53 protein-coding genes, 1 tRNA gene, 1 riboswitch and 1 other annotated feature (2 of these 56 cut by a window edge) are annotated in these 57,671 nt (G+C 28.0%); of the genes, 13 read left to right on the plus strand and 41 right to left on the minus strand.

Annotated elements, in window-relative coordinates; all coding sequences use genetic code 11:
• Positions 1-103, plus strand: the end of a protein-coding gene (argH, locus tag QP548_RS09505) for an argininosuccinate lyase (RefSeq protein ID WP_061426600.1). 1,298 nt of this gene lie to the left of the window's left edge; the window shows 103 of its 1,401 coding nt (coding positions 1,299-1,401); its start codon lies beyond the left edge, outside the window; the stop codon is at positions 101-103.
• A gap of 137 nt (positions 104-240) precedes the next feature.
• Here the strand turns inward: argH and QP548_RS09510 are convergent, their stop codons facing one another.
• Both QP548_RS09510 and QP548_RS09515 read right to left on the minus strand, forming a co-directional pair.
• Positions 241-783 (minus strand): NADH peroxidase, encoded by a 543-nt coding sequence (locus QP548_RS09510; RefSeq protein WP_003453016.1) that lies wholly within the window; start codon positions 781-783, stop codon positions 241-243.
• A 535-nt stretch (positions 784-1,318) separates the two neighbouring features.
• A complete protein-coding gene (locus tag QP548_RS09515) occupies positions 1,319-1,681 on the minus strand; it encodes a YccF domain-containing protein (protein WP_003476972.1) in 363 nt (120 codons plus the stop codon).
• Positions 1,682-2,065: 384 nt separating this feature from the next.
• On the opposite strand from QP548_RS09515, the gene QP548_RS09520 reads away from it, so the two are divergent.
• Positions 2,066-2,154: transfer RNA gene (locus tag QP548_RS09520), tRNA-Leu, on the plus strand.
• Between the two features lie 433 nt (positions 2,155-2,587).
• Here the strand turns inward: QP548_RS09520 and purD are convergent.
• The 14 genes from purD to QP548_RS09590 all read right to left on the minus strand — a co-directional run bounded on the left by purD (position 2,588) and on the right by QP548_RS09590 (position 20,018).
• Entirely contained in the window at positions 2,588-3,838 is a 1,251-nt protein-coding gene (gene purD / locus QP548_RS09525; RefSeq protein ID WP_061426598.1) for a phosphoribosylamine--glycine ligase, read from the minus strand.
• A 116-nt stretch (positions 3,839-3,954) separates the two neighbouring features.
• Positions 3,955-5,460: a bifunctional phosphoribosylaminoimidazolecarboxamide formyltransferase/IMP cyclohydrolase gene (gene purH, locus QP548_RS09530; RefSeq protein WP_061426596.1), complete on the minus strand. Its 1,506-nt coding sequence runs from the start codon at positions 5,458-5,460 to the stop codon at positions 3,955-3,957.
• A gap of 12 nt (positions 5,461-5,472) precedes the next feature.
• Positions 5,473-6,087 carry a phosphoribosylglycinamide formyltransferase gene (gene purN / locus QP548_RS09535; RefSeq protein ID WP_061426594.1) on the minus strand — a complete coding sequence of 205 codons (615 nt, stop codon included), beginning with the start codon at positions 6,085-6,087 and terminating at the stop codon, positions 5,473-5,475.
• Positions 6,075-7,076 carry a phosphoribosylformylglycinamidine cyclo-ligase gene (gene purM, locus QP548_RS09540; RefSeq protein WP_003453132.1) on the minus strand — a complete coding sequence of 334 codons (1,002 nt, stop codon included), beginning with the start codon at positions 7,074-7,076 and terminating at the stop codon, positions 6,075-6,077. The genes purN and purM overlap by 13 nt, the downstream gene beginning before the upstream one ends.
• A complete protein-coding gene (gene purF / locus QP548_RS09545) occupies positions 7,077-8,522 on the minus strand; it encodes an amidophosphoribosyltransferase (RefSeq protein ID WP_284905259.1) in 1,446 nt (481 codons plus the stop codon).
• Between the two features lie 21 nt (positions 8,523-8,543).
• Positions 8,544-9,251 (minus strand): phosphoribosylaminoimidazolesuccinocarboxamide synthase, encoded by a 708-nt coding sequence (gene purC / locus QP548_RS09550; RefSeq protein ID WP_061426589.1) that lies wholly within the window; start codon positions 9,249-9,251, stop codon positions 8,544-8,546.
• Entirely contained in the window at positions 9,251-9,730 is a 480-nt protein-coding gene (gene purE / locus QP548_RS09555; RefSeq protein WP_061426587.1) for a 5-(carboxyamino)imidazole ribonucleotide mutase, read from the minus strand. Before purE ends, purC begins: the two co-directional genes overlap by 1 nt.
• Positions 9,731-10,039: 309 nt before the next feature.
• Entirely contained in the window at positions 10,040-13,840 is a 3,801-nt protein-coding gene (locus tag QP548_RS09560) for a phosphoribosylformylglycinamidine synthase (RefSeq protein WP_061426585.1), read from the minus strand.
• Positions 13,841-14,077: 237 nt separating this feature from the next.
• Entirely contained in the window at positions 14,078-15,388 is a 1,311-nt protein-coding gene (gene thiC / locus QP548_RS09565; RefSeq protein ID WP_061426583.1) for a phosphomethylpyrimidine synthase ThiC, read from the minus strand.
• 149 nt (positions 15,389-15,537) lie between these two features.
• Positions 15,538-15,642, minus strand: a riboswitch (TPP riboswitch).
• Positions 15,643-15,893: 251 nt separating this feature from the next.
• Positions 15,894-16,544, minus strand: coding sequence for a dUTP diphosphatase (locus tag QP548_RS09570; protein WP_061426581.1), 651 nt, complete (start codon positions 16,542-16,544; stop codon positions 15,894-15,896).
• Positions 16,545-16,790: 246 nt separating this feature from the next.
• Positions 16,791-17,096, minus strand: a complete 306-nt coding sequence (locus tag QP548_RS09575; RefSeq protein WP_061426579.1) for a hypothetical protein — start codon at positions 17,094-17,096, stop codon at positions 16,791-16,793.
• Positions 17,097-17,285: 189 nt separating this feature from the next.
• A complete protein-coding gene (locus tag QP548_RS09580; RefSeq protein WP_061426576.1) occupies positions 17,286-18,020 on the minus strand; it encodes a DUF4184 family protein in 735 nt (244 codons plus the stop codon).
• A gap of 425 nt (positions 18,021-18,445) precedes the next feature.
• A complete protein-coding gene (locus QP548_RS09585; RefSeq protein ID WP_061426574.1) occupies positions 18,446-19,432 on the minus strand; it encodes a biotin--[acetyl-CoA-carboxylase] ligase in 987 nt (328 codons plus the stop codon).
• A 223-nt stretch (positions 19,433-19,655) separates the two neighbouring features.
• Positions 19,656-20,018: a hypothetical protein gene (locus QP548_RS09590; RefSeq protein ID WP_061426573.1), complete on the minus strand. Its 363-nt coding sequence runs from the start codon at positions 20,016-20,018 to the stop codon at positions 19,656-19,658.
• A gap of 294 nt (positions 20,019-20,312) precedes the next feature.
• On the opposite strand from QP548_RS09590, the gene QP548_RS09595 reads away from it, so the two are divergent.
• Positions 20,313-20,873, plus strand: coding sequence for an NUDIX hydrolase (locus QP548_RS09595; RefSeq protein WP_061426572.1), 561 nt, complete (start codon positions 20,313-20,315; stop codon positions 20,871-20,873).
• A gap of 203 nt (positions 20,874-21,076) precedes the next feature.
• Here QP548_RS09595 and QP548_RS09600 read toward each other — a convergent pair whose 3' ends face one another.
• Entirely contained in the window at positions 21,077-21,256 is a 180-nt protein-coding gene (locus QP548_RS09600; protein WP_061426571.1) for a hypothetical protein, read from the minus strand.
• 210 nt (positions 21,257-21,466) lie between these two features.
• Complete coding sequence (locus tag QP548_RS09605) at positions 21,467-21,610, minus strand: hypothetical protein (RefSeq protein ID WP_003453032.1); 144 nt, start codon at positions 21,608-21,610, stop codon at positions 21,467-21,469.
• Between the two features lie 143 nt (positions 21,611-21,753).
• Positions 21,754-21,961, plus strand: a binding site (T-box leader).
• An 89-nt stretch (positions 21,962-22,050) separates the two neighbouring features.
• On the opposite strand from QP548_RS09605, the gene leuS reads away from it, so the two are divergent.
• The gene (gene leuS / locus QP548_RS09610) at positions 22,051-24,501 is read left to right on the plus strand and encodes a leucine--tRNA ligase (RefSeq protein WP_061426570.1); all 2,451 of its coding nucleotides are present in this window, start codon (positions 22,051-22,053) and stop codon (positions 24,499-24,501) included.
• A gap of 145 nt (positions 24,502-24,646) precedes the next feature.
• Here the strand turns inward: leuS and QP548_RS09615 are convergent, their stop codons facing one another.
• Entirely contained in the window at positions 24,647-25,654 is a 1,008-nt protein-coding gene (locus QP548_RS09615) for a pectate lyase-like adhesive domain-containing protein (protein ID WP_061426569.1), read from the minus strand.
• A 510-nt stretch (positions 25,655-26,164) separates the two neighbouring features.
• On the minus strand, positions 26,165-26,896 hold the full coding sequence (locus tag QP548_RS09620) for a hypothetical protein (protein WP_061426568.1): 732 nt from the start codon (positions 26,894-26,896) through the stop codon (positions 26,165-26,167).
• A 455-nt stretch (positions 26,897-27,351) separates the two neighbouring features.
• Here QP548_RS09620 and QP548_RS09625 point away from each other — a divergent pair, with 455 nt between their 5' ends.
• The 4 genes from QP548_RS09625 (at position 27,352) to QP548_RS09640 (ending at position 30,849) form a co-directional block, all read left to right on the plus strand.
• On the plus strand, positions 27,352-27,696 hold the full coding sequence (locus QP548_RS09625; protein ID WP_003453095.1) for a HesB-like protein: 345 nt from the start codon (positions 27,352-27,354) through the stop codon (positions 27,694-27,696).
• A 101-nt stretch (positions 27,697-27,797) separates the two neighbouring features.
• Positions 27,798-28,124, plus strand: a complete 327-nt coding sequence (locus tag QP548_RS09630; protein WP_011590297.1) for a HesB-like protein — start codon at positions 27,798-27,800, stop codon at positions 28,122-28,124.
• Between the two features lie 292 nt (positions 28,125-28,416).
• Positions 28,417-29,727: an alpha-L-fucosidase gene (locus QP548_RS09635; protein WP_061426567.1), complete on the plus strand. Its 1,311-nt coding sequence runs from the start codon at positions 28,417-28,419 to the stop codon at positions 29,725-29,727.
• Positions 29,728-30,048: 321 nt separating this feature from the next.
• Positions 30,049-30,849 (plus strand): tetratricopeptide repeat protein, encoded by an 801-nt coding sequence (locus tag QP548_RS09640; protein WP_061426566.1) that lies wholly within the window; start codon positions 30,049-30,051, stop codon positions 30,847-30,849.
• 124 nt (positions 30,850-30,973) lie between these two features.
• On the opposite strand, the gene QP548_RS09645 is transcribed toward QP548_RS09640, so the two are convergent.
• From QP548_RS09645 to ulaG, 7 genes are all read right to left on the minus strand, one after another.
• Positions 30,974-31,822, minus strand: a complete 849-nt coding sequence (locus tag QP548_RS09645) for an L-ribulose-5-phosphate 3-epimerase (RefSeq protein ID WP_003468452.1) — start codon at positions 31,820-31,822, stop codon at positions 30,974-30,976.
• Between the two features lie 18 nt (positions 31,823-31,840).
• Entirely contained in the window at positions 31,841-32,539 is a 699-nt protein-coding gene (araD, locus tag QP548_RS09650) for an L-ribulose-5-phosphate 4-epimerase (protein WP_075808116.1), read from the minus strand.
• A 137-nt stretch (positions 32,540-32,676) separates the two neighbouring features.
• Positions 32,677-33,711 (minus strand): hypothetical protein, encoded by a 1,035-nt coding sequence (locus QP548_RS09655; protein ID WP_061426564.1) that lies wholly within the window; start codon positions 33,709-33,711, stop codon positions 32,677-32,679.
• Between the two features lie 107 nt (positions 33,712-33,818).
• Positions 33,819-34,109, minus strand: a complete 291-nt coding sequence (locus tag QP548_RS09660) for a PTS sugar transporter subunit IIB (protein ID WP_003457096.1) — start codon at positions 34,107-34,109, stop codon at positions 33,819-33,821.
• Between the two features lie 96 nt (positions 34,110-34,205).
• On the minus strand, positions 34,206-35,672 hold the full coding sequence (locus QP548_RS09665) for a PTS ascorbate transporter subunit IIC (RefSeq protein ID WP_003456976.1): 1,467 nt from the start codon (positions 35,670-35,672) through the stop codon (positions 34,206-34,208).
• 183 nt (positions 35,673-35,855) lie between these two features.
• The gene (locus QP548_RS09670; protein ID WP_061426563.1) at positions 35,856-36,290 is read right to left on the minus strand and encodes a PTS sugar transporter subunit IIA; all 435 of its coding nucleotides are present in this window, start codon (positions 36,288-36,290) and stop codon (positions 35,856-35,858) included.
• Between the two features lie 24 nt (positions 36,291-36,314).
• Positions 36,315-37,379: an L-ascorbate 6-phosphate lactonase gene (gene ulaG, locus QP548_RS09675; RefSeq protein ID WP_061426562.1), complete on the minus strand. Its 1,065-nt coding sequence runs from the start codon at positions 37,377-37,379 to the stop codon at positions 36,315-36,317.
• A gap of 447 nt (positions 37,380-37,826) precedes the next feature.
• On the opposite strand from ulaG, the gene QP548_RS09680 reads away from it, so the two are divergent.
• Positions 37,827-38,606, plus strand: coding sequence for a DeoR/GlpR family DNA-binding transcription regulator (locus tag QP548_RS09680; RefSeq protein WP_061426561.1), 780 nt, complete (start codon positions 37,827-37,829; stop codon positions 38,604-38,606).
• 182 nt (positions 38,607-38,788) lie between these two features.
• On the opposite strand, the gene QP548_RS09685 is transcribed toward QP548_RS09680, so the two are convergent.
• Together QP548_RS09685 and QP548_RS09690 are read right to left on the minus strand one after the other, a co-directional pair.
• Positions 38,789-39,610, minus strand: a complete 822-nt coding sequence (locus QP548_RS09685) for a YjjW family glycine radical enzyme activase (protein WP_061426560.1) — start codon at positions 39,608-39,610, stop codon at positions 38,789-38,791.
• A gap of 8 nt (positions 39,611-39,618) precedes the next feature.
• Positions 39,619-41,112, minus strand: a complete 1,494-nt coding sequence (locus QP548_RS09690; protein ID WP_061426559.1) for a YjjI family glycine radical enzyme — start codon at positions 41,110-41,112, stop codon at positions 39,619-39,621.
• 525 nt (positions 41,113-41,637) lie between these two features.
• On the opposite strand from QP548_RS09690, the gene QP548_RS09695 reads away from it, so the two are divergent.
• Positions 41,638-42,051 carry a GNAT family N-acetyltransferase gene (locus QP548_RS09695; protein ID WP_061426558.1) on the plus strand — a complete coding sequence of 138 codons (414 nt, stop codon included), beginning with the start codon at positions 41,638-41,640 and terminating at the stop codon, positions 42,049-42,051.
• A 36-nt stretch (positions 42,052-42,087) separates the two neighbouring features.
• On the opposite strand, the gene QP548_RS09700 is transcribed toward QP548_RS09695, so the two are convergent.
• The 12 genes from QP548_RS09700 to QP548_RS09755 all read right to left on the minus strand — a co-directional run bounded on the left by QP548_RS09700 (position 42,088) and on the right by QP548_RS09755 (position 55,494).
• Complete coding sequence (locus QP548_RS09700; protein WP_175582800.1) at positions 42,088-42,264, minus strand: hypothetical protein; 177 nt, start codon at positions 42,262-42,264, stop codon at positions 42,088-42,090.
• A 275-nt stretch (positions 42,265-42,539) separates the two neighbouring features.
• Entirely contained in the window at positions 42,540-43,931 is a 1,392-nt protein-coding gene (locus QP548_RS09705; RefSeq protein WP_061426557.1) for a polysaccharide deacetylase family protein, read from the minus strand.
• A gap of 160 nt (positions 43,932-44,091) precedes the next feature.
• On the minus strand, positions 44,092-45,429 hold the full coding sequence (locus QP548_RS09710) for a VWA-like domain-containing protein (protein WP_061426556.1): 1,338 nt from the start codon (positions 45,427-45,429) through the stop codon (positions 44,092-44,094).
• A gap of 13 nt (positions 45,430-45,442) precedes the next feature.
• Positions 45,443-46,558 carry an AAA family ATPase gene (locus tag QP548_RS09715; RefSeq protein ID WP_061426555.1) on the minus strand — a complete coding sequence of 372 codons (1,116 nt, stop codon included), beginning with the start codon at positions 46,556-46,558 and terminating at the stop codon, positions 45,443-45,445.
• Positions 46,559-46,675: 117 nt separating this feature from the next.
• Positions 46,676-47,461, minus strand: a complete 786-nt coding sequence (locus QP548_RS09720; protein ID WP_081378494.1) for a hypothetical protein — start codon at positions 47,459-47,461, stop codon at positions 46,676-46,678.
• 309 nt (positions 47,462-47,770) lie between these two features.
• Complete coding sequence (locus QP548_RS09725; RefSeq protein ID WP_003453085.1) at positions 47,771-48,562, minus strand: GTP pyrophosphokinase; 792 nt, start codon at positions 48,560-48,562, stop codon at positions 47,771-47,773.
• A 118-nt stretch (positions 48,563-48,680) separates the two neighbouring features.
• Positions 48,681-49,373 (minus strand): metallophosphoesterase, encoded by a 693-nt coding sequence (locus QP548_RS09730; protein ID WP_061426554.1) that lies wholly within the window; start codon positions 49,371-49,373, stop codon positions 48,681-48,683.
• Between the two features lie 260 nt (positions 49,374-49,633).
• Entirely contained in the window at positions 49,634-50,854 is a 1,221-nt protein-coding gene (tyrS, locus tag QP548_RS09735; protein WP_061426553.1) for a tyrosine--tRNA ligase, read from the minus strand.
• A gap of 296 nt (positions 50,855-51,150) precedes the next feature.
• Positions 51,151-51,564 (minus strand): ATP-binding protein, encoded by a 414-nt coding sequence (locus QP548_RS09740; RefSeq protein WP_061426552.1) that lies wholly within the window; start codon positions 51,562-51,564, stop codon positions 51,151-51,153.
• A 75-nt stretch (positions 51,565-51,639) separates the two neighbouring features.
• The gene (locus QP548_RS09745; RefSeq protein WP_061426551.1) at positions 51,640-52,773 is read right to left on the minus strand and encodes a helix-turn-helix domain-containing protein; all 1,134 of its coding nucleotides are present in this window, start codon (positions 52,771-52,773) and stop codon (positions 51,640-51,642) included.
• Positions 52,774-52,973: 200 nt separating this feature from the next.
• Positions 52,974-54,098 (minus strand): Ger(x)C family spore germination protein, encoded by a 1,125-nt coding sequence (locus tag QP548_RS09750; protein WP_061426550.1) that lies wholly within the window; start codon positions 54,096-54,098, stop codon positions 52,974-52,976.
• Positions 54,073-55,494, minus strand: a complete 1,422-nt coding sequence (locus QP548_RS09755) for a spore germination protein (RefSeq protein WP_003461569.1) — start codon at positions 55,492-55,494, stop codon at positions 54,073-54,075. The genes QP548_RS09750 and QP548_RS09755 overlap by 26 nt, the downstream gene beginning before the upstream one ends.
• Positions 55,495-55,589: 95 nt before the next feature.
• Between QP548_RS09755 and QP548_RS09760 the strand changes: the two genes are divergently transcribed.
• The 3 genes from QP548_RS09760 to QP548_RS09770 form a co-directional block, all read left to right on the plus strand.
• Positions 55,590-56,678 carry a GerAB/ArcD/ProY family transporter gene (locus QP548_RS09760; protein WP_236907329.1) on the plus strand — a complete coding sequence of 363 codons (1,089 nt, stop codon included), beginning with the start codon at positions 55,590-55,592 and terminating at the stop codon, positions 56,676-56,678.
• A 154-nt stretch (positions 56,679-56,832) separates the two neighbouring features.
• On the plus strand, positions 56,833-56,988 hold the full coding sequence (locus tag QP548_RS09765) for a zinc-ribbon domain-containing protein (RefSeq protein WP_003452998.1): 156 nt from the start codon (positions 56,833-56,835) through the stop codon (positions 56,986-56,988).
• Positions 56,989-57,239: 251 nt separating this feature from the next.
• Positions 57,240-57,671, plus strand: the start of a protein-coding gene (locus tag QP548_RS09770; protein ID WP_061426548.1) for a glutamine--tRNA ligase/YqeY domain fusion protein. The gene runs 1,227 nt beyond the window's last position; 432 of the gene's 1,659 nt are visible here — the first part of the coding sequence; it begins with the start codon at positions 57,240-57,242; the stop codon falls past the right edge of the window.

The following is a 57,671-nucleotide window of genomic DNA, read 5'->3' on the forward strand; positions in this document are numbered from 1 at the left end:
AAAAGTAATAGGTGGACCAAGTATTTCATCTATAAATATTCAAATTGAACATTTAAATAATTTTATACAAGAAAGTAATGAAAAACTTAATTTTCTAAAATAGCACTAAAATATAATAATTATTTTTTATAAATTATAAGATAAATTTAATTTAACAAGTAATACTAATCTATATTTTTAAATATAGATTAAAATAAAAAAGATGATTTCTACAAATATAGAAATCATCTTTTATTTTAATTATTCAAAATATCTTTTTAATAATCCTTCGAAAGCTCTTCCATGTCTAGCTTCATCTTTACACATTTCATGAACTGTGTCATGGATTGCATCTAAGTTTAATTGTTTAGCTAAAGTAGCTAAATCTTTCTTACCTTGACAAGCTCCATGTTCAGCATTTACTCTTGCCATTAAGTTAGCTTTAGTATCAGCTTCTACAACTTCTCCTAACATTTCTGCAAATTTAGCAGCATGTTCTGCTTCTTCAAAAGCTATTCTTTTATAAGCTTCTGCAACTTCTGGGAATCCTTCTCTATCAGCTTGTCTTGACATAGCTAAGTACATTCCTACTTCTGTACATTCACCAGTAAAGTTAGCTTGTAATCCTTCGATTATTCTTTCATCTACACCTTTAGCAACTCCGATTCTATGTTCATCAGCGAAAGCTAAATCTCCACTTTGTTCTACGAATTTATCAGCACCTGCTCCACAGATTGGACATTTTTCTGGTGCTTTTTCTCCTTCATAAACATATCCACAAATTGTACAAACAAATTTTTTCATAATAAAATCCTCCTAATATTATGTCTCCATATTTTTCATCCATAGGTTATTAAGAAAATTATCCTACTAAATCTCTTTCTTTATAATCTATAGATTTAATCTGTTAATTTTTTCTTAACCTTTATTAATATTATATAATAATAATTTTCCATTATCAACATATTTTAAATAATTTATACTTTTAATAAAAAATAATCCTTTATCAATTTTTTTATATTAAAATTTAAGTTCAAACTATTATTTATTGTAATAAAACTATTCATATTTTATCATTTCAATTTTTCATACAAAAAAGAAGGGATTTTTATCAAAATATAATAAGAAAACTTACAAACATATTTAGAAAATTAACATCTAATTTCCTCGTAATGTTTGTAAGTTTTATAAAAAGTTATTTTGATATAAGCCCTTCTCTCAATAAAATAATGCTTAGTCTTGAGAATAAATTTTCTAACAAATTAACAACTTAAAAGCCCTTAACTATATTAATAATTTTAACGAAATATTTTATAATATATTTCTTATAAAAGGCATATTATCTTACCACTTTACCAAAAGGCATAAGAGATAATTTAGCCAATTTTAGTGACTGTATTGCAAAAGGTATTCCTATTATTGTAATAGCAAACATAGCTGCACTTATTAAATTTCCTAGAGCTAATGTAAATCCACCAAAAACTATCCATAATATATTAAGAATAAGATTTCCTGCTCCATCGTCAACAGTTACTACTTCTTTACCAAAAGGAGCTAATTGTAACCCTGCTAATTTAAAACATTGTAATCCAACAGGTATTCCTACTATTGTTATGCACCATATACATCCCCAAAATAACCATCCTAAAGCATTAAAAAATCCACCAAATATCATCCAAATAAGATTTCCTAAACAACTCACTATTTTTCCTCCTTGTATAATAAATATTTAATTTTTATAATAATATTTACTTTGATTATATAAAAAAAATGTTCTATTCTTTCTTAATCTTTTTAAATAAACTAATTTTATATAAAATAACAAAATCATCTTAATACAGTAATTATTTAAAATTAACCTACCTCCAAATACCCTTTTGATTTTAAACTCCATTTTATTTAAATTTTATATAATAAAATCAAAAAGTATTTTAAATAAAATATCATTTTTTTCTTTAGAATTCAACTAATTTTTATATATTTTTTAATTATTTATAATCTTTTTAAATTTATATACTAAATTTTTTAATTTTTTTGTTGACATTTTTCTTTTATGTATATATAATAAGTATTGTCAACAGGACATGCCGAAGTGGCGGAACTGGCAGACGCACAGGACTTAAAATCCTGCGGTGCTAACACACCGTACCGGTTCGATTCCGGTCTTCGGCACCAAAACTCTTAAACTTAGTTTAAGAGTTTTTTTATTTTTGACAAAACTAAAAAAGTCCAAACACAAAAGCTCTATTAGAGTATTTTTATTAGATATAGATAAAACAAACTAATTTCACTGCTGTTAGATTGTTTACCTATATCTAATATTTTTTTCTAATAAAGCCTTTTAGTTTCTATCAAATAATTTTTCTTATTAAGGAAATATTAAACCTTCTAAACACATTTTAAAGTAACTCTGTCTAAAGCTCCTTTATACTTATTAAAAAAATATTGAACCATCTAAACTTTAGATAGTTTATATTTAAATACTTAATTTTTATTGTAATTATAGTTATAAATTAAAACTGTATTGTTTAAATTCTATATAAAAATATTAAATACTAAATATATAACTTATGATTATAATATATTAAAATTTTCTAATTTCTAAGAGCTATTTAGCAGTACCTATGTCTTTTCTAAAATACATTCCCTCAAAATTAACTTTTTCTATATTTTTATATGCATTTTCTTTAGCTTCTTCTAAAGTTTTTCCTTTACCTACTACAGAAAGTACTCTTCCTCCACTAGTTACTAAGGTATCCCCTTCTTTTTTTGCTCCAGCTATAAAGTATTCTCCCTTAAGACTTTCATCTATACTTATTTCATAACCTTTTTCATAAGCCTCTGGGTATCCCTTTGATGATAAAACAACATTAACGCAATATCCTTCATTCCATTTAATAGTTGTTTCATTTAATTTTTCATCTAGTGCATTTAGTATTATGTCTACTAAATCACTTTCCATTAAAGATAAAACACTTTGTGTTTCTGGATCTCCCATCCTAACATTATATTCTAAAAGTTTAGCCCCTTCTTCTGTTATCATTATTCCAAAGAAAATAACTCCTTTAAAGTCAAAACCTTCTTCTCTTATACCTATTAAAGTTTTATCTAATATATTTTCATAAAAATCAGCTAAAACCTCTTCAGTAACATATTTATTAGGAGAAACAACTCCCATTCCCCCTGTATTTTTACCTTTATTTCCATCAAATATTTGTTTGTGATCCTTAGCAGATAAAAATGGTAATATTACTTTTCCATCTGTAACTGAAAGTATTGATGCCTCAACCCCTTGCAAAAATTCTTCTACTACTATTTTCTTACCTGCTCCCTTAAATACATCCTCTATCATAAATAAATCTAGTGTTTCTATTGCCTGATTTTTATTTTCACATATTACAACACCTTTACCAGCTGCTAACCCATCAGCCTTTATGACTCTTGGATACTTACAATTTTCTAAATAACTTTTAGCTTCTTCATAATCATAGAAAACTTCGTAATCAGCTGTCTTAACACCATACTTTTTCATAAAATCCTTAGAAAAACTTTTACTACCTTCAAGCATAGCTCCAGCTTTATCAGGTCCAAATATTTTTAATCCTTCCTCCTTAAAAGCATCAACTATACCATTAATAAGCGGCTCTTCTGGTCCTACAACAGTTAAATCAATATTGTTATTTTTAGCAAATTTTAATAAATCACAAATCTTAGTAAGCTCTATATTTTCACATTTATTTTCCTTAGCTGTTCCTCCATTTCCTGGAGCCACATAAATTTTTTCTACTTTAGGACTTTTTCCTAATTTCCATGCTAAAGCATGCTCTCTTCCACCAGATCCGACTAAAAGTATCTTCATATATAAAAGGTCATATAAATTAAGCTTAGTTTAAATAGTTTTTAACTTATATAATTAACTATTTAAAATTCAAATTAACTATATGACCTAATTCACCTCCTAAAATCTATTTATTTCTAATGTTTAAAATGTCTAATTCCTGTAAATACCATGCTTATTCCATGTTCATTACAAGCCTCTATAGACTCCTCATCTCTAATAGATCCACCTGGTTGAATTATTGCTTTTATTCCATTTTTAGCCGCTTCGTCAACACAATCTCTAAATGGGAAGAAAGCATCTGATGCTAATACTGCTCCACCTTTTCCTCTTTCTAAAGCTTCTTTAGTAGCCCAAATTCTATTAACTTGTCCTCCACCAATACCAGTGGCAACTCCATCTTTTACAACTACTATAGCATTAGATTTTACATATTTCACAACCTTCATTCCAAAGATCATATCTCTTAATTCCATTTCTGTTGGCTCTTTTTCAGTTACAACCTTATACTCATTAGCTAGTTTATTATCTTCTCCTTGAACTAATATTCCACCATCTACTGTTACCATGTAATTTTTAGCCTGAGGAGTATTCTTACATTTTATAACTCTTAAATTCTTTTTACTTCTTAATACTTCTAAAGCATCTTCATCAAAATCCGGTGCTGCTACCACCTCTAAGAAAATTTTAACCATTTCCTCTGCTGTAGCCTTATCTATCTTTCTATTTATAGCAACTATTCCACCAAATATTGAAACTGGATCAGCATCATAAGCCTTTAAATAAACCTCTTTTGAACTTTCTCCTACAGCTACCCCACAAGGTGTATTATGTTTTAATGCACAGCAAGCTGTTTCTTCAAATTCACAAGCAACCTTCCATGCTATATCTAAATCCTTTATATTATTGTAAGATAAAGCTTTTCCATTTAAAATTTCAAAGCTATTCATAGCTCCATCAAATTCTGTTGAACTATAATAAGCAGCTCCTTGATGTGGATTTTCTCCATATCTAAGATCTTGAATTTTCTTATATGAAACTGATAGATATTCTGGATATTCCTCTTCTCCCTCTAGTAAGAAGTTAGAAATTGCAGCATCATAAGCACTCATTAAGTTAAATACTTTTCCTGCAAGAGTTTTTCTTAATTTCAATGAAACACAATTATTTTCTTTAATTTCATTCATTACTTTTTCATAATCTTTTTTATCTGAAAGAACTACTACATCTTTAAAATTCTTAGCTGCCGCTCTTAACATTGTTGGTCCACCTATATCAATAAACTCAACCTTTTCTTCAAAGCTTAAATCCTCTCTAACTTTTTCAAAGAAAGGATATAAATTTACAACTACATAATCTATAGTATTTATTTCTCTCTCTTCTAAAGTTTTCATATGCTCTTTATTATCTCTTATTGCTAATATTCCAGCATGAACTAAAGGATGAAGAGTTTTTACTCTTCCATCTAGCATTTCTGGGAAGTCAGTTATTTCACTTATCTCTTTAACCTCTATGTTATTTTCTTTTAAATATTTATAAGTTCCACCACTTGATATTATTTCTACATCTCTATCTCTTAAAAATTTTGCAAGTTCTAAAACTCTATCTTTATCAAAAACACTTATTAAAGCTCTCTTTTTCATTAAAAGACCTCCCTAGTTTAATATTTTCACTTTTCCATTATGAATTTCTATTTTTTCTTCGCATAAGTACTTAACAATTCTAGGTAGCAATATATGCTCCTTCTCTAAAACCTTTTTTTGAAGACTTTCTGGAGTGTCTTCAAAATTAACTTCAACTATTTCTTGTGCAATAATAGCTCCTCCATCAACTTCATCATTAACAAAGTGAACTGTACACCCAGAAAATTTCACTCCCTTTTCTATAGCTGCCTTATGTACATTTATTCCATACATTTTATTTCCACAGAAAGAAGGAATAAGAGATGGATGGATATTAATTATCCTATTTCCATACTCTTCTAAAAGTTTTCCTTTTAATATTGAAAGATAGCCTGCTAGTACAATTAAATCAATATTATTTTCCTTAGCAAGTCTTAAGATTTCATCTGAAGTTTTATCTCCAAACTCTTTTTTAGAAACAACTGCTGTTTTTATACCCTGTTTTTCAGCCCTTTCTAAGGCAAAAATACCCTCCTTACTTCCAATAACCAAAGACATTTCTCCATTTATATTTCCATTATCTATATTATCTAAAATTGATTGAAGGTTAGATCCACTGCCAGAAGCTAATACAGCTATTTTATACAAACTCCTTCACCTCCAGCATTTATATACCCAATCTCAAAAGCTTTTTCTCCTTGCTTTGAAAGTTCTTTTAAAACCTCTTCAACCTCATCTTCCTCAACACATAAAACAAACCCTATACCCATGTTGAAAGTGTTATACATTTCCTCTTCTTGAACTCCAAGTTCCATAAGCTTTTTAAATATTTCTGGAATCTCATAACTATTTTTATTTATTACTATACTAAGTCCTTCTTCGCTTAACATTCTTGGAAGATTTTCATAAAATCCTCCCCCAGTTACATGAGCCATACCCTTAATATTAAATTTTTCTAAAAGACTTAATACAGGTTTAACATAAATCTTTGTAGGAGTTAATAATTCTTCCCAAATAGCTTTTCCATTAAAATCTTCATCTAAGTTTTTAAACACCTTTCTTATAAGAGAATATCCATTTGAATGAACTCCTGAAGAAGCAATTCCTATAAGCTTGTCACCACTCTTTATATCTTTGCCATTTATTATTTTATCCTTGTCTACTATTCCTACTGCGAAACCAGCAATATCATAATCTCCTTCTTTATACATACCTGGCATTTCAGCAGTTTCTCCTCCAATTAAAGAGCACTGAGACTTAATACATCCTTCAGCCACTCCCTTTACCAAATCAGAAGAAACCTCAGCTTCAAGTTTTCCACAAGCTATATAATCTAAGAAGAATAATGGTTTAGCTCCATGACATAAAATATCATTAACACACATTGCAACACAGTCAATTCCAACAGTATCAAACTTTCTTTTCTTACAAGCAATATCAAGCTTTGTTCCCACTCCATCTGTTCCAGAAACTAAAACTGGTTTCTTATATCCCTCTGGAAGTTCAACCATGCCAGCAAAAGATCCTAATCCGTTTAATACATATTCACTCATTGTTTTTTTTGCATATTCTTTTATTAATTTTACTGATCTATATCCTTCTTCAATATTTACTCCTGCTTCTTTGTAAGTTAGCATTTAATTCTCCACCCTTTCAAGATTATCCTCTAAAGCTTCCATAGGCGCTGCAACTGGATAAACCCCACTAAAGCATCCTACACAGAAATTTCTTCTACCTTCAAAACTTTCGTACATTCCTTCTAAACTTAAATACCCTAGAGAATCACAACCTATCATCTCTCTAATTTCTTCTACACTTCTACTTGCTCCAATTAACTGACTTCTGTATGGTGTATCAATGCCAAAATAACATGGATATTTAACCATTGGTGATGCAACTAGAAAATGAACTTCCTTAGCACCAGCTCTTCTTAAAGATTCAATTAAATGTTTAGAAGTTGTTCCTCTAACAATAGAATCATCTATTAAAATAACTCTTTTTCCATTTACATTAACTTTTAAAGGATTAAGCTTTACAGCTACAGCTCTATCCCTAATTTCTTGTGATGGTGATATAAATGTTCTTCCTATATATCTATTTTTCACAAATCCAACCTCATAAGGAATTCCTGAAGCCTTAGCATATCCCATAGCAGCTGGTATTCCTGAATCTGGTACAGCTACCACAATATCAGCATCTATTGGATATTCTTTAAATAATATTTCTCCTTGCTTAACCCTTGTAGTTTGAACATCTAAACCATCAATTACTGAATCTGGTCTTGCAAAGTATATATATTCAAAAGCACAGGTTTGGCAAACAGTATTTTCTGAATATCTATAACTTTTAATCCCATCATTATCTATAACCACTATTTCTCCTGGTTTTATATCTCTCACAAACTCTGCTCCAATTGTGTCTAAAGCACAACTTTCTGAAGTTAATATATATCCTTCTTCAAATTTTCCTAAGCATAAAGGTCTAATTCCATGCGGATCTCTTATACCTATTAGCTTATCCTTAGTCATTATTACCATAGCGAAAGAACCTTTAACCGCTGATATAGCATCAATTACAGCCCTCTCAATCCCTTTTTTAGCGCCTCTAGCAACTAAGCTTGTAATCACCTCAGAATCAACACTAGTATGGAAAACTTGTCCCCCATCCTCTAAAAGACTTCTTATTACATCTGCATTAACTAAATTACCATTATGAGCAGTAGATATAGGACCAAGTTTAGTATTACTAACTAAAGGTTGTGCATTTTCAACAGTTTTAGCTCCTGCTGTAGAATATCTAACATGTCCTATTGATATATAACCATTAAATTCTCTAAGTCTCTTTAAATCTTCAGCTTCAAAGGCTTCTGTTAAAACACCTAACCCCTTATGAACTTTTATATCTTCTCCATTTGCTACTGCAATGCCAGCACTTTCTTGTCCTCTATGTTGAAGAGCATAAAGTCCATAATAATTTATAGAAGCAACATCTATTGGTTTATTTGCGAAAACTCCAAAAACTCCGCATTCATCTTTGAATTTATCATTTTGTGGATCCATAATATCAAAATTTGGCTTCACCATATTTTCTACTCCTCTTACTACCTAATTTCTTAGTCTATTTAAAACCTCTCTATAGCCATTTATTACATTACCCATATCTCTTCTAAATCTGTCTTTATCCATTTTTTCTCCTGTTGTAGCATCCCAAAATCTACAAGTATCTGGTGAAATTTCATCAGCTAATAATATCTCTCCGTTATATCTTCCAAACTCTAATTTAAAATCTATTAAGTTGATATTTTGTTTTTTGAAAGCTTCTTTTAAAATTTCATTTACTTTAGAAGTTATTTCATAAATTTTATTTAATTCTTCAAAAGTTGTAGCTCCAATTCCTACAGCATGATAGTCATTTATAAGTGGATCTCCTAAAGAATCATCCTTGTATGATAATTCAAAAACTGTAGTCTTTAATTCATATCCTTCTTCAAGACCTAGTCTCTTAGCCATACTTCCAGCTGCCACATTTCTAACTATTACTTCTAAAGGAACTATTTCAACTTTCTTACATAATTGGTCTCTATCATTTAACTTCTCTACAAAGTGAGTTTTTATTCCTTCTTTATTTAACATCTCAAAGATAAGACTAGTAATTTCGTTGTTTAATACTCCCTTGCTTTCTATTTGAGCTTTTTTTTCTCCATTGAAAGCTGTAGCATCATCCTTATAATGAACAATTACCATATCAGCTTTATCTGTTGCATATATTTTTTTAGCTTTTCCCTCATATAACATTTCTAGTTGATTTACCATTATAATTCCACTCCTTCTCCATTTTCTGCTATGAATTTATGTTTCATGTCGATTCTAAATTGTATTAATTTTTCTCTTAGTTCTGGATATTTTAATGAAAGCATTTGGACTGCTAACATTCCTGCATTATAACTATTATTTATACCAACAGTGGCTACAGGAATTGATTTTGGCATTTGAACTATTGATAGTAATGCATCCATTCCCCCTACTGCTGCTCTTACTGGAACTCCTATTACAGGAAGTATAGTATGAGAAGCTATAACTCCAGGAAGATGTGCAGCTAATCCTGCTCCAGCTATTATTACTTCACAGCCTTCTTTCTCAATTTTTTCTAAAGTTTCAATAAGTTTTTCTGGAACCCTATGAGCTGATAAAACATAAGCGTTATAAGGAATTCCAAACTCTTTAAGAGCATTTCCTGCTCCCTTCATAACATCTATATCTGATTTACTTCCAAAAAATATTGCTACCTTCATTAAAATTTCCTCCCTATATTTTAAAGTTTTAATAATACTTATTTTCTAGATAACCCTAAAGACCTAACTTAATTTCAAAAAGTTTCTATAATATATTTTTAAATAATATTTAAAGCTTAGAACTTAAGTGAAAATTTAATTTCTTAACTGGTTATACCCATCTTATGAAATATATGCTTTATGAAATTTTTAAGATAGAAATTTATAATCTTCTTAAAAAGTTAGAGATAATATATAATATAAAACCTTAATTTCTTAATTAAGCTAGTCCTCTAGTTCTATCTAAGAAATAATTTAAAACTTATAAACTTATTTTCTAAAATAATCTACACCTGATTTAAATAATTTTTGATCAAATTCTCCTGGTATGTTTTTATAAAGATTGTCTCCAATTCTCTCTGAATGACCCATCTTACCTAGGATTCTTCCATCTCTACTTGTTATTCCTTCTATTGCTAAAGATGAACCATTAGGATTATACGGCATATTCATAGCCATATTTCCTTCTAAGTCTACATACTGAGTAGCTATTTGATCATTTTCTACTAACTCTTTTATTAAAGCTTCTGGCGCAACAAATCTTCCTTCTCCATGTGATATTGGAATACTGTGTACCTCTCCAAGAGAAACCTCATTAAACCAAGGAGATTTCTTAGATGTAATTTTAGTTCTAACTATGGATGACATATGTCTATTTATATTGTTATAAGTTAAGGTTGCCATATCTTCTTCAATATCAATTATTTTTCCGTATGGAAGAAGTCCTAACTTAATTAAGGCTTGGAAGCCATTACAAATTCCAAGTATTAATCCATCTCTCTCATTTAAAAGCTTCATAACTGAATCTTTTATCTTAGGATTTCTAAATATTGTTGCTATAAATTTAGCTGATCCATCTGGCTCATCTCCTGCTGAGAATCCCCCTGGCAACATAATTATTTGAGCCTGATCAATTTCTTTTTTAAGCATATTTATTGAATCAATTAAGGCTTCCTTATTTAAATTTCTGATTATAACTTCATGTACATCAGCACCTTCTTTTTCAAAGGCCCTTCTACAATCATACTCACAGTTAGTTCCTGGGAATACTGGTATAACTACTCTTGGCTTTTCTACCCTTGTTATCTTTGATTTAAGTTTTTCTTCTATATGCATTTGTCCATTATCTAAAATATTAGCCCCATCTTTACCATTACTTATTAAGTCTGAAACGCATTCCTCTTTATCTTCTGTTTTAGATTTAAATACATCCTCAAGCTTTTCTTCATAAGATTTTTCTAATTCCTTTAGAGAAACCTCAAAGTCATATTCTTCACATTTTATAACCGCATCTTTTATTGTGCTTCCTATAACCTTATAATTAGTTCCCTTAAATTCCTCCTCAAGGTTAACCCCTTCTTTAACCTCTAATATTAAACTTCCATAATTAAATCCAAAAAGTTCTTCTTTAGAAATATTATTTAATATTGCCCCGATTCTATTTCCTAGTGACATCTTAGTAATTCCTTCTGATACTCCACCAAACTTAAGAGAGTATGCTGAAACCACCATTTCTTCTCCTATTAACTTATAAAGTTTTTCTAAGTTATTTTTAAATCCATCTATTTCTAAAGTTCCATCTTCTAATTTTTCACCTTTCATAAGAACTAAAGTTGATCCTATATTTTTAAACTCAGGTGAAATAATTCTTGAAGCCTTTTCAAGACCTACTGCAAAGGAAACTAAAGTTGGTGGAACATTTAACTCTCCAAAGCTACCTGACATTGAATCTTTTCCACCTATTGCAGGTAATCCTAAATCCATTTGTGCCTTATAAGCTCCTAGTAATGCTGAAAAAGGCTTGCCCCATTTTTCTTCATCTCTTAATAATTTTTCAAAATATTCTTGGAAAGTTAATCTAACTTTTTTATAATCTCCTCCCATAGCAGCTATTTTAGTTACTGATTCAATAACTGAATAAAATGCCATGTGGAATGGACTCCATACTCCTAAATATGGATTAAATCCATATGTCATTAAAGAAGCATCTTTACTTTCTCCTCCTAGTACAGGAATTTTAGCAGCCATGCCCTCTGCTGGTGTTAATTGATATTTCCCGCCTAAAGGCATAAGAACTGTTCCTCCACCTATAGTTGAATCAAATCTCTCAATTAATCCTTTTTGACTACAAACATTTAAATTTCTTAAAGATTTTAGCCATTCCTCTTTAACGTCACAGTTTTTAATTTCATATGGATAAACACTTGGTGATTTTACTTTTAAAGAAATTTCTTGTTTTGCCCCATTTGTATCTAAGAAACTTCTCTTTATATCAACTATAGTTTTATCCTTCCAATTCATTCTTAACCTATCAGTATCTGTAACTTCAGCCACAATTGTAGCTTCTAAATTCTCTTCTTCTGAAAGTTTTATAAATCTATCTGCATTTTCAGAGGAAATAACAACAGCCATTCTTTCTTGAGATTCTGATATAGCAAGTTCAGTTCCATCTAATCCCTCATATTTTTTAGGAACCTTATTTAAATCTATATCAATTCCTCTGCATAATTCTCCAATTGCTACTGATACTCCACCAGCTCCAAAGTCATTACATCTTTTTATCATTTGAGCTACTTCTTTGTTTCTAAAAAGTCTTTGAATTTTTCTCTCTGTTGGAGCATTTCCTTTTTGAACTTCTGCTCCACATTGATTTATTGATTCTTCTGTGTGTTCCTTTGAAGAACCTGTAGCCCCACCAATACCATCTCTTCCAGTTCTTCCTCCAAGAAGTATTACAATATCTCCCTTTGAAGGTTCCAGTCTTATTACATTTTCCTTTGGCGTGGCAGCTATAACTGCTCCTACTTCCATTCTCTTAGCCGCATAATTTGGATGATAAATTTCTGATACTTGTCCAGTTGCAAGGCCTATTTGATTTCCATATGAGCTATATCCATGAGCAGCTCCTAAAGTTATTTTTCTTTGAGGTAATTTGCCCTTTAAAGTTTCACAAATTTCAACTGTTGGATCTGCTGAACCTGTAACTCTCATAGCTTGGTAAACATAACTTCTTCCTGAAAGGGGATCCCTAATAGCTCCCCCTAAACAAGTGGCTGCCCCTCCAAAAGGCTCTATTTCTGTTGGGTGATTATGTGTCTCATTTTTAAACATTAAAAGATATTCTTCAGTTCCCTTATCTGTTTCTATTTCTATATTTATAGAACAAGCATTTATTTCTTCTGAAACATCTAAATCATCAAGTTTTCCTCTTTTTCTTAGCTCCTTCATGGCTATTGTGGCTAAATCCATTAACTTAACTTCTTTAGTATTTAAGTTCTCCCCATAAACATAGGCTCTTGAATTTTTATAATCTTCATAAGCCTTTTTAATAGGTTCTGAATACTTGCCCTCTTCTATATAAACATCTTTTATTATTGTTTCAAAAGTTGTGTGTCTACAATGATCTGACCAATAAGTATCAATAACCTTAATCTCAGTTATTGTTGGATTTCTATCCTCTGATTTAAAATAATCTCTTATTAGTTTTAAATCTTCTAAACTCATAGCTAAAGATTTTTCTCTATGGAAATTTTTAAGTCCCTCTTCATTTAAATCTAAAAAGCCATCTAAAACCTTAACCTCATTAGGTTCCTCTAAGTTTTCTTCTAAGACTTTTGCAAGTGGACTAACTTCCCTTGAATCAACAGGATTAATGTAATAATATTTTATTTTCTTTATCTCTTCCTCATTTAAATTCCCTTTTAAAATAATTACTTTTGATGATTTAACAGGAATTTTTTCCTCCTCAGTAAGAAGCATTATACACTCTGAAGCTGAATCAGCTCTTTGATCATACTGTCCTGGTAAATATTCAACACCAAAAGCAATTTCATCTTGTCCTATTTCAAAATTTTCCTCATATACTCTATCTACTGGAGCTTCTGACAAAATAGTATTTACAGTTCTTACATACTGTTCTTCTTCCATATCTCCTAATATGTATTTATTTAAAACTCTTACATCCTCCAAAGCTTCAATCCCTAAATTATCTTTAAAATCCTTAAGTAATATCTGACTTTCCACATTAAAACCAGCTTTTTTTTCTACAAATACCATTCTAATACCAGACATTTTAATCCCCCATTCAAAACACGAACATTATTAATGATTAAAAATTAATCATTCGTTAATTAAACATTACCACCTTAAATACGTATTGTCAATATTTAAAATTATTTAAACATTCGTTTTTTAGGCAATTTTAGACGTATTTATATTATTTTTATTAAACAAAGTTCGTATTTAAGAACAAAAATAGAGATATATTAAAAGTCTTGAATAATATTTTTTAATATATCTCCAATATATTTAGTCTTCTCTTAAAAGATTTATATCCTTTCCTTCTAGAATCTTATTCATATTTCTTATAGAGCACATTTTTCCACACATTGTACAACTATCTTTATGTTCAGGAGTAGATTCTTTTCTGTATCTAATAGCTTTTTCACTATCTATTGCTAAAGAAAACATCTCGTCCCAATCTAATCTTTTCCTAGCATCACTCATTTTATTATCTATATCTCTTGCCCCTGAAATTCCTTTTGCTATGTCAGCTGCATGAGCTGCTATCTTTGTGGCAACTATTCCTTCCCTTACATCCTCTAAATTAGGAAGTCTTAAATGTTCTGCTGGTGTTACATAACAAAGAAAATCTGCTCCATAAGAAGCTGCCATAGCCCCTCCTATAGCACTTGTTATATGATCATATCCTGGTGCAATATCAGTTACTATTGGTCCTAAAACATAAAATGGTGCTCCATGGCATAATTTTTTCTCTAATAAAACATTAGCTTCTATTTCATTCATTGCCATATGCCCTGGACCCTCTATTATTACTTGTACATTTCTTTCCCAAGCTCTTTTTGTTAGTTCTCCAAGAGTAATTAATTCTTTGATTTGTACAGCATCAGTTGCATCAGCTATTGAACCTGGTCTACAAGCATCCCCTAAGCTTAAAGTTAAATCATACTTTTCACATATATCTAATAATCTATCAAAATATTCATAGAAAGGATTTTCTCTATTATTTAATTCCATCCATGCAAAAAGAAGAGATCCTCCTCTAGAAACTATATTAGTAAGTCTTTTATTTCTTCTAAAAGTTTCAATTGTTTCTCTATTTAATCCAGCATGTATAGTAACAAAATCAACTCCATCCTTTGCATGTTTTTCTACAACTTCAAAAAATTCATCAACAGTTATATCTTTAAGTTCTTTATCATAGAAACCTACTACATCATACATTGGTACAGTTCCTATCATAGCCGTAGAAACTTCTACAAGTCTTTTTCTAAAATCATAAGTTTTACCATAATTACTTAAATCCATTATAGATTCTGCATTCATATCTATTGCTTTTTTAACTTTTTCTAACTCTAATTCTATATTGGCACAGTCCTTTGAAATTCCTAGGTTAACATTTATTTTAGTTCTTAACCCTTGTCCAACACCTTCTGCACTTATACTTTTATGATTTTTATTAGCTGGTATTACAATTTTTCCTTCAGCCATTAAATTCATTAAAGTTTCAATATTAATTCCTTCTTTTTCTGCAACTACTTGCATTTCCTTTGTTATTATTCCTTTTTTAGCAGCATCCATTTGAGTTGTATAATTCATATTAGTTCTCCTTATTTTAATTTTTTAACTGCGCAGTTAAATTAATATAGGATCCTATTTTTTTATAAAAAATAAAAGCTTGCCATAAGGCAAGCTTAATAAACACTTATATAGATACATTTATACCTTTTTAAAGCATAAATATAAATAAACAACAGTTTATGCTTCCCTACGGTAGTACTAACTACATCAGGTTTTAAGGGTTAGATAGATATTATCCTCTCAGCATATAAAATGCACCCCTAGCACTTACGATTAAATATTCACTTTTTTTAAATTATACTATCAATTTTTTTCAATTTCAAGTAAATTTATAAAAATAAGTAATAATATACTTAATAATTATTTACGTTAAATCTAAAAAAGATATACTAATTAAACCCAAGAAAAATGCAAGTAGAAATTAAAAAAGCTTTAGAATAAGTTCCTATCTCATTCTAAAACTTTCCTAACTATTCCGATTTATATATTATAATTTAAGTTTTCTCTACAAAACAATGGAATTTTAAAAGCCTGTATGACCAAATCCACCACCTCTATTTACACTTTTAAGTTTAGAAACGTCATCTGTTTTTATAAAATTAGCTTTATAATATTTTGCTAAAACCATCTGAGCAATTCTATTTCCTTTTTTTATGTATATAGTTCCATATGGATTTCCGTTCTTATCTAAATAAATATATGTCTTTAATAACTTTTTATAAGCTTTTTTTCCTTCATCCTCATAAGAACTTATATCATGTCCTTTAGATTCTAAGTAATCTTTTAATCTTACTTCAGTATAATTATTTTTTAAATCATCTAATATACTTATATCATTAGCTATTTCATAAGGAAGATTGGCTATATTATAATTATTTTCTAAAATTACTGATATATCACTAACTGAATCAGCATCAATAGTTCCTATTGAGTTTGAAATTTTCAAGTTTGTTCTTAAAGAAAGTCCACTTCTAGCCCTAATTTGAAGCTCCATGTTATCAGGAATTGCAAACTTTAATCCTAGTGGAATTGCAACCTTTTCAAAGGGTCTTATAACCATATCCTCTGCTGCAAAAAGGTCTGCTCCTGCGGCTAAGGGTGTTTCATATTTAGGTGTTTCTCCATTTTTATCGTATTGAATATATACATCTCTCACTCTTTGTTCTCCAGCCATAAAATTCACCTCCATCTTTAGTAAAAATTATATTTTAAAATCCCCCTATTAACAAATGTGTAAATCATCCATATTCTTAACTAAAAGTTGTATTATTAACATTTTGTTAATATATTTTCTTTATTCTTACATTTACAACTTATTACTTTTATTAAGAATTTTTTTATAGAAAAACTTAATTTTCTATAAAAAAATAACAGGTTTAATGGATCTAACCTGTTACTTTTTACTTATTTAAAATAATTTTTAAAAATTATTTCTATTCATGTTATATATACAAATCCCAGCAATAGCACCTGTTATAAATACAGTTAATAAGTTCCATATCTTAAATATATAAACTCCAAAATAATGAACTAACACAATTAAAATTAAAGCTATAAATATGTGGATAATCCATTCCCACTTAGGCTCTATTTTAAAAGCTCCAAACATTTTATCAGTTAACCTTATTTTTTTATCAATTAATCCATATAAAACAGCAAATAGAATTGTTGATATAACAAACACTAATGCTTCCAATATATTTTGTAATAAAAGCATTCTATCCATAGTTTCTTCCCTTTCAATTCATCCTTAATAGCTATATTATACCATTTTAAAGAATAGTAAGTGAACTTTACAATTAAAATTAATATATCATTTAGACTTTAAATCCACCTAATCTATGGAGATAATACTATTCCTTATTTTTAGTCTAAACCTAAAGAATAAACTAATAAAAATATATCTTTTTACAAATTATTTTTTAAAGGAAGCAATTAAAATTCCAATAAAAATTCCATTTATACTTGAAACCACAAGGTTTCCAATTCTGTAAGGAATACTTAAGTATTTAAATATTATGTAACTTAAAACTAAAACTATTATTGCAGTTATTATAACTATTAAATCATATATAAACTTATCCTTAAAACTTTTATGTCCCCACAAAATTCTAGTATTGCTATCCCTAAGTTTATATAAGAAAAATAACACTATAATTATTCCAATAACAGTACTTGTATGTTGAACTAACTTATATATATAAATTTCATCTCCGCCAAATATTATAATTTTTTGTTGAAGCCAAGGAATGTGACGCACAAAAAATCCAGTTTTATGAGTAAATCCATCCCATAAAACATGGGTAATCATTCCTAATAAAGCCGAATATATGAAAACAATTACTTCTTTCCATGAATGCAAGCCAAATTGTTCTGTTCTTAAGTAACCATACCAGTTATCTAAAGGTCTCGGCAAATGACTTATAAGTGGAGATTTTATAAAGTTATGAAAAATATACGCTAATAAAATACATAAAGGCAAATTTAATATAAAAAAGCCTAATATTTGGTGTCCTAAATTTCCATAAGGTCTAAAATTAAGAAAATATATAAAATCTGGAGCCATACTCCCTAAAATTAAAGCTGTAAGATTAAACTTTTTATTCTTTAAAAAAACCACAGCTGCTGGATGCGCTAGGGTAAAAGGCATACTTACTCCCCCTTATTATATTGAATATTATCCAATTATAACATATAAAAGACTAAGTAAAAACGACTAAAATTTTTCTTTTAATCCATTAACATGAAACCTATTTATTTGAATTATTTTTTTGTACTAAATAAATAAGAATATTATTCAAAATAAATATTATAAAAAATATTATTTTATTTATTTGAGACTCTACTGAAGTTATTGCAAGAAACAAAATAACATTAATTATTAATAACCATAACTCATGCTTCTTTAAAAATTCCATTTCAATACAACCCCTTATTAATATTTCATTCATATTGTAGCATATTTTGTAACTTTTTGTTAACAATGTATTTTAAAGCTAAAAACATAAAATTAAAAAGTGTTAGAAACATATTTAGAAATGGTTACTTCTAACACTCTTACTCAATTATTAAAAATTACTTATTTAATGTTTTTACTGATACTTCACCTGAATTTAAGTATTCTATTTCCCCATTTTCATACTTAACAACTAAAGCTCCCTCATCAGTAATATCAATTGCCAATCCTTTATTCAGCTTATTATTCTTTAAAAAACTTACTTCTTTTCCTAATACCAAAGATAAAATTCTATACTCTGTCATTATGCTTTTATCCTCTAAATTTTCACATAATTCAAAAAGTTCATTTAAAATTTCAGCAACTAACTGATTTCTCGTAATAGCTGGCTTTTCTCCTTCAAATATTGATCCTGCAATATTTTTTATATCTTCAGGGAAATCTTTTGAATCAGTTTTAAAATTCACTCCAATTCCAACAACAACATTCTCGACTCTTCCACTCTCAAAGTTTCCTGTTGCCTCTGTTAATATGCCGCAAATTTTTTTATCTTCTAAAAATATATCATTAACCCACTTTATTTTAGGTCTTTTTTTAGTTAATGTTTCTATTGCCCTACAAACAGATATGGCTGCTGAGGTTGTTATATGTATAGCCTTTGAAAGTTCTATGTTAGGTCTTAAAATAACACTCATATATATTCCTTTGTTAGAAGGTGAAAAGAACTTTCTTTGAAATCTCCCCCTACCTGCTGTTTGTTCCTCTGCAATTAATATGGTTCCATGGGGTATATCATTATCCATTAAAAGCTTCTTAGCTTCTTGATTAGTAGAATCTATAGTTTTATACACCCTTATATAGTTTTCACGGTATTTATGATTTAAAAATATTTTTATTCCCTCTGCTGATATTAAGTCATTATCCTTTGTTAATTGATATCCTCTATTGGTAACAGCAGAAATATTGTATCCCTCTCCCCTTAAGGATTTTATAGCCTTCCATATAGCTGCCCTAGAAACTGATAAATGTTTAGCTAATTCTTCTCCTGATATACTTCTCTCCCTATTTTCTTCTAGAATCTTAAGTACTGACTCTTTAACCGACATTGAACTAGCCTCCTAATTTATTCCTATTATTTATATAATTTATTTTTAAAGCTTATTAAAACTAATTTTCTTTAGATATTAATTAATACTCTCCTTGATTATATTTTTTATGCCTATTATTGACAACCTTTTTTAATATTTAAGTCTACAATATAAATCTCAAAATAATTTTTTATACAAAAAAGGCTAGCAACTTTTAATGTTACTAACCTTTCCATAAAAATTATTTAAATTCTATTGCTCTAATTTCTCTTAATGATTTTAAAACATCCTCATTAATATTTACTAGTGCTTCTTCTAAGATAGAATAAATATTTCTAGCCTTTTCTAAGATATTTTTTATATTTTCATTTACTTCGTATTTTTTATAAACTGCAACAAAATCAAAAATTATTGCTAAGGCTCTCTTTAAATTATCTCTTAAATTGTCTTTAAACCCTGGTGTTCCTAAAACATATTCATTTGAAAACACTTTAGGTTCCTCTAAGTATATATTTAATTTTTCTTTTACTAAAGACATAGCATTTAAATAATCATCATTACAAGTTGAAATTAACCCCTCATTAATTTTTATGTCTTTTTCCATTTAAATCATCTCCTTAACTCTTTCATTAGTTCTTTAAAGATAATTAATTATAGTTTTTGTGTGGTTTTTTATTTATATAAAAAATTTTGGATTTTAATTTATAATAAAGCACTAAAAATAATAAAATATTTATTCTCAGTAATATGATTATATCCTACAAAAAGAAAAAAGAAAATAATTTTCCAATTTTCATTTAAAATTTTGTTAATAATCAAAAATTTAACTTTTATTATTTAAGCTTATTTTTTTATTTTCATGTATAATTTAAATAAAACTAACTAGGTGGTGTTTAAGGTGAATTATATTGAAGATATAAAAAATTATATTCCTTTTAATGAACAAGAAGAAAAAGATAAAGAACTATTTTTAAAATGCTTAAATGATTTTGATGATATTTTAACAAGAGATAACACAATTGCTCATTTAACTAGTTCAGCCTTTGCTGTAAATAAAGAAAGAAATAAATTTTTGATGATTCATCATAACATATATAATTCTTGGGCATGGACTGGCGGTCATTCAGATAATGAAGAAGATCAACTGAAAGTTGCAATGAAGGAATTAAAAGAAGAAACTGGAGTTAAAAATCCTACTCCTCTTTTAGATAAAGCTTTCGCATTAGATGTGTTAACAGTAAATGGACACATAAAAAGAGGAAAATATGTTTCATCCCATCTTCATTTAAATCTTACTTATCTAATAGAATGCTCAGAAGATGAAACTCTTATGCTTAAAGAGGATGAAAATAGTGGTGTTATGTGGATTCCTTTTAATGAAATAAGTAACTATTGTAGTGAACCTCATATGATTCCTATTTATGAAAAATTAATAGAAAAACTTAAATCTCTAGATTAATCTTTTTGATTTCTTATTTTAGTAATTTTAAATTTTAAAATAGCTAACAAATTTTATTTTTTACTCTTATATTTTTATTAAGGTATAAATTTAAATCTAAGTTTTATATATTTAACAATAATATTTTTATTTAGTGATAAGATTGAATAGTTATTCAATCTTATCACTAAACTTAGCTTTTCTCTTTTTATTTTTTTAATATGTTAATCTTCTTTTTTCATAATACTACTTATTGCACCTAATAATGCAAAAATTACATAATATGCATCTGTTGATATACTTAATCCTAAAAGTTCATATAAAGTATTGATGAACATACGATCAAAATTAAATATACTTAATATCCAAGCTATTAACAATCCTCCCAATACTCCACCTAACATAAAAACTATTCCCCCTATATAAATTTAAACTTATTTATTTTTATAATTTTTAAAATAATATAATTACTTAAAATTAATTTAATTAAATGTTAAATTCTAATCTCTAATATAATGCTATGTTTTACCCTTGGAATAAAAAACTAACAAAACAAAAAAATATACACTTAGTTTAAAGATTATTCTCTCTAAACTAAGTGTATATACTAATTGTTATTTCATTGGATTTTTAGAAGTTGATGTCCATTGGTTATCTCCTGCAGTTTTAGGCTGTCTGTCTTTTGCAGGAACCATATTAGGATCTACAGTTGTTGATACCCATTGATTATTTGTTGCTGATTTTAGTTTTTTTCCCATGAATAATTACCTCTTTCTATTTTTTATTGAAACTTGTTCAACCTTATTTTTTGTAATTATATTTTTTTCATCCTAGGTATTTATTAGAAACTTTAATTGACTTATTTTAAACTTTTGATATATAATATATAAAAACTGAATCATTAAAAGCTTTGATTAGGAGTAGTAATATTACCTCATAGCCTAAAGAGAGTTGTGGTTTGCTGTGACACAATGGTATGAAAATATGAACTTGCCTATGAGCATATGTGTGAAAAAAAGCACATACGGGAAAAACCCGTTATAAAATCGAGTGAGGAAAAGAAATTTTCCTAATAAGAGTGGTACCGCGAATATCCTTTCGTCTCTTAAATTTTAAGAGATGGAAGGTTTTTTTATTTGTTTTTATTTGATTCTAGCAAATAATAATTAATTATATAGACTTAGAGGAGGATTAGTTAATGGGTAACTATAGTACTGCCATAGATAAGAAATGGCAAGACAAATGGGCTGAATCAGGCCTTTATAAATTTGATCCAAATAAAGAAGGAGAGAAACTTTACGTTTTAGAAATGTTCTCATACCCTTCTGGTAGCCAATTACATGCAGGTCACTGGTTTAACTATGGACCAGTTGATTCATGGGCTAGATTTAAAAGAATGCAAGGATATAATGTATTCCAACCAATGGGATTCGATGCTTTTGGTTTACCAGCTGAAAACTTTGCTATAAAAACAGGAATACATCCTCAAGATTCTACAATAAAAAATATAGCTAAAATGGAAGAACAATTAAAAGCTATGGGAGCTATGTTTAACTGGGAAAACGAAGTTGTAACTTGCTCACCTGAATATTATAAATGGACTCAATGGCTATTCCTAAAATTATACGAAAAAGGATTAGCTTATAGAAAAAAAGCTCCTGTAAACTGGTGTCCATCATGTCAAACAGTTCTTGCTAACGAGCAAGTAGTTGATGGAGCTTGTGAAAGATGTTCAACAGAAGTTACTAAAAAAGATCTTACTCAATGGTTCTTTAAAATAACTGATTATGCTGATGAATTATTAGATAAATTAGATGGTTTAGATTGGCCAGAAAAAACAGTTTCTATGCAAAAACACTGGATAGGAAGATCAACTGGTTCTCAAGTTAACTTTAAAGTTAAAGATAGTGATTTAAACTTTGATGTATTCACAACAAGAGTTGATACTTTATGCGGAGTTAGCTATGTTGTTTTAGCTCCTGAAAATCCATTAGTAGACGAAATAGTTTCAGCTGAACAAAAAGAAGCTGTTGAAAATTATAAAGAAGAAGCTAAAAAACAATCTGATATAGAAAGACAATCTATTTCAAGAGAAAAAACTGGTGTATTCACTGGTGCATATGCTATTCATCCATTAACAGGTAAAGAAGTTCCTATATGGGTTGGAGACTACGTTCTAGCAACTTACGGAACTGGAGCTGTTATGGCTGTTCCTGCTCATGATGAAAGAGATTTTGCTTTTGCTGAAAAATTCAATCTTCCAATAAATAGAGTTATAGAAGCTAAAGATGGTAGTGAAACTAACCTTCCATTCTGCGAGCACGGTATATTAGTTAACTCTGGTGAATTTGATGGATTAACTACAGATGAAGCTAAAGAAAAAATAGTTGAAAAACTAGCTTCAATGGGTCTTGGAGAAAAGAAAGTTAACTTTAGATTAAGAGACTGGTTAGTTTCAAGACAAAGATACTGGGGAGCTCCAATTCCTGTAGTTTACTGTGAAGAATGTGGTATAGTTCCTGTACCTGAAAGTCAATTACCAGTTGAATTACCATATGATGTTGAATTTGCTCCAGATGGAAAATCTCCACTAGCTAAGAGCGAAGCATTTGTTAATACAACTTGCCCTCACTGCGGAAAACCAGCTAAGAGAGAAACTGATACTTTAGATACTTTCGTATGTTCATCATGGTATTACTTAAGATATCCTGATAATAAAAATACTGAGGCTCCATTTAATCCTGAATTAATCAACAAAATGTTACCAGTTGATAAATACGTTGGTGGACCTGAACATGCTTGTATGCATCTTCTTTACGCAAGATTCATAACTAAAGCCCTAAGAGATATGGGATACCTAAACTTTGATGAACCATTTACTTCATTAACTCACCAAGGATTAATCTTAGGACCAGACGGATTAAAAATGAGTAAATCAAAAGGAAATACAATATCTCCTGATGATTATATAAAAGAATATGGTGCAGATGTATTTAGAATGTACCTAATGTTTGGTTTTGCTTACACTGAAGGTGGAGCTTGGAGTGATGATGGAATCAAATCTGTAAATAGATTCGTTGAAAGAATTGAAAGAATTATAGATACTGCTAGAGAAGCAATCTCAAAAGGTGAAAATAATAAAACTACAATGGATAAGGCTGAAAAAGAGCTTAACTATTGGAGACACAATACTATAAAATCTGTTACTGATGATACAGATAAACTTCAATTTAATACAGCAATAGCTAGAATGATGGAATTCATAAATGCTTTATCTAAATATACTCAAGAGAAAGAAATGAATCTTGATTTCTTAAAAGATGTAGTTTCTGATTATTTAAGATTATTAGCACCATTTGCACCTCACTTCAGTGAAGAACAATGGAGCTTACTTGGAAATTCATACTCAATCTTCAATGAAGCATGGCCAAAATTTGACCCTAAAGCTTTAGTTAAAGACGAAGTTGAAATAGCTATCCAAGTTAACGGAAAAATCAAAAACAAAATAATGGTTTCTTCTGATTTAGATGAAGAAGGAATAAAAGCCGCTGCTTTATCTGATGAGAAAATCATAGCTTCAACAGAAGGAAAAACAGTTGTAAAAGTAATAGTTATAAAAGGTAGACTTGTAAATATAGTTGTTAAGTAATATAATATTAACGTTGCAAATTTTTTAATTGATTAAAAGTTAATACTAATCTTAATAATTAACACTTTTAAATAACAAATTATATATTATACTATAAAAGGTATCTAAACGCTGAGATTTGACTCCGTTTAGATACCTTTAAACTTTACATTGTTATATGATAATTATTTTTATCAACCTTTATTTCTTTTTCAAAAACTTTATAATATTCTGATTCATGTCCTCTTAAATCAATATTGTCCATTAATTTTATATTTTTAACTATATTATTATCTATTGCTTCTAAAAACTCATCTTTATTTCTAACTAACTCTGTTTCCTTTGCAACATTATAATAAGTATATCCAAAGACTCTTTTTTCGTGGATTAACTGATTATTATCACAATTTAAAATTCCACCATCTCTAAACTGTCCCCTTATTTCAATTGGAGAATCTATTTTTATATCTCCTTTTAAATAAACCTTTGAATCTTTTCCTAAAATGTCAAGTCCAACTCCAGATTTATTTTGTAAATCAAGATTATTTAAGGTTACTACTCCATTTTCAATCTTTAATCCATTACCCTTTTCTTGATTATTTACTATTTTACAATCATTAATATGAATATTATTTCCATCTAAAATGTTTACTGCTCTATTAAAGTTAGACTCTATGAAAACATTTTCTAAGGTTATGTCATCTCCTGATATAGTAATAAGGTTATTATTATTTAAAGCTTCATCATCCTTACATACTATATTTAAATTTTTTAGCACAATTCCATCTCCCTGTAGTGTAAAAAAATCTCTATTAAGATTTTCGGCTAATTTAGGAACATAGATACTATATCCTTGACCATCTATTACAACATTTGAACTCTTAATATCTACTCCACTAGAAATTAAATTGCTAAGGTCAATGTCCCTTGATAATTTTATCTCTTCTAAGTTCCCATCATTTATTATTTTTAAGAATTCTTCTGTATCCCCTACTGTTTTTTCTATTCTAAAAATATTATTATATCTTTTACTCTGACTTATACTTTGATTTATAACTGAATTATCTTTGTTTTTTTCTATTAAATTTACTTCTTTGCCTAAAACTACGCTACTGGAGAGGTTATTTACTACTATAGCAGTTGCTATTATTTTTGCCACCTTTTTATGTGCCATACTAAATTCACCTCTTCTTATTATTTTTCTTATATTTCTATTATGAACTAATTATATCACTTTTTGTATAGGTTTTCAAAAAATAAATTATAGATTTTTTTGACATATCATAGATTTTTTTTAACTCTACTAAAATCTTATAATTTATTAATGTATATTTTATGTTTTTAGAACCATATACCTTCAAGGATGCCTTGCTAAATCATGGAAAACAAAGCAATATTCTTTCCTTAATTAAATAAAATAAATACTATGATCTAAAATTTCTATATTACTCTAAATTATATATTCTATTATAATTGAGAAAGTTAAAATTTAAATACAAAAAGGTTATAACATGTTTCATAAATTAAAATCCTTATTACAATTAATATAAGATAATAATTTCATAATAAATCATATTATAACCTAAGTTCAAAATTATCAATTTAAAATTTCTAACTAATTAGTAAATCAATTAATAAATAAAATAAATTTAAAATATCTATTTTTACGAATTAGTAATAAAGTTTAAAGAACTTTTCCAAATTCTTTAAGTACCTCTAATACCTTATTCTCCTCCATAGGTGAAAAATATTCAATATACTCACTATGATTAAATCTTGTAAATAAGTCCTTTGACATATCCATCCACTCTTCTAATATATAAACCCATATTATTTCACTAGTTGGACAACTTAATATAAATGACTCTACTCCAAAAAAGCTATATTCTACAATATCATGAAGTTTTGTTAATTTAACATAGTCTTCAACAACTTTAGTAGTTAATTTATATTCATATATATCCACATAGAAAAAGTCAAAGTTTTCTCTCTCTGCTTTAAACCCATCTCCTTTTACTATTCTTATCTTAGAATTTTCTCTAAAGTTTTCTAAGTATAAGTCAATTATTTCTTCACTCATTTCATAGACAACTATTTCTGTTACTTGATCGCTTTTTGCTATTTCCTGAACAAAGTATCCTAATCCTAATCCTAGAACCCCTACCTTACCTTTTGCTCTCTTTATACTTTCAAAAGCTCCTTGAATCTCATGTGGTGAAATTCTCATCCAAAGCTTTTCTCCTTCATATAGTTCTATAGGACTTTCTTTTAATATCTGCTTATGCTCATATAAATAACCATCAAATTCTTTTCCTTCACTATACTTAATAGTAAATTCACCCTTTTTGTTCTCTTTTATTTTTTCTTTATATTCTTTTATTTTTTCTTCACAATAATCTATGTTATATGGTATCATACTTTTTCCTTTCTAATCTTCTCAGAAAACAATTTATTTTTATTAGTCTATATTTCTTTTAGATATATTATTAAAAACCATATTAATAAAATTCCTTACTAAATTAAGTTAGATTTAAATATATATCTGAAATCAACCTCCACTTGAAATATAAACTTTTATTGAAATGTTAAACCTTAAGGTTCATAATAATTATATTTTTAGTATATTTTCATATTTTATTTAACTCTTTTATTTTAATTTGATGTAAGGAACTTCTCAATATGTTTTTCATAAAAATTTTCATATTATTACAAAAACATCATAATTATTTTCTATTTTTTATCATTTATATATAAAATAAAATTCTACATTTAAATTCCTACTAAAATAGTCTTGATTTATTTTGTTTAAAATTATATAATTTAATCAATTAATATTAATTATTAATTAATTGAAATTAAGTAGGTGATCAAATGAAAAAGGTAGCAATGAGCGATGATGCTTATATTGAATTTAAAGAGTTCCTAAAATCAAATGATATAGATAGTGATGTTATTAGAATAAACTTTGGTGGGAACGGACCTATGGGCCCTATGTTTTATGTAACTGCAGGAGAAAAAAATGAAGGTGATGAGGTTGAAGTAATAAAAGATTTAACTTTTGTTATTGATTCTTCTTTAATCGATGTATTTTTAGGTTTCTCAATACTTTCTGATGAAGAAAATTTTGGTGAAGGATTAACTCTTGATCCATTAATGAGTGACTATGAAGGTGGCGGTTGTAGTGGAAACTGTGGTAGCTGTGGTAGCTGTCACTAATTATAATATTTCTATTTTAGTGTGATATTATTTTAAAATATATTAATAATAAACTATATAAGGCAATTTTGCTTTAAATTAAAATTTAGGAGGAAATAGATATGTCAGTTGTTAAAATGAGCAATGAAGCTTATACTGAGTTCAAATCTTTTCTACAAGAAAACGGCGTAGAAAAATTTGACATAAGAATAAATCTAGCAGGAGTTGGCTGAGGCGGCCCAGTATTTAATATTGTTCTGGATGAACAATCAGATAATGATGAAGTTGTTAAAATAGAAGATATAACATTCTTCGTTGATAAAGAACTTGTTAAAGATTTTGAAGGATTCACTCTGCTTTCTTCAGATGAAAATGGTGGTAGAGGATTATCATTAAAACCAGTTAAAGAAAGCGAAGGCGGATGCTCTTCTTGCTCAAGCTGTCATTAATTTTTACATATAGAGATGGATTTTATTCCATCTCTATTTTTCTATCTGCTCTTAAATTAACTCTCAACTCTCTAATAAAAAATATAAATTAAAATTATAAATTTTATTTAAGTCTTTTAAAATTAATTTATACTACTTAAAATACTAAGGAAATTTAATTTACTCTTCTTCATTTTATTCTTTAAAAATTTTTAAACTAAATTAAATTTCAATATTTTTACTAATATGGTTGTTTATGTTTAATTTTAGTATTATAATTTAATAAACGCTTTATTTTTAAGGAGGAGAGATAATGAATACAACTCTAGCAAACCTAACTCCAACTAAAGAACAAAGAAAATACCAAGAAGATGAACTAATAGCTTTTTTAGACCTTCAATTGAATACATTTACAGCTAATTCTGAAAATAATGATGAAGCTCCTTCTTTATTAAAACAAGAGACTTCATTTAATACAGATAGATGGGTAGAAAATTTATTTAAATTTGGATTTAAGAAAGTTATTTTAACTGCTAAGCTTAATAATGGTGTTTGTTTATGGCAAAGCAATTGTTCAAAAGTTAATATAAATACTTTTTCTTTAGAGAATAATTATGATGATTTAGTAAAAAAAGTTAGTAAATCTTGTAAAAAGTTTGGACTTAAATTTGCTATTCATCTTACTTTAAAAGATTATCTCACTTTAAACTTAACTCCTGAAGAATATGATAATTACTACGCGTCTCAATTAAAAGAACTTATGACTAATTATTCACAAATAAGTGAAGTTATTATGGATATGACCTCTTTAGATGAATATTATGACTCCCTTGATTTTGAAAGATACTTTAAAGTAATTAAAGAAATAAATCCTAAATGTATAATATCTAGCCCTATTGGACCAGATGTACGTTGGACATATTATTCAGATATAGAGTCATCTAAAAACTATTTCTACTCTTCTGTAAATTTAAATCTTTTAAAAGAAGATTTTAACAATGAAGAGATTAAAAAAGGAAATATTTATGGGGACACTTGGATTGTTGGAGAAAGTATTTACTCCCTATCTGACTGCTTAAACCATAATAAAGATTCATTATCAAATTTAAAACATGTGTATAATAATTCATTAGGAAGAAATACAAACTTGGTATTAGTTTTATCTCCTAATACAGATGGATTATTAAATCATAATGAATTAAGCTTACTTTCTGATTTTTCTAAATATATAAAAGAAACTTTTTCTAATAACCTTATTAAGGGTTCTTCTATATTAGCTACAAATTCATCTTCTAGCGATAGCTATAATTTAATTGATGACTACAAAAAATCTTATTGGATAGCTAATGAAAATGCTGTTAACCCTTATATAGAAATAGATTTTAAAACTATTACTGAATTTAATATTTTAGAAATTAGAGAGTGGATTGCTGAAGGTCAAAATGTAGAAGAATTTAAAGTTTATGCATATAACAATGGTTGGTTTGAACTTTACAATGGTACTTCTATAGGATATAGACATATAGCAAAACTTAATAATATCAAAACTGATAAAATTAAAATTTCATTTACTAAATATAAAAATCCACCTATGATTAATCATATTGGTGCATATTTAGGATAATTTTAATAAATAATGTTTTATAAAATATAAAAATAAATATAGAAAGTGAAAGCTTAAAACTGTCATTAATAGAGTTTTTTACTTTTTAAAGAAAAAAGGTTGTATCAAAACTTATATTTAAAACTTATAAATATATTTTCTTTATATTTTTCATAAGTTTTATTAATTTTTGTTTTGGTACAACCCTCTTTTATTTTACTGTTAAATTAAAATAATTTTTTTGTAAATATAATTAAGTAAAGTTGTATTAAGAATAAAATTCCATTAAAATTATTCTTATAATATAATTGCAATATTTTGTATTTACTGGAGGCGTAAAAAATGAATATAGCTTATGACTTTATAATTGCTTTAATATTAGCATTTGTATTAGTAATGATGAAGCAATATGTTTTTGCATTAATTGTTGTAGTAATCTATGCTTTATACAAATATAATAAGAAAAAGCCTTATATTTTAGCTTACAAAGGTAATGTTTCCTTTAGAAATGGTGAAAGAGAAAAAGCTCTAGAACTTTATAAAAAAGCTTGTACATATAAAAATGTTAGTGATAGCATAAGACTTCAATATGCATATCTTACTCTTTACTTAGGAAATTTAGAAGAAGCTACTAAGCTTCTAAGTGCTATTGATTATGATAAACTACCAGAGAGATTAAGAGCTTCTTATACAATGACAGATTCTCTTATAACTTGGAAAAATGGTGATTTAAAAAAGGCTATTGAAAACTTAAAAAATCTTCATACACAATATGAACATACAACTGTTTATGAGACTTTAGGTTATTTCTTAATATTAGATAAAAGATATGAAGAAGCCTTAGAATATAACCTTTTAGCTTATGAATATGATCAAGATAACAAGGTTATAATGGATAACTTAGCTCAATCTTATTATTTCACTGGAAATATAGAAAAGGCTAAGGAAGTATATACTAAACTATTAGACGAAGATCCTGGAATACCAGAGCCATATTATTATTATGGCTTAATCCTAAGAGATGAAGGAGATACTAAAGGAGCTTTAGAATCTTTCGATAAAGCCTTAACTAAAAGAGAGTCTTATCTTTCAGCCCTTAATAAGGATAAAATTAGAGCTGCTATACAAGAATTAAACATATAGTAAAAGCGGGCTATATAAAAATATAATAATAAAACTTACAAACATATTCTGAGAATTACTAGATTTCCCTTCATACTGTTTGTAAGTTTTATAAAAAGTTATTTTTATAAAAGCCCCTTTAATTTTACTTTTCTAAGGCTTTATTGAATTTTTCCTCTATAAATTTTCTTGAATTCTTTATTTCAACTCTATAGTCACCAGTACCTGTGTACCAAAACTCAGTAACAAATCTTCTTACTCCCATATTATATGATTCTTTTATTATACTTTCAAAATCAACATGTCCAGTTCCAAATGGAATCTCTCTAAACTTACCTGGTTTTGTTTCCTTAAGATGAACAGCCATTATGTGACCTTTACCACTTCTTAAATCTTCAATAACATTTTTATTATATTTAGTAGCGGCATTAGTTATATTTCCACAGTCAGGATAAACCCCTAAGTATGGTGAATCAATCTTTTTAACATAATTCATGGCTTTTTCAACTGTGTTCATAAACTCAGTTTCCATAGTTTCAAAAGCTAAAATTATTCCTGATCTAGCAGCCATTTCAACAGCTTTTTTTAGATTTTCATAAAATAATTTTCTTGTTTCTTCACTACCCTCTTCATAATAAACATCATACCCTGCTAATTGAATTATCCTAATTCCTAAATCATCTGCTAGCTCTATGGCCTTCTCCATTATTCTCATACCACGATTTCTAGTTGTTTCATCTGCACTTCCTATAGGATATTTTCTATGTCCACTAAGACACATGGTTCTTATTGGAAGACCAACTTCATACATAAGGTCTACTAAAACCTGTCTTTCTTCTTTTGTCATATCAAGTCTTTTTAATTTTTCATCAGTTTCATCTATGCTAACCTCTAAAAAATCAAAATTATTCTCTTTTGCACATTGAAGCTTTTCCCTCCAAGTAAGTGTATTAGGCATAGCTTTCTCATATAATCCAATAAAATATTCCTTCATTTTAATCCGCTCCTTTTCTTAAGCTCCTGTTTGTCCATAGTAAGCATTTGGACCATGCTTTCTTGAAAAGTGTTTATTTAATAAGTCATCAGACATACTATCTACATTTTTATTTGCTAATATTTCTGTGTTATATGCCATCATTGCCACTTCTTCTAGAACAACAGCATTATGAACAGCATCTTTAGCATCCTTTCCCCAAGTAAATGGACCATGATTTTTAACAAGTACTGCTGGAATATTCTCTGGATTCATGTCTTTGAATCTTTCAACAATTACAACCCCTGTATTATATTCATAATTTCCTTCAATCTCTTCTCTAGTCATATCTCTTGTACAAGGGATTTCATCTGCAAAATAATCTGCCTGAGTTGTTCCATATGGCTTTATTCCTCTTCCTGCTTGAGCAAATATTGTTGCCCATCTAGAATGTGTATGAACTATTCCTCCTATATTCTTAAACTCCTTGTAAAGTTTTAAATGAGTATCTGTATCTGATGAAGGTTTATATTTTCCTTCAACAATGTTTCCTTCTAAATCAACCACAACCATATCTTCTGGTTTCATTGTGTCATACTCAACTCCTGATGGTTTAATTACAACAAGTCCTTTTTCTCTATCTATGGAAGAAACATTCCCCCATGTAAAAGTTACTAAATTATATTTTGGAAGAAGCATATTAGCTTCGTAAACTTCTTTTTTTAAGTTCTCTAACATATAAAAGATCCTCCTTAGACTCTTAATAACCCTTATAACAAAATTTATTCTTAAGTATTTCGTATTAATTAACTTAATAAACTTAAAATAAAATTCTCTTGTTAATTAATAAAGTAAGACAAACTTATTATCTTCAATTAATCAGTAACAATATATAAGGCAGCTTGTCCTAACTCTCTATTTGCAGATATTATTATATCTCTATCATCTTCATTTAAAACGGCAACATTACTTGGTCCAACCCCAGACTCAATAACTACAGTTTCAAACTCTAATTTTTCTTTATCAGTGCATTGAATATAAAATAAATCTTTATCGCATCTCCTATAACCACCTATTATAGTTGGAACGCCTCTTAGCTTACCACCCCAAACAACATGTCCAAAATCCATTTCTTTTGGATACTCATAAATAATTTTATATTCATCTCCATACTTTTTATTTATTCTAAAATGTTTACCATGGAATTCTTCAATAGTAACTAATTCATCTTCACCATCTTCATCTATATCTACAACAGCTACATCACTTGTAGGTCTATCCATTATTTTTTCAATAGTCCATTCTTCATCATCACTTTGAGGTGGTGTTACTCTAAATACTCCTTCTTGAGATGTTACTAAACCAATCATTTTTCCATTATGATATGCTCTACAATATCCATGATTTTTAGTTAATCCTTCTTTTATAACCTTAAGCTCAATAGGTTTATTTAAATCTTCTGGAATTTCTCCTACATATATCTTACCTGGATCGCTCCAATCATCTTTAAATTGCTTACTATTGCATAAAACTGCCCCCAAGAAATATAGCTTTCCATTAGCTTCTAAAATATCGAAACGATGTAAATATGGTAGCTTAAATAATGTTTTTATTTCCCACTTTCCATTTTCATATCTTCCCCATACTATCTCAGCATCTTCTGATTGAAATGTAGGGAAAAATCTTTGAACTGCTAGAAAATCTCCATTTTTTCCTGGTATAGGAATTATAGACATTGTTCCTCCTGGGCCATCCCAAACAGTTGATTGTTTAAAATCATCTCCCTCATACATAAAGCAAGGACCTTCTCCTTCAGTTGCTATAAGTATTTTTCTATCTCCATCAATAACAGTACTGCTTGTTGCATAACATCTATGTAAGTCAGTTAAAAACTTCTTTTCTATTTTCATCTTATATTCCTCCTAGATTATAAATAATTAAAATAAAGTCTTATTTATAACATAGTACCTATCTCTTAACACTCTAAGAAATAAGTACTATATCATAACTTTTATATTTATTTGTTTACTATATTTTCTACAATCTTTTCTTCAATTTCTTTTTCTGATAAAAGGTTTTTAAGTCCTATAACAATAGTTCCTGAAGCCTTTGCTTTATCAAAATTTCCTTTTAATGCATCTGAACAAAATACTACATCATAACTTGAAGCTTCTGTTTTTGCTGCTCCTATACTTGTATGATGAATTGATACAGGAATATTTAACTTTTTAAATATCTTCTCTATTTTCATTTTTATAATTTGACTTGATCCCATTCCATTTCCACATGCTGCTATTACTTTTAACATAAATATCTCCTCCTAATTAACACCAATTATTTTTATCTATTTTATTTTGATAGTTAGTACTTAACAAAGTGGTACTAACTATCAATTGATTTAAATCTAATTTTGTACTCTTTCCTTTTCTTTGTCTTCTAAATATCCTTCATAATCTTCAACTAACTTGAAGTAACCCTTTTTATTTTTAAAATATTGAATTTGTGGTATTAAAAGCATTCCTACTACTGCTATTCCAACCCCTACATAAGCAAACTTGTCCATAAGAACTCCAACTACTGGCCATAATGTATCCCAGTCAAAGTTTCCATGCCATCCTCCAAATTGAGCTAATCCAAAATAGTAAGCGGCAAATGCTCCACCTAAAACTTGTATAACTCCTGAAACGAATGGAATTATCATGGCAGCCTTCAATCCACCTTTTCTGTTAGCGAACACTGCAAATGTAGCATTATCAAAGAATAATGGTACGAATCCACTTATTATAAGTACTGGACTTTGGAAAACTACAAGTCCTATTATTGCTATAAATTGACCTACTGCTCCAAATAAGAATCCAATAGTAACTGCATTTGGATGTCCAAATCCATAAGTTGCTGCACAGTCTACAGCTGGTACTGATCCTGGAAGTATTTTATTTGAAATACCTTGGAATGATTCAGTAAGTTCTGAAACGAACATTCTAACACCCATTTGTAATATACTTAAATAAACTGCAAAGTTAAGTGATTTTTCTAGTATGTAAAATAAGAAATTTGTATTTTGATCAAACCCCTTATCGATTGTATGCATTAAATCTGGTCCTAGTATTCCCATGATTATTCCGAAGAAAACAGTCATTAATATACCAGTTGCTACAACGTTATCACTAAATATAGATAAGAATCCTGGAAGTTCTAAATCTTCAATACTCTTTTTACTATTTCCTATTTTTCCAGCTATTTTATCAGTTATCCAAACTCCTAACATTTGTTGGTGACCTATTGCAAATCCACCACCTTCAGTAAGGTCTTGGCATGGTTCAACTGTAAGATTAGAAAATACTGCCCAGTATGTTCCAAGAAGTAATCCTAACATTACTACGACTCCCATATTACTTAAGTTTGGGAAACAGAAAAATACTAACCATAAAGCTGTAGCTGATTGTTGTACCATTACATGTCCTGTAATAAATACTGTACGAACCTTTGTAAATTTTCTAAGTAATACAAGCACTAAGTTAAATAAGAATGCTATAAGTAAAACTACCATCATCATGGAAAAAGATTTTCCTATATTTCCTATAGCCTCTTGAGCTGCCGTTTGTCCAAAATAAGGATCTATAACTGCCGCCTGTAAATTAAATCTATCTTTAAGGCCTGCAAGAATTGGACGGAAGTTACTAACAAGTCCACCTGCTGCAACATTTAAAATTAAATAACCGACTGTTGCCTTTATAAATCCTGCCAAAGCATCATAAAAAGGTCTCTTAAGTAACAAGTAACCAATAAGAACTATAAATCCAATGAAAAATGCAGGTTTTGTCAGAATGTTATTTTGGAAAAACTCCCAAATGTAGATTATAAAATCCATAATACTTCTCCTCCCATATCCCTTTTCTTAACTTGTTCCAATATTATTTAAACTGTTTTAATTTATAACTTAACTGAAAACTAAATAAGATTAGTCTTAAATATTTACTATAATTTCTACAGTACTTTAGTTTAAAACCTACCTAAAGCACTGTAGAAACTTTAAAACTTTTTTTAAAATCTCTTATACTAATTTTTTAAGATCCTCAACTGATTTAGCTTCTAAAAGCTTTTCTACAGTTTCTTCATCTGAAATTAACTCAACCATTTTAGTTAAATTCTTTAAATGTACTTCATTATCTACTGAAGCTAAAACAAAAAATAATTGAGCATCATACTCTTCACCCTCACCAAAACTCACAGGAGTATTCGTTTTCATAAAACATATGGCTGTTTCATTAACTCCATGTCCTTCTTGTGCATGTGGTATAGCAATCTTTGGCGCAATTACTATATATGGTCCATGTTTTTTAATACTATTTATTATTAAATCTGCATACTCTTTTTCGATAACTTTTTCTTTTTCTAAGGGAGCACATGCAGCCTTAACTGCATCCTCCCAATTATCAAAGCCATCATGAAAAGAATATCTACCTTTTTCTATTAATTCTTTTAACATGATAATTTCCTCCACTCTTAAATCTTATAGGAATGAGTTATATGGTAAGTTTATATCTACAGAGAAACAATCATCGAATCCTCTTGGATAATGATATTCTCTCTTATCCTTATCTTCTGGGAATGTAAACTTTCCACCTACTTGCCATATAAATGGTATAAATTTATATTGTAATCTATATTTTTTCATGTCGTATAATGCTAAAATTTCATTTGTATCAGCTTGGAAGTTTGACCATATATCATGATGGAATGGTATTACTACTTGAGTGTTTAATGCCTCAGCCATTCTTAAAATATCTACTGATGTCATTTTATCTGTAATACCTCTTGGGTTTTCTCCATATGATCCAAGAGCAACATCTATTTTATAATCATTTCCATGCTTAGCATAATAATTTGAATAATGTGAATCTCCACTATGATAAAGATTTCCTCCTGGAGTTTCTATTAAATAGTTAACAGCCTTATAATCCATATCTACTGGCATTTTTCCTCTTAAATCTCCTTCTGGAGGAGCTGTTATTAAAGCTGTTCTATCGAAAGATTCTAAAGCATGTAATTGAATATCTTTTATTTTTATTACATCTCCTGGTTTAACAACTATACATCTTTCCTTTGGTACTCCCCATCCTATCCATTTATCAACACATGCTTGTGGTCCTATAAATGGAACATCTTCTGAACAATTTTTTAAAACTGCAGCTGCAACATTTATATCTATATGATCGTTATGATCATGTGTTGATATTATTGCATCAACATTCTTTATTGCAAATGGATCTAATACAAAAGGTGCAACTCTTAAATTAGGTTGTAGTTTCTTACCTCCACACATTCTTGCCATTTGATGCTCTGGATTTATGTAAGGATTCTTCTTTGTTCTTTTTCCGCTTCCGCACCAAAAATCTATACATATGTTTGTATTTCCTTGAGTTTTAAGCCATATACCTGTACATCCAAGCCACCACATAGAAAATGTTCCTGGTTTAACAACTTCATTTTCTATCTCTTCATTTAACCAAGTTCCCCATTCTGGAAATGTATTTAAAATCCATGATTCTCTTGTTATTTCATTTACTTTACTCATAATTATACCTCCACCCAATTTGATTGTTTTGAACATTTATCAAGTTCATTCAATCATTTTATGATTAAATTATATACTGTAATTGTTTTCTTTGCAAGTGTTTTTTGATTGTTTTTATTTATTTTTTGTTTTTTTGTGATATTAATCAAATTAAATTTGATTTTTATGTTCATTTTGATTACTTTTCATTCTTTTTACGTTGATTTATACTATTCTTTTATGTACAATTATTATAAATAGTAATATCTAATTTAGTGCTAGCTATAATAAACCTCAGTATTTAATTATTAAAGTTAAATACAACTTCATATTTTTTAAAAATTACTATCTACATGTTTTAGTACTTTTTTAAATTATCTATATATAATTTAATTTTATATTTATAATAGTCGTTGAGATATTTATAGAAAATAATACCAAAGAGATATCAGTTAGGAGGCATTTATAATGAAAAACGCAAAAGGCTTTGTTTTTAAAAGACAACAGGCAATATTGAAATATTTAAAAGAAAATAAATTTGCTAAAACAGAAGAATTAGCTACTTTATTAAAAACATCTAATATAACAATAAGAAGAGATTTTCAAAACCTAGAAAAAGAAGGGGTTATAAGAAGAAAATATGGCGGTGCTGAACTTATTGAAGGAGCTTTAAGTGAAGATCCTTATTTCAATCATAGTAATATTGAAAGAGAAAAAATTAAAGATTCTATAGCTAAAAAAGCTGCTGAATTTATAGAGGATGGAGATAGTATATTTATAAATTCTAGTTCAACTGCAATAAAACTCTTAGAATATATAGAAGATAAAAGAGTTATGGTAATTACAAACAACGGCAAAATTTTAGGTATGAATTTATCACCTAATGTAGAGATAATACTTACAGGCGGTGAAGTATATGGAAGAAAACAATCTATGGTTGGTGATATAGCCACTCAGATAATTTCTAAAATAACTGCAACTAAATGTTTTATAGGAGTTAGTGGTATAAATGCCAATACAGGAATCAGTACATCTGTTCTCCAGGAAACCACAGTAAATATGAAGATGCTTGAAAATTGTAATGGGCCAACTTTTGTCTTAGCAGATAACTCAAAAATAGGAATACATCATAATTTTTCTAGTGGAGATATTTCTAAAGTTAATTATGTAATCACAAATGAAATTGAAGATGATAAGTCTGAACTTGAAAAATTAAAAGAAAAAGGAGTAAAAATAATATTCTCGTAAAATACTATTTCAATATTTTTATTAAAATTTATAAAACTTAACTAAAAAAGATAAAAGCAACTTAATTGCTTTTATCTTTTTACTTATATAGCTATATATTTTTTAAAGCTTTCATATTCTTTTCTATTCTCTAATATTTAAATATTTCTTTGTACTAAATTATCCTCTAATTCTAATACATATTAAGTTATTATTGTGTCAATACATCCATTAGCTATAGATTTTTCTTTTAATTCATTCATATAACTATCTTCTGGACTTATAGTTCCATGAACCTTTATACCCTCTTCTCTAACTCCAAAAGGTCTATATTTTATAAGTTTATATCTACATTTATCACCAATGATTTTAGAAACTTCATCCACCGTTTTTTCGCTATTTAGTCCTGGGGCTATAACAGTTCTAACTTCATACATCTTGTCTAACTCTAATATTCTTTTTAAATTTTCTAAAACCAATTTATTTGATGATTTAGTTAGCCAAATATTTTCTTTTTCATCAATAGACTTAACATCAATCATAAATTTATCTGTAAGATTTATAAGCTCATCGTCTAATTTAGTATTACCATTAGTATCAACAAAGCAAGTCAATCCAAGCTTTTTAACTTCTCTAAAAAGCTTTATTAAAAATTCAGAGTTTAAAGTGCATTCTCCACCACTAACAGTTATTCCTCTTATAAAAAAGCTATCTTTTTCTATCTTTTTTACAAGTTCTTCTACTGAATACTCCTTAGTTTTAGGAGAAGACATATTCTCGCATAGCTTTATGCATTTATCACAAGAAATACATTCTTCCTCATCCCAAATAACTTTTCCATCACTAATTGATAAAGCACCTACTTCACAATTTTCAACGCATTTTCCACAAGAGATGCATTTATTTATAGTTTCAGGATTGTGGCAATATAAACATTGAAAATTACATCCTTGAAAAAATATAACCATCCTATTTCCTGGTCCATCAACACACGAAAATGGAATTATCTTATTTATTAAAGCCATAATATCACTTACTTTCTAATTTTTCTTTCAAAGGCATGACAATTATTCTTTGCTCCCATGGCAAATAGGTCCGTATTATTAAGAACAGCCTCTCCTCTTTCAAGCTTTTCTACCTCTGAACGCTTAGCTAAATATCCAGTCACCCTTACTACATCTGCTCCACTTCCATAAACAGACATATATCTTATTCCTGAATTAAAGGCACCCTTTATAATATCAACTAAGGCTTCTGGATGATTATTATATGTATCTTCAAATACAAATATATCTCCTATTCCATTATAAAAATATTTATGGAATGGTGCTGATTGCATTATATGATTAAATAATTCAGGTTCTTCTCCAACTGGTATTCTACATCCTGGTGATACATTTTGATCTAAATCAATTCCTACTTGTGCATGAAGAACATAGTGTCCTCCAAAGCAATTTACATGTTTAGCTTCATGCTCTGATACTATTTTATTTAATTTCTCTATTATTCTTAATCCAAGTTTATTAGCTTTTTCTGAATACCCAAATCTATCACCTTGTTTCTCTGCTCCTAATAAAGTATTTACAGCCTCTGCTAGACCTACTACTCCAAACATTCCTGTAAATAATTTTTTCTGAATAAATCCTTCTTTTACTAAGAAATTAGAAGTAAAGAATTGAGTTTCCTCAACTAAAAATCTTATTCTTTCATCAATATACTGAATCATTTTAGTGCTTACATAAGGTAAGACATTTTCTAAAAAGTCCTCTATTGAAGTAGCCTTTTTAGCTACCTCATTTAATTTTATTCTTACAAGAGTATATCCACCCCCACCAATATGAAATCCATTATAGCAACTTGCTATAGCATATCTATCTGTTCCAAAGCTTTTCACATCCATTTTATGATTTGCAAAACTAGGTTTAGCTGTACTTAAAGCAACCTTTGCACATAAATTTATAAAACTCTCTGGAGTATTTTCTAAATCATACTTCATACTTAAATTTGGAACTGCACATTGAAGTTCATCCATAGACTCTAGTATTAATCTTCCTGCCACAGTCTCTCTTGGCCCTATATTAGCATGTACAAAAGAATCAGTTAATGTTCTATCTATGTGCTTTAAAAATAATTTAATTGCCCTTTTCGCTTCCCTTTCATCTTCTATAAATGGCTCTAAAAGCTCATCTATATTTCCAAGGTAAACTGGAAATGTAGTTATTGAAGGCACATGCTTATAGAAAATTAATAGATTATTAGTTGCTTCCCATATATCCTCTGGAACTGAAAGATTTAAAAATTCACATCCCTTTTCCATAAGTAAAGAATAATCTGGAATTATGTATCTAGGTCTAAATGGTGCATTCCCTTCAAAAAGAGTACATATACACCCTTCCTCTATTAATTTTTTTGTTTCATCATCAACATTTAACACTTCAATTGTACTTTCTGCATAAGCAGCTAAGTCTTTAATTTGTTGATGATATGTTAATGATTTATCCTTTAGTATCTCTAATACTCTATTCATACTTTTCCTCCCCTTAAAACATACAAGTATATTAATTTAGTATTTTTAAATAAATTGTAAGAAAATCAAACTTATTATAATTTAATAGATTTGAATATACATTAATTATATATCTTTTATGTAACCGTGTACACACAATGTACACTAAAATAAACTCAAAATAACTATTTAGAAATTTTTTAACATACTAAAAACTTCTTAATTTTATTATTCTTACATAATAAAATTCGACTAAAATACTAAGCTAGAATTAAGTTAAAAGTATATAAACGACTTAGATTATTTAAAATCCAAATATATATCTAATATTACTAAGTAATATTAGATATATATTATTTTTATTATAAATAATTAAATATTTTATTATTTTTACAATATATGGTAAAATAATTATGGATAAAAGATAACAAGTTTATTATAATACGAGTTTGTTGTTTATTAAATTACTAGATAAATTAGAGTTTGTTGAATTCGTGTTATTTAGATTAACTACAGATTATATTATATTTTAATTTTGGAGGGGCTATGAATTACAATATTATTGAACTGAATGATATGCAAATAAAGGATATTGAAAATCGTCTATATGAATATGATAAAAAACATATAAAATATGAAATTTCAGGTAGTGTAAGAATTGGTGTTATTGAGGATAACAGACTAATCGCGGGAGCAGATGCATGTATGACTGTATTTAAAATACTATATGTTTCCACTGTATTTGTTGATGAGAAATATAGGAATAAGAAGGTTGGTACACTACTAATGAATGAAATTGAGAAAAGAGCAAGATTATTAGGAGCAAATATGATTAGGTTAGATACCTTCGATTGGCAAGGTAGAGATTTTTATAGATCAATAGGATATGAAGAAGTTGGAACTTATGAAAATGCAGTGGATGGATTTTCAGAATATTTTTTTCTAAAGCGGTTATATTGAACTTTGTAGAATTATGATTTACAAGAAATATCATGGTTATGGAACAAGAGCAATAAAATCAGTATTAAAAGAGATTAGAAATATTGAAGATTGTAAGGAAGTATATTTATCTACTGATTCTGAAAACATTAAACCTAAATCTGTTTGTGCTGGTACTATTCTAATTAACTCATAACATTTTTCCTTAGGACTTTTGTTTTTACTTTCTACCATATATTTAATACATCTCTAAAGTAATCTTCTAACTTATATTTCCCTCATCTTCTAATCTATATTAACTTTATTTAATCTTTAATTACTGTATATTATTTTTATATAACTTTAGATATAAAAATAAGATAAGTTATATCTTATATAACTTATCTTACTCTAATTTCTAATATAATATTAACAATTTAATATTCTTATATTTTAGCCGAATTTATTTAACTCTTAAAAAGTATTTATAACAGACGGTCTTTTAAAAGAATACATAGCCAAAACTTTTACTACGTAATTTGATTGTTTAATTCATTAACAGTTATGGTTTTGCATCCTCTTTCTTTTAAGGCAGATATTATCTTTAATATAGGAGAATTTTCATTAAACTCATATATTTCTTCATTATTTGTGCTATTATTTTTATTCTCTATACTACCTAAAAACATGTATGGATGTATGAAAAATGCCGTTAAAATTTCATTGCTATAATTTCTAATTCTTCTAGCTACAGTCTCTCCATTATCCTTAACATATCCTAAAGGAGCAGGTACATATAATGTGGACTTGTTACTAAAACTTATTAATGGATTTAAGTTCCAATATCCAGCATAGGGTTCAAACATAACTGGGAAATATTGTTCTATTATTTTTTGTTGATTTCTATCTGCTTTATAATGTGGACTTTCAAAGAAACCTATAGGTATATTTAAGGTCTTAGCTGTCTTTAATGATGATTCAACAACCTTTAAAACTTTATTTTTATTGCTATTAACATTCCATTTTAACTCTACTCCAAGTCCACTTATTTGATTATTATGTTGATGAGTGTATCCATGAAGACCAATTACAGCCCCTCTATTTATTAAATGATCTAACATATTTATAAAATGAACATTTTCAAAATTATTATTTTTAAGCAAATCATTATCTATGTTTTTTTCAGGATTTATGTATCTAGGTATCCAAGCTATGTGAAATACTATATTATTGGCTTTAAAATAATCACTTAAATATTTCATTTTTTCCATGTTGTTATCTTCAGAAAAAACTCCCCCAGCACTAACATCCTCTATTCTTATTAAAGCAGCTTTCCCTTCATTAACTTTATAATTGCAGTTTATATTATTAGTTTTACTCTCAAACATATAAATTGAGTTTTTATTTTCGTACCAATCATCACTAGCTTCAATAAGCTCTTTAAAATCATTTATAGAAATATATTTTTTATGATCTAAATCTAAAACTTCTCCTCTTAAACCTAATTTATCCTTTTCTTTTAAAATCTCTTTTTTATATAAATCTATGTAATTTTTATTTATCTTGCTTAAAAGCTTATTTCCTTTAATTGATACTTGTCCATTTTTCTCTAAATCTTCTACAGAAATATAATATCTTAAATTCTTTTCATAAATTTTATCACTTAAATTAACTTTACTATTATTTATAAATAAATTTAACCCTTCAACCTTATTTACTGGTCTATCCTTCTCTCCATCCACTTTTAAATAGTTTATTTCTTCTCTTTTAACATTAGAATTAAAAGTTATTTTATTGCCACAAGCTTTTATATCTGTCACAGTATTTTTTCTAAATTTAATTATTTTAAATGTTATAACAATTAAAGCAACTACAAAAATTATTAATAATACTAAAGCTATATTCTTAATATTTTTCTTCACCAAATTCCCCCTTTATGATTTCTTATTAAAATATACATTATAAATTAAACTAATAATTTACTAATTGATTAAATTATCTTTTTTATAATTAATAAACCATATAAAAACAATATAGCACATATTGATTTTCAATTAAATCAACATGTGCTATCTTTTTACTTTATCTAGCCCAATCATGAAGATTGTCCTTCATATCTTGTAAGCCATCCATAAGGGTATATCCTTCCCCTTTTTCTTTTTCTAAATGTTTAACAGTTCCAAAAGATTTATTTAAACTTAATTGTTCCTTTCCTGTTAAAACCCAAAGAGTTCTATAATTTATAGGCTTAACTTCTAAATCTTTTTCTCCAACTCCATCTGTAAAATATACAAGAATATGATTTCTCATATTATTTTCTTTTATATATCTAAATACTGGAGAAAATCTTGTTGAGCCATTTTTCTTACTTCTTGGCTTTATATCTTTTATTCCTTTTAAATCATACACTCTTCTTATTTCATCATCACATTCAATAACTTTTATTTCAGCATTTTTATTTCTTACTATACCTAAAACTTCTATTATTATATTTTCAAACTCTTTATCAGAAATGGATGCTGAAACATCTATTGCTATTAATATTTTTGGAATAGAATTTGGTAATTTTCCTCTAAGGTCTAATCTTTCTGGAAGACGTCTATCTTTTCTTGTTATAGTTTTTCTATAACTTCCTCTTGTTGTAGGAATTATATCCTTTAAAAATTCACTCCACTTTATCTCTGGTTTTTCTTTCATTAGTAAGATTATTTTTTCTAAATCCTTAGGAGCCTTGCCCTTATACGCATTTATGGCTGTTTTCTTAGTTGTTCCCTCTAAACTATCTAAGCTTATAGAAACCTCTTCCCATACTTCATGGGATTTTTCTTGGCTTACTAAATCACCAGCATTTTTATCATCACCAGTAATACCATATTTTTTTCTTCTTTCAATTGCCTTTTGAATTTCTTCTGCATATTTTTCCATAGGCATATCTGGTTTTAATTCTAGATTATATTCTAAATTTATATAATCTAGCCTTTTACTATATGGAGGTAAATTCTTTATATACTGATTTATAGCTATATCCATGGCTATACTAACAGCAAGTTTTGAATATTTTCTACTTAAAGCCTTTTCTCTAGCATAATGAGACATCATTATATGATATACTTCATGCTTTAAAAGAGCCTGAACCTCTTTTAAATCACATTCCAATATTATTCTTGGATTAAATACCATTGTGAAATATCCCATTTCTGGTTTAGTGGCTATGGGCCATTTAATATCAGTTCTTATTTCTCTCTTTACATGAATTAAAAACTGACCAAAAAATGAATTTTCTTTATCATAAAGGGAGATTATTACCTTCTCTATTAAACTCCAAAATTCTCTCTTAAAATCATCTGTTAAAGGCTTATTCTCCTCTTCAGCTTCCATTGCTATATTAAGAAGTTTCCTCCTAGTTCTTTCAAAATCCATAAGATTTCACCACCTAGCTATATATCTCAAAGAATGCTTCTAAGAACTTATCCTCATTTAATAAATTTCTATATAATTCTTCTGAGTGATCACTTTTTATTTCCTTCATTATTCCTAATCTTAAATCCTTAGGGTAACAAGATAATAAATCTGAGAACACTTCTAATTCTTTATTATAATCCTTTAATCCCTCAAGATAATATAAAGCACTCTTAGCTATTATATACATTCTTGAATGATTTTCGCTCATTATTCTTTCTCTAATGTTAAATCCTAAAACATCACTTTCAAAAATTTCTTCATTAGAAATAATAGGCTTATTAAGATTACTTATATATGCTATAAATTCTTGTGCTATTGTTGAGCCTACATTTCCCTTTAAAGCATTATATAATATTTCCTTAGAAAAGTTCTTCTTATTTGATAAATATACTCTATAAGCCTTAGAAACCCTCTCCCAACTTCTTGGAGTAGCTTTTATTGTTTCTAGTGAATTAGGAGTGTGGAAATATTCAGGGAATGTTGATAAAAACTCTATTATATGTTCATGGATATTTCCATCTCCCATTGCCCAACTCATCCATTCTTTAAGATTTGAACTAATATCTATCCAAACAAATCTATCTTCTTGAGCTGGATCCATTTCAATAACCTGATAATCACTATCTTCATAGTTATCATATTTATTTGATGGATTCATAGCTGCTAATATATATACATCATCATTTAACTTATATCCATTTATCTCTCTATTTAATATAAGATTCATAAGTTCTTGTTGCACTGCATGCTCACATCTATTTAATTCATCAATAAATAAAAGAACTTTTTCTCCATTTTCAATATGATCATCAATTTCCATAAGTTTTACATGTGTAGCATATTTTGTTACACTTCTTTTTACTAAATCTCCTTTAAATAGGATTTCTTTCTTCTCTACCATTGGGAGACCACCTATTTCTCCCTCTTTAAGAAGATTTCCATCTATAGTAACCAAATGATAATTATTTATTCTACTAAGTTCTTTTGCTAAAGAAGTTTTTCCTATACCACTTTCTCCTATTAAAAGAGGTACTTCTCCTGTCATAAGAACTAAATTAACTGTACTTAACGCTTCTTTAAAATCCACTTTAGTGTCCCTTCTTTCTATAAATCTCTCCGTGAAACTTACCTTATAACCTCTCTTTTGAAAAATCTAAAATACTTTCTCAACTAAGCTATATTTTATATTTTTAAATCTCTATTTTTATATTGATAACATACTGTCTACTAATATTATCTTTGCTCTTTTACTTCCATATTCTTTGATAAATTCTACTTTGTTCATCTCTAAGACTTCTAAATCGATAAAATCTAAAAGATAACTTTCATCTACATTCTCTTCTGCAACTTTTTTTGTAAGTATATCAACAACCATATCAACATCTATACTTTCATAAAGATATTTAACAACATTTATATTGTCTCCTATAAAAGTTTCTAAATCTTCATAAGTATAGTTTGGTAAGAAGTTTATTGCCTCAGCATCTTCCTTAACTGAAGTTCTCATTGCTTCTAAAGTAGGATTTTTTATAAATTTAATTGCTGACCAATGATTTTTAACAGCTATAAGCTGAACTTCTGGTGATGGATCTTCTATATACTTTATTGCATCATAATCCTTAGAAACAGCTATTTGTTTTAACTTTTCTGAAGGATTTTTCACAAATTGTATAGCCCACCCCTTAGTTTTAACAGCCTCTTCAACTACCTTTTCTGAAGGTTCCTTAATAAGCTTTAAGGCATTCCATAGAGATTTTACTGCTAATATGCATATTTCCTCTGATGGATTTTCAACATACTCTATAGTAGTTGGATTTCTTCTTACAGCTTCCTCTTTACATTTTTCACATTGATTCTCAACATATTGAATTGTAAATGGATTTTTCTTAATAGCCTCTAGCTGCATCTCCTCTGATGGATTTTCTATTTCTCTTATATATAAAGGATTTTCCTTAATCTTTTTTAATTCTAAATTATCCATAGCATTCATAAATTACACTTCCTCAATTTTATTTTTCTCTCAATAAATGCTCAATCATTTTAAAACTCAAATAATGTGTTGCTCCGTTAAAGTTGAGTAATTCTCTCAACTTTCTAAATTGCATTTATTATTATATAACAATTATTATTAAATATAAAGACATAAAACAAAATTTTAAAATAAACAATAAAAATTCTTTACCAAATTAATTTTCCCCTAAATATTTATATAAAAATCAACTTTCACTTAAAATAAAGTTTAAAAATAAAAATGCCACCTTTAAATAAGGTGGCATTAAAAACTACTTTTATTTAAATATTATACATTATACTTATCTATGTCTCTTTGGACAGCTCTTAATAAATTATTAAGTTCCCAAACTTCTCCCTCTTCAATAAGTTTATTTAAACTTATTTGATATCTAGAAGCCTCAGCCACTTTTCCTATTGAAATAAGATTTAATATACTATTCATTATAGTACTTATAATATCTGATTTAACCTCAAATAAAGTTTGAGCATCCTTTATTTCATCTTTTATTTCAAGCATTTCTTCATCTAAAGTAAATGCTGCATCAGCTGCACGTTTTAATTTAAATTGTATGTCCTTTGGCAGATTCTTTTTATACTTATAATTTAAAGAATGTTCTATTGTAGCCCAGAAATTCATTGCTAAAGTTCTTATTTGGAATTCAGCAAGTATATCTTTTTGTCCATCTGCCATATTTATAGGATATCTTATAACCACATGATAGCTTCTATAGCCACTTGGTTTTACATTGCTAACATAGTCCTTTTCATAAAGAACTTGCATATCTTTTCTATTCCTTATAATATTGACAACAGTATCTATATCATCAACAAATTGGCACATTATTCTTATACCTGCAATATCCTCCATCTCATATTGGATTCTATCTACAGGAATACTATATTTATTTGCCTTTTCTAATATACTAGATACCTCTTTCACCCTTCCAGTTACAAACTCGATTGGAGAATATTCATTTTTTCTTCTAAATTCTTTTCTAATACTTCTTAACTTTACCTTTAATTCACTTACTGCTTGATCATAAGGAGTTAAAAAGTCTTTCCAATTTTGTATAGCCATAGAACCACCTATTTCCTAACTCTCTTAGAGAGATTTATTTAACTCTCCTCGCTCATTATACCAAAAAAAGTATTAAAACTAAATATTTCAAAATCTTAATTTTACATGAAACAGTGTATTAATCTAAGATTTTTATTGGATCAAAATTTATAAAATCACAGCTTGTAAGCTTATAATCTATTCCATCTCTCTCTTCATTTAATACTTTGCCCTTAAGTGCCATACCATGAAGATGACCATAAATAACCTTATTAACACCAAACTCTTTAAATATATTTATAAAGGCTGAATCCTCAAATTTCTCATTTGTAGGTGGATAATGTACCATGCATATTATCTTTTCATGACCTGCCTTTTTAGCTTCTTCTAAAGATAATCTTAATCTTATCTGTTCCCTATCAAAAATCTTTTTATCCTTTTGTGTGAATTTATCAGAACCTTCACAAATCCACCCTCTGCTTCCACATATAGCCCAATCTTTATATGTAAAAAAATTATTTTGTATGAACTTTGTATTTTCATACATTTTATTGAGCTTAGAAATACTTCCCCACCAATAATCATGATTCCCTTTAATTATTATCTTTTTACCTGGAAGTGCGTCTATCCAATCTAAATCATCTTTACTTTCATCTGATTTCATTGACCAAGAAATATCCCCTGCTATTAAAACAGTATCTTCCTCTGTAATTTTATTATTCCAATTTTCTTTTATCTTCTCATGATGATTACGCCACTTCTCACCAAAGATATCCATTGGTTTATCTGTATTAAGTGCTAAATGCAAATCAGAGATAGCATATAACGCCATATTTCATCACCTTTCATATATCTATTTAATCTTGCATGTAATTATTAGAGAAAATATTTTCTTTAGTAAATAAAATAAATCATCTAAACTAATCTACATTTTGTCAGTAATTTATTATACACTTTTATTAATTATATATACAAGTTTCAAAGTGGTAGAAATAAAAACTGGAGATTAAAAATAAAAAGAGTGTAAATAGAATATATTACCCCCAAATAATAATTAGCTAATATATTCTAATACACTCTTCTAAAAAAGAATTATGCTAAAACTATTTTATTGTAGTTTTTCTTACCTCTTTTAATTAAAACTTCACCATTTTCAAAGTCAGCTTCTTCTAATGTCTTTTTAAAGTCAGCAACTTTTTCTCCATTTAATGATAATCCACCTTGCTTAACAAGTCTTTTTCCTTCAGCTTTTGATGGAACTATTTCAGCTTCAACTAAAATATCTAAAAGTTCAGCACCTAACTTATCTTTTCCCATTTCATAAGTTGGAACATTACTCATGTCTCCACCTTTTCCAAATAAAGCTTCAGCAGCTTGTTGAGCCTTTGTAGCTTCCTCTTCACCATGTACAAGTTTAGTTACCTCAAATGCTAAAACTTTTTTAGCTTCATTTATTTGAGAACCTTCTAAACTTGAAAGTCTTCTAACTTCATCCATTGGAACAAATGTTAATAATTTTAAGCATTTTTCAACGTCTGCATCATTAACATTTCTCCAGTATTGGTAGAACTCGTATGGAGAAGTTTTCTCTGGATCTAACCATAATGCACCATTAACTGTTTTACCCATTTTTTGTCCTTCTGAGTTAGTTAATAATGTGCAAGTCATAGCATATGCACTCTCTTGTGATTTTCTTCTTACAAGCTCAACACCAGCTATCATGTTTGACCATTGGTCATCTCCACCTAGCTCCATTTTACAGTTGTATTTTTTATTTAAAACATAGAAGTCATATCCTTGCATTAACATGTAGTTGAATTCTAAGAATGAAAGACCTCTTTCAAGTCTTTGTTTAAAACATTCTGCTGAAAGCATTCTGTTAACTGAGAAGTGAACTCCAACCTCTCTTAAGAATTCAACATAGTTTTGATTTAATAACCAATCAGCATTGTTAACAAGTATAGCTTTATCATCTGAAAAATCGATAAATTTCTCCATTTGCTTTTTGATACAAGCAACATTATGAGCTATAGTCTCATTTGTCATCATCTTTCTCATATCAGTCTTACCACTTGGATCTCCAATTGTAGCTGTACCTCCACCAATTAAAGCTATTGGTCTATGTCCAGCCTTTTGCATATGAGCCATAAACATCATTGCAATGAAGTGTCCTACATGTAAACTATCAGCTGTTGGGTCAAATCCTATATAAAAAGTAACTTTTTCCTTTTCTAAAAGTTCTCTTGTTTCAGCTTCATGAGTAAACTGTTTTATGTACCCACGTTCCATTAACGTATCTAATACATTAGCCATTTGTTTATCCCTCCAAAAAAATTCTAATCCAGCTTAATTGCTGTTGCTATATTTAGCATGTCATATAGTATATAGTATATCCTTTATTATATTAATTCTCAATTGATTTTAAAAAAAAGCTATTTTTTAATTAGACAAATCTAAATAACTAGCCAAAACCAAGGCTCACTAAAAATATATAAAAAAAATAAGAACCATAACTTTTAATTATAGTTCTTATTATACCCATAGTATTAAATATCATAAATACTACATAAATCTATATAAAACAATTTATTTTCTAAACTAGCTAAAGCTTAAGCCACATATTTCTTGATATTTTCAGGCATTACTTTCACATCTCCATGAATAGTTACAAATACGTTTACATTCAATTCTCTGCTCATAAGTTCTATTTTTCTCAAATAATTTTCTAGGTCTTCTAATTCTATATCCTCTAAAATATTTGCTATGCTATCAATATATATACTTTCTACATCATAATCTCTAGAAATTATCCCTTGTAAAAATCCATAAAATTGATCATAACTCTTTACACAATAATTGTCCATAGGTATAAGTCTAACCTTTTTATTTAACTGTAGCATTCTTTTATTATCATCATCAATAAAAATAATACTTCCTTTAGACTTTTCAATTTCTTCATTAGCTAGTTTAACTAAATTTTTGCTCTTTCCAGCGCCTCTTTGGTTAAAGAATAATTGAATCATCTTTACCACCCCTTAATAATATTTTCTCAGGTAAAAACTTACTTTATATATAATATTCCTAATACCCTCAAAATATTAACCTATTGTTCTATATTTATTAAATATAAATTTAGTTATATTCTCTTCATTGACTGTTATAACTTTCACCTTATTAGTAAAGCTCTCCTTTACTTCTTTTCCCCCTAAATTATAATTCATTTCCCCATCTCTGCTATCTAAGCTTATTATTTTTTCATATATCCACATATTTCTCTTTATATATCCTATACGTCCATCCCTATATCTTTTTACAATTTCCCCTGGGCAATATACTATTAACTCCCTCTTTCCTAAAACTACCTCAACAATCTTATTATATTGAGAGTAATCTCTGTATATCATAATATTTCTTATAGTATCAATTATTAAAGCCACTGGATATTCATTAGGTACTATTTCTCTTATTTTTTTCTCCATACTTTTCATCATATCTAAAATATTTCCTCTTATTATAAAGGTTTGTTCTCCACATAATAAATTTCTTATTTTTATCATATTGTGTGGTATATAAATACTATTTACATCTGAAAAAACTAATAATCCACCTAGTGTACACATTAATTTTCCAGAGATATTATTTTTATGAATTATATTGCTACTACTAAGTAAAAACTCTCTATTTTCCTTAGATATTTTAATACCCTTTAGATAAAAATATCTTTTTACTAATTCCTCATTTAAAAAATCTATATTACTATTTACTATGGGACATGTCTCTAAATTAAAGCTTATACCTTTTTGAAATTCTGATAAAAGCTCTTGTTTTCTCATAATATCAGTAGTTGAGCCTCTTCTTATATAAAAGGCTCCATTTTCTCTGATTTGATAAGGCTTTTGATAGCTATTAAATATTACTATTACCAACAATCTTTTTCCATCTAAAAAACATTCCTCTAAACTTATAGGAACAGGCGGTTCAATCCTTGAGGCAACTATTTGTTGAACTCTTTCTTCAGTAATATAATCGGCATCTACACCAACTATTTTCTTTGTTTTATCCTCAACTCCTATTATTATATAACCTCTTCCCCCTCTGGAATTAGCTATAGCACATATATCCTTTGCAAGTTCTTTTTTCACACTTTCTGTAAAAAGTTCTATCTTTAATTTAAAATCTAATTTCTCATATTCATTTTTCTTTATTAAATTTCTCAGTTTATTCTCATTCATAATAACCCTCTTCTTTAATAAATATTATTCCCTATATACCTTAAATAAAATATATCATAAAATTAAAGCCCATAGAACATTATATTCCATAGGCTTTTTTTATTGATTATATTTATAATTTAAGAGAAACTATTTATTAAATTAAGTTCGCTCTTAATCTGCATCTTAAAAGCAATTTCCACTTAAAATATAGGCTTATTTTAGAGTGTATTTCCTGTAATTGTTGTGCCATCAATTTCAACATCAACATTAAGCTTTAAATTTGTAATGCTTATAGGATCCTTTTCTAATACCTCATCTGGATATTTTCTATAAAAAAGATTACCAACATTAACAATGTCTATATCACTCTCTTTAAAACTTTCAAAGAAAAGTTCTAAGTATTGTTTTATTACTGCCTCTTCTTCTAACTCTAAAAGATTTAAAAGTTTTTCATCTACAATGAGTCTTGATTGTGATTCCCCAATTAAACATTTAACTTTTATATCTTTGTAAAGAGTTATATTTTCTCCATCATAACTTATTGATGTCTTTGTTTTTGCATTTGATATATCTAAGGTTATAAAAGTATTGGGGTCTTGAGGATTCATAACTTCTAGGGTTCCGCTTTCTAAATCTCCCATTAAAAGATTATAGCTCATGCCTTCCTCTGCGGTTATTCTTCTCACTAAAACTTCATTTTTTAGCAAGGCTCCTCCGCTTAACTCTAGTCTTTTTTCTTCCATATCATCTCTTATACTTAATGCACCTAAGACCAATAAGTTCCCATAATTAGTTCTCAGTTCTAAATAATCATTAGCATCAATAGCTATAACTCTAGGACTTTTATTCATTCTTTGAACTAAATCATCAATAAAAACACCTAAATATTCTTCATCAACAGTTACATCATTTAAAAGTTCTTCTGGAGAACCAAATAAGACAAACATATAAGGTCTAATCATGAATTCTTGATTCTTATTTATAATATCTATGTACTTTCTTATACCATTTTTAGCTGCTTTCTCTGTAAATATATATCCTTTGCATTGAGTAAAATCTAGCTTACTACTAGAATACATATTTATATCTTTCATAGCTTCTAAAACTGTTTTTCCAGTACCTTTATATAAGACTCTTCTTCCTTTATCAGAACTTTCATTTGAACTTCTATAAGGTTTTACACAATCTAAATATATATCTATATTTCCCACTTCATTTTCATCAAATATTAAGCTTGTTACAAATGTAACTCTATTTATATCCTTATAATTATAGCAACCAATAAGCATGGTTGACATAATTATTATGCTTAGTAAACTAGCTATAACTTTCTTTAGGTTCATTTTTACCATCCTTACCGACTATATCTTTTGATATTTCGTCTAATCTTCCTCTCATAATAATGTCTTTAAATTTATATCTATTTAAAGTTCCTAGTGGGAATAAGTATTGATATTCACAACTTCTTAAATGTGCTAAGTGAGATAATAATACAACGCTTATTAAAATCACACCAGGAATTCCAAAAAAGGCAGCTGTAATTACTATTCCTATACTCCAAATTGATACTGCACCATAAAGCTTAGGAATTAAGAAATAACAAACGGCACTTAAGGCAACTACTACAATAGTTATTCTTGAAGCAATACCAGCTCCCACAGCAGCCTCTCCTAAAATAAGCCCTGATACTAAACTCATAGATGTTCCTATAGGTTGAGGCAATCTTAAACCTGCTTCTTTTATTATTTGGAATAATAACATCATTATTATTACCTCTGCTACTATAGGAAATGGAACCCCAGCCCTAGCAACTGCTAGTCTAAAGACAAATAAACTAGGTAAAACCGAAAAATGATGAGTAACTAATGCAACATATATTCCTGGTAAAAACATAGCAATAAAAAATGCTATCCATCTTAAAATTCTAGTAAAACTAGTAAAATACCTATTTAAATAATAATCATCTGGTGTTTGAAAATTTTCTATAAAAAAGAAAGGTACTGTAAGAACAAAAGGAGTTCCATCTACTATTATTGCAACCCTTCCTTCTAATAGTTTTGCTGCTACCTCATCTGCTTTTTCTGTATATCCAACAGTATCAAATAAAGTTCTATCTTCTCTAAGTTTAGCTTCAATATAATTAGTATCTAATATAAACTTATAATCCAAATTCTTTATTTTTTCTCTGATTTCATCAATTAATTCCTTTGGAGCTTTATTTTTTATATAAGATATGCATACTACAGTTTGAGTATCTTCCCCTACATATAAAGGCTCAAATTTTAAATTATGATTTTTTATTCTTCTTCTCAATAATGTAACATTATCAACAAAAGCCTCATTAAAACCTTCTCTAGGTCCCTTTATTACTGCTTCTGTTATTGGAATTCCAACACCTCTTCTTGTATAACCCTTTGTTTCGCAATAAATCACCTTATCAAACTTATCAAAGATTATTACTACATCTCCTGATAATACATGAAGTAATGTATCATTTTTATCCTTTGACCAATTTGTTATGTTTATATCTATAACCTTAGTCATAATATCATTTTCATCTTTTATTCCATCCTTAACTAAGGTTAATGGTTTTACTATATACTCACTTATGAACTGAGTAGAACATAAAACATCCATAAAAACAATTGTGGCCGGTCCTAAAGCTGTATCCACCTCCCTATACTTAACATCAAAACTATCTTTTAATTTGTCTTTTAAGAAATCTAATTGTTTTTGCATTCATTTATCACCCAAAAATATTATCCGCTAGTATTATGTTTAATATTCATTTTTTTGAGAATACTAAAATTTGAAATTATAAAAGAAATGAGGTGATGTCTTTGGGAAAGCTAACTGCAAGACATTTTATATTTTTTATCATTGCTGCCATAAGTACATCTTTGGTTAACTATACATCCTTATTTATAAAAATAGGTGGAAGAGATACTTGGATTTTCACTATAATCTCTGGAATTATATTTTTCTTTGTAACTTCCTTTATTTTTAGTGTAATCTCCAAGATAGACTATTATGATTTTAAAGAAACTTGCTATATAGTCCTTGGTAAACCTTTAGGAAATATTTATATATTAATATTTTCAATGACTTTAGTATTAATGTGCATAGAATCAGCTTCTGTAAGTTCATCTTCTATAAACGTTAATATTTTTGCTCAAACTCCAATATGGTATTGTTTATTATTTTTCATAATAACTGTATTTTTAATAGGTAAAAATAGATTTAATAGTATACTTATAATATGTATAGTTTGTGTAAGCATTGTGCTGGCAATCAATTTGTTATTAGCATTATTAAATATTAGATATATAGATTACACACTTCTTCTTCCTATATTTAAGGATAGAAGAATTTCAGAATATATTCTTTGTGCTTTAACTCAATTAGGCTCCTTATCAAGCTTAGCTATGGTTTTACCTATACTTCCAAGAATAGATGATAAGAAAAACTTAAAGAAAACCTCAATAAACACAATACTTTTAACATCTATATTTTGTGCTTTGTGTGTTGTTATACTAATATCAACCCTAGGTTCTTTGAGATCTGCAAATGTATTCTATCCTCAATTTGTTCAAACTCAAAGAATTTATTTTGGTGGTTTTGTAGAAAATGGAAATGTTTTTGTAATGATTTCCTCTACTCTTTCTTGGGTTGTAAAATACCTAATAACTATTTTTTCATTGTATACAATCTGGAAAGATAGGGTAAAATATAAACGTAATTTTATAGCATTAATTTCAGTAATAGTATATGCCTTTTCTTACTTAGCTGCTAAGAATATATACACCCTTTTTATACTATTAAGATACTATCAATACATACTTTTGATAGTGCTGTTTATATGCCCTATAATCATATATACACTAGCTTATTTTAAGCGTCAGAAATTTAAATATTTAAAGTAAAAAGTATTGTATTCTTTTTTCTATATGATATAATCAATATATAAAATAAAATTTAGTAGATATGTACTTTATTTCTGTCCTGTAAAATTTATTTTATTAGTTTTATAGTATAGATCTCAAACGTACCTAGTAAATTTTACAGGAGGTAAAAGAAATGGAAGATAAAAATTTAGTTTGTAAAGACTGTGGAAAAGAATTCGTATTCACTGTAGGAGAGCAAGAATTCTTCAAAGAAAAAGGATTTGAAAACGATCCAGTTAGATGCCCAGCTTGCAGAAAAGCAAGAAAAGCTCAAAAAATGAATAGATAATTGATAATTAACGCAAGTTTATTCATAAATTAAAAGTTCTGCACTTTGCAGAACTTTTTTCATTTCTATTTCATAAAATTAATCTTATTTGGAAATATTATATAGAGCAATCTAACTTATGATTTTTATACATAATTAAATATAATTTTATTAAAAACTATATACTCATTTTTTAATATATTATGGATAGATTTTGCTTTTTATGATATATTTATGAGTATATAAAAATGAGAGAAAAGGGATGATAAACAATGTCAAATGCTGAGCACTCATCAAACTTTATAAGAAATATAATAATAGATGATTTAGATAGCAAAAAACATGATACAATAATAACTCGTTTTCCGCCTGAACCTAATGGATATTTACATATAGGTCATGCAAAGTCTATAGTTTTAAACTTTGAGTTAGGAAAAGAGTTTAACGGAAGAACTAACCTAAGATTTGATGATACAAATCCAACTAAAGAGGATACTGAATACGTTGAATCTATTAAAGAAGATGTTAATTGGTTAGGTTATAACTGGAGTGAATTACATTTTGCATCAAACTACTTTGATGAAATGTATAAAAGAGCTCTACTTTTAATAAAAAAAGGAAAAGCTTATGTTTGTGATTTAACGCCAGAAGAAATCAAAGAATATAGAGGTACTCTTACTGAGCCTGGTAAGGAAAGTCCTTAT

Origin of the sequence: Clostridium sp. UMB9555A (assembly GCF_030222355.1) — a bacterium.
In the GTDB taxonomy this organism is placed as follows: Bacteria; Bacillota; Clostridia; order Clostridiales; family Clostridiaceae; genus Sarcina; species Sarcina perfringens.

What these genes read in the sequence shown, in the direction of transcription:
- QP548_RS09720 (WP_081378494.1), bottom strand. Translation starts at nt 47,461, where the DNA reads ATGAATGCTATGGATAATTTAGAATTAAAAAAGATTAAGGAAAATCCT.
- QP548_RS09590 (WP_061426573.1), bottom strand. Translation starts at nt 20,018, where the DNA reads ATGGAAAAAGACATAAAAATTAATGAGGGGTTAATTTCAACTTGTAAT.
- QP548_RS09635 (WP_061426567.1), top strand. Translation starts at nt 28,417, where the DNA reads ATGAATACAACTCTAGCAAACCTAACTCCAACTAAAGAACAAAGAAAA.
- QP548_RS09560 (WP_061426585.1), bottom strand. Translation starts at nt 13,840, where the DNA reads ATGTCTGGTATTAGAATGGTATTTGTAGAAAAAAAAGCTGGTTTTAAT.
- QP548_RS09605 (WP_003453032.1), bottom strand. Translation starts at nt 21,610, where the DNA reads ATGGGAAAAAAACTAAAATCAGCAACAAATAATCAATGGGTATCAACA.
- QP548_RS09710 (WP_061426556.1), bottom strand. Translation starts at nt 45,429, where the DNA reads ATGGATTTTGAAAGAACTAGGAGGAAACTTCTTAATATAGCAATGGAA.
- QP548_RS09645 (WP_003468452.1), bottom strand. Translation starts at nt 31,822, where the DNA reads ATGAAGGAATATTTTATTGGATTATATGAGAAAGCTATGCCTAATACA.
- QP548_RS09685 (WP_061426560.1), bottom strand. Translation starts at nt 39,610, where the DNA reads ATGGCTTTAATAAATAAGATAATTCCATTTTCGTGTGTTGATGGACCA.
- tyrS (WP_061426553.1), bottom strand. Translation starts at nt 50,854, where the DNA reads ATGGCTAATGTATTAGATACGTTAATGGAACGTGGGTACATAAAACAG.
- QP548_RS09665 (WP_003456976.1), bottom strand. Translation starts at nt 35,672, where the DNA reads ATGGATTTTATAATCTACATTTGGGAGTTTTTCCAAAATAACATTCTG.
- purD (WP_061426598.1), bottom strand. Translation starts at nt 3,838, where the DNA reads ATGAAGATACTTTTAGTCGGATCTGGTGGAAGAGAGCATGCTTTAGCA.
- QP548_RS09695 (WP_061426558.1), top strand. Translation starts at nt 41,638, where the DNA reads ATGAATTACAATATTATTGAACTGAATGATATGCAAATAAAGGATATT.
- QP548_RS09580 (WP_061426576.1), bottom strand. Translation starts at nt 18,020, where the DNA reads ATGCCTTTTACCCTAGCGCATCCAGCAGCTGTGGTTTTTTTAAAGAAT.
- purE (WP_061426587.1), bottom strand. Translation starts at nt 9,730, where the DNA reads ATGAAGGTAGCAATATTTTTTGGAAGTAAATCAGATATAGATGTTATG.
- QP548_RS09600 (WP_061426571.1), bottom strand. Translation starts at nt 21,256, where the DNA reads ATGTTAGGTGGAGTATTGGGAGGATTGTTAATAGCTTGGATATTAAGT.
- purF (WP_284905259.1), bottom strand. Translation starts at nt 8,522, where the DNA reads ATGGTGAAGCCAAATTTTGATATTATGGATCCACAAAATGATAAATTC.
- QP548_RS09730 (WP_061426554.1), bottom strand. Translation starts at nt 49,373, where the DNA reads ATGGCGTTATATGCTATCTCTGATTTGCATTTAGCACTTAATACAGAT.
- QP548_RS09765 (WP_003452998.1), top strand. Translation starts at nt 56,833, where the DNA reads ATGGAAGATAAAAATTTAGTTTGTAAAGACTGTGGAAAAGAATTCGTA.
- QP548_RS09725 (WP_003453085.1), bottom strand. Translation starts at nt 48,562, where the DNA reads ATGGCTATACAAAATTGGAAAGACTTTTTAACTCCTTATGATCAAGCA.
- QP548_RS09625 (WP_003453095.1), top strand. Translation starts at nt 27,352, where the DNA reads ATGAAAAAGGTAGCAATGAGCGATGATGCTTATATTGAATTTAAAGAG.
- QP548_RS09620 (WP_061426568.1), bottom strand. Translation starts at nt 26,896, where the DNA reads ATGATACCATATAACATAGATTATTGTGAAGAAAAAATAAAAGAATAT.
- QP548_RS09680 (WP_061426561.1), top strand. Translation starts at nt 37,827, where the DNA reads ATGAAAAACGCAAAAGGCTTTGTTTTTAAAAGACAACAGGCAATATTG.
- QP548_RS09750 (WP_061426550.1), bottom strand. Translation starts at nt 54,098, where the DNA reads ATGAACCTAAAGAAAGTTATAGCTAGTTTACTAAGCATAATAATTATG.
- QP548_RS09755 (WP_003461569.1), bottom strand. Translation starts at nt 55,494, where the DNA reads ATGCAAAAACAATTAGATTTCTTAAAAGACAAATTAAAAGATAGTTTT.
- QP548_RS09570 (WP_061426581.1), bottom strand. Translation starts at nt 16,544, where the DNA reads ATGGCTGGAGAACAAAGAGTGAGAGATGTATATATTCAATACGATAAA.
- QP548_RS09760 (WP_236907329.1), top strand. Translation starts at nt 55,590, where the DNA reads ATGTCTTTGGGAAAGCTAACTGCAAGACATTTTATATTTTTTATCATT.
- QP548_RS09585 (WP_061426574.1), bottom strand. Translation starts at nt 19,432, where the DNA reads ATGTCGGTTAAAGAGTCAGTACTTAAGATTCTAGAAGAAAATAGGGAG.
- QP548_RS09510 (WP_003453016.1), bottom strand. Translation starts at nt 783, where the DNA reads ATGAAAAAATTTGTTTGTACAATTTGTGGATATGTTTATGAAGGAGAA.
- purC (WP_061426589.1), bottom strand. Translation starts at nt 9,251, where the DNA reads ATGGTAAATCAACTAGAAATGTTATATGAGGGAAAAGCTAAAAAAATA.
- QP548_RS09700 (WP_175582800.1), bottom strand. Translation starts at nt 42,264, where the DNA reads ATGGTAGAAAGTAAAAACAAAAGTCCTAAGGAAAAATGTTATGAGTTA.
- leuS (WP_061426570.1), top strand. Translation starts at nt 22,051, where the DNA reads ATGGGTAACTATAGTACTGCCATAGATAAGAAATGGCAAGACAAATGG.
- QP548_RS09745 (WP_061426551.1), bottom strand. Translation starts at nt 52,773, where the DNA reads ATGAATGAGAATAAACTGAGAAATTTAATAAAGAAAAATGAATATGAG.
- araD (WP_075808116.1), bottom strand. Translation starts at nt 32,539, where the DNA reads ATGTTAGAGAACTTAAAAAAAGAAGTTTACGAAGCTAATATGCTTCTT.
- ulaG (WP_061426562.1), bottom strand. Translation starts at nt 37,379, where the DNA reads ATGAGTAAAGTAAATGAAATAACAAGAGAATCATGGATTTTAAATACA.
- QP548_RS09690 (WP_061426559.1), bottom strand. Translation starts at nt 41,112, where the DNA reads ATGAATAGAGTATTAGAGATACTAAAGGATAAATCATTAACATATCAT.
- QP548_RS09660 (WP_003457096.1), bottom strand. Translation starts at nt 34,109, where the DNA reads ATGTTAAAAGTAATAGCAGCATGTGGAAATGGAATGGGATCAAGTCAA.
- thiC (WP_061426583.1), bottom strand. Translation starts at nt 15,388, where the DNA reads ATGAATTATACAACTCAAATGGATGCTGCTAAAAAAGGAATAATAACA.
- QP548_RS09655 (WP_061426564.1), bottom strand. Translation starts at nt 33,711, where the DNA reads ATGAAAATAGAAAAGAAGTTTTTAACTGACTTACATAGATGTTATGCA.
- QP548_RS09575 (WP_061426579.1), bottom strand. Translation starts at nt 17,096, where the DNA reads ATGGATAGAATGCTTTTATTACAAAATATATTGGAAGCATTAGTGTTT.
- purH (WP_061426596.1), bottom strand. Translation starts at nt 5,460, where the DNA reads ATGAAAAAGAGAGCTTTAATAAGTGTTTTTGATAAAGATAGAGTTTTA.
- QP548_RS09670 (WP_061426563.1), bottom strand. Translation starts at nt 36,290, where the DNA reads ATGTTAAAAGAATTAATAGAAAAAGGTAGATATTCTTTTCATGATGGC.
- QP548_RS09615 (WP_061426569.1), bottom strand. Translation starts at nt 25,654, where the DNA reads ATGGCACATAAAAAGGTGGCAAAAATAATAGCAACTGCTATAGTAGTA.
- QP548_RS09640 (WP_061426566.1), top strand. Translation starts at nt 30,049, where the DNA reads ATGAATATAGCTTATGACTTTATAATTGCTTTAATATTAGCATTTGTA.
- purM (WP_003453132.1), bottom strand. Translation starts at nt 7,076, where the DNA reads ATGCTAACTTACAAAGAAGCAGGAGTAAATATTGAAGAAGGATATAGA.
- QP548_RS09740 (WP_061426552.1), bottom strand. Translation starts at nt 51,564, where the DNA reads ATGATTCAATTATTCTTTAACCAAAGAGGCGCTGGAAAGAGCAAAAAT.